Source organism: uncultured Amnibacterium sp., from assembly GCF_964250715.1.
Classification (GTDB): domain Bacteria; phylum Actinomycetota; class Actinomycetes; order Actinomycetales; family Microbacteriaceae; genus Amnibacterium.
In genome coordinates this window covers 172,704-229,076 of record NZ_CAXUGX010000003.1, presented here as the reverse complement: position 1 = coordinate 229,076, position 56,373 = coordinate 172,704, and the positions used below count along the sequence as shown (strand labels likewise).

The 56,373-nt window shown below is 71.3% G+C and carries 56 protein-coding genes, 1 tRNA gene and 3 pseudogenes (2 of these 60 running past the window's edge); 11 read left to right on the top strand and 49 right to left on the bottom strand.

The window, feature by feature from the left end; all coding sequences use genetic code 11:
* Both ACFE7H_RS05195 and ACFE7H_RS05190 read right to left on the bottom strand, forming a co-directional pair.
* Positions 1-686 carry the 5' portion of a co-chaperone YbbN gene (locus ACFE7H_RS05195; RefSeq protein WP_375400151.1) on the bottom strand. Its footprint begins 334 nt before the window's first position, so only the first 686 of its 1,020 coding nucleotides appear in the window; it begins with the start codon at positions 684-686; its stop codon lies off the left edge, out of view.
* A 4-nt stretch (positions 687-690) separates the two neighbouring features.
* On the bottom strand, positions 691-2,466 hold the full coding sequence (locus ACFE7H_RS05190; RefSeq protein ID WP_375400150.1) for a hypothetical protein: 1,776 nt from the start codon (positions 2,464-2,466) through the stop codon (positions 691-693).
* 346 nt (positions 2,467-2,812) lie between these two features.
* Here ACFE7H_RS05190 and ACFE7H_RS05185 point away from each other — a divergent pair.
* Both ACFE7H_RS05185 and ACFE7H_RS05180 read left to right on the top strand, forming a co-directional pair.
* Positions 2,813-3,154 (top strand): annotated as a pseudogene (locus ACFE7H_RS05185) (DivIVA domain-containing protein); the annotation flags it as partial.
* A gap of 1,174 nt (positions 3,155-4,328) precedes the next feature.
* Entirely contained in the window at positions 4,329-5,402 is a 1,074-nt protein-coding gene (locus tag ACFE7H_RS05180) for an AI-2E family transporter (protein ID WP_375400149.1), read from the top strand.
* A gap of 26 nt (positions 5,403-5,428) precedes the next feature.
* Here ACFE7H_RS05180 and ACFE7H_RS05175 read toward each other — a convergent pair whose 3' ends face one another.
* The 10 genes and pseudogenes from ACFE7H_RS05175 to rpsB all read right to left on the bottom strand — a co-directional run.
* On the bottom strand, positions 5,429-6,223 hold the full coding sequence (locus ACFE7H_RS05175) for an alpha/beta hydrolase (RefSeq protein WP_375400148.1): 795 nt from the start codon (positions 6,221-6,223) through the stop codon (positions 5,429-5,431).
* Entirely contained in the window at positions 6,223-6,495 is a 273-nt protein-coding gene (locus tag ACFE7H_RS05170) for a hypothetical protein (protein ID WP_375400147.1), read from the bottom strand. The genes ACFE7H_RS05175 and ACFE7H_RS05170 overlap by 1 nt, the downstream gene beginning before the upstream one ends.
* Positions 6,496-6,514: 19 nt before the next feature.
* Positions 6,515-7,249, bottom strand: coding sequence for a lytic transglycosylase domain-containing protein (locus ACFE7H_RS05165; RefSeq protein WP_375400146.1), 735 nt, complete (start codon positions 7,247-7,249; stop codon positions 6,515-6,517).
* Between the two features lie 69 nt (positions 7,250-7,318).
* Positions 7,319-7,867, bottom strand: a complete 549-nt coding sequence (locus tag ACFE7H_RS05160) for a DivIVA domain-containing protein (RefSeq protein WP_375400145.1) — start codon at positions 7,865-7,867, stop codon at positions 7,319-7,321.
* A 30-nt stretch (positions 7,868-7,897) separates the two neighbouring features.
* Positions 7,898-8,863 carry a phosphatidate cytidylyltransferase gene (locus ACFE7H_RS05155; protein WP_375400144.1) on the bottom strand — a complete coding sequence of 322 codons (966 nt, stop codon included), beginning with the start codon at positions 8,861-8,863 and terminating at the stop codon, positions 7,898-7,900.
* 5 nt (positions 8,864-8,868) lie between these two features.
* Positions 8,869-9,423 (bottom strand): ribosome recycling factor, encoded by a 555-nt coding sequence (gene frr / locus ACFE7H_RS05150; RefSeq protein WP_375400143.1) that lies wholly within the window; start codon positions 9,421-9,423, stop codon positions 8,869-8,871.
* Positions 9,424-9,546: 123 nt separating this feature from the next.
* Positions 9,547-10,104, bottom strand: a complete 558-nt coding sequence (locus tag ACFE7H_RS05145) for a GNAT family N-acetyltransferase (RefSeq protein WP_375400142.1) — start codon at positions 10,102-10,104, stop codon at positions 9,547-9,549.
* Positions 10,101-10,847, bottom strand: coding sequence for a UMP kinase (gene pyrH / locus ACFE7H_RS05140; RefSeq protein ID WP_375400141.1), 747 nt, complete (start codon positions 10,845-10,847; stop codon positions 10,101-10,103). The genes ACFE7H_RS05145 and pyrH overlap by 4 nt, the downstream gene beginning before the upstream one ends.
* Positions 10,848-10,992: 145 nt before the next feature.
* Positions 10,993-11,820 carry a translation elongation factor Ts gene (gene tsf / locus ACFE7H_RS05135; protein WP_375400140.1) on the bottom strand — a complete coding sequence of 276 codons (828 nt, stop codon included), beginning with the start codon at positions 11,818-11,820 and terminating at the stop codon, positions 10,993-10,995.
* Between the two features lie 377 nt (positions 11,821-12,197).
* Positions 12,198-13,148: pseudogene (gene rpsB, locus ACFE7H_RS05130) on the bottom strand (30S ribosomal protein S2); the annotation flags it as partial.
* 313 nt (positions 13,149-13,461) lie between these two features.
* Here rpsB and ACFE7H_RS05125 point away from each other — a divergent pair.
* Positions 13,462-13,986, top strand: a complete 525-nt coding sequence (locus ACFE7H_RS05125; RefSeq protein WP_375400139.1) for a murein hydrolase activator EnvC family protein — start codon at positions 13,462-13,464, stop codon at positions 13,984-13,986.
* Between the two features lie 33 nt (positions 13,987-14,019).
* On the opposite strand, the gene ACFE7H_RS05120 is transcribed toward ACFE7H_RS05125, so the two are convergent.
* The 11 genes from ACFE7H_RS05120 to ACFE7H_RS05070 form a co-directional block, all read right to left on the bottom strand.
* A complete protein-coding gene (locus ACFE7H_RS05120) occupies positions 14,020-14,934 on the bottom strand; it encodes a tyrosine recombinase XerC (protein ID WP_375400138.1) in 915 nt (304 codons plus the stop codon).
* 70 nt (positions 14,935-15,004) lie between these two features.
* Complete coding sequence (locus ACFE7H_RS05115; protein ID WP_375400137.1) at positions 15,005-15,859, bottom strand: metallophosphoesterase; 855 nt, start codon at positions 15,857-15,859, stop codon at positions 15,005-15,007.
* Between the two features lie 58 nt (positions 15,860-15,917).
* On the bottom strand, positions 15,918-17,120 hold the full coding sequence (gene dprA, locus ACFE7H_RS05110; protein ID WP_375400136.1) for a DNA-processing protein DprA: 1,203 nt from the start codon (positions 17,118-17,120) through the stop codon (positions 15,918-15,920).
* A complete protein-coding gene (locus ACFE7H_RS05105; RefSeq protein ID WP_375400135.1) occupies positions 17,117-18,658 on the bottom strand; it encodes a YifB family Mg chelatase-like AAA ATPase in 1,542 nt (513 codons plus the stop codon). The genes dprA and ACFE7H_RS05105 overlap by 4 nt, the downstream gene beginning before the upstream one ends.
* Positions 18,655-19,014: a YraN family protein gene (locus tag ACFE7H_RS05100; protein WP_375400134.1), complete on the bottom strand. Its 360-nt coding sequence runs from the start codon at positions 19,012-19,014 to the stop codon at positions 18,655-18,657. The genes ACFE7H_RS05105 and ACFE7H_RS05100 overlap by 4 nt, the downstream gene beginning before the upstream one ends.
* A 167-nt stretch (positions 19,015-19,181) precedes the next feature.
* Entirely contained in the window at positions 19,182-19,505 is a 324-nt protein-coding gene (locus ACFE7H_RS05095; RefSeq protein WP_375400133.1) for a DUF2469 domain-containing protein, read from the bottom strand.
* Positions 19,506-19,515: 10 nt separating this feature from the next.
* Positions 19,516-20,214 (bottom strand): ribonuclease HII, encoded by a 699-nt coding sequence (locus ACFE7H_RS05090; protein WP_375400132.1) that lies wholly within the window; start codon positions 20,212-20,214, stop codon positions 19,516-19,518.
* Positions 20,211-20,882: a signal peptidase I gene (lepB, locus tag ACFE7H_RS05085; protein WP_375400131.1), complete on the bottom strand. Its 672-nt coding sequence runs from the start codon at positions 20,880-20,882 to the stop codon at positions 20,211-20,213. The genes ACFE7H_RS05090 and lepB (ACFE7H_RS05085) overlap by 4 nt, the downstream gene beginning before the upstream one ends.
* Before the next feature lie 154 nt (positions 20,883-21,036).
* Complete coding sequence (gene lepB, locus ACFE7H_RS05080; RefSeq protein WP_375400168.1) at positions 21,037-21,798, bottom strand: signal peptidase I; 762 nt, start codon at positions 21,796-21,798, stop codon at positions 21,037-21,039.
* Between the two features lie 223 nt (positions 21,799-22,021).
* The gene (rplS, locus tag ACFE7H_RS05075; protein WP_375400130.1) at positions 22,022-22,366 is read right to left on the bottom strand and encodes a 50S ribosomal protein L19; all 345 of its coding nucleotides are present in this window, start codon (positions 22,364-22,366) and stop codon (positions 22,022-22,024) included.
* 201 nt (positions 22,367-22,567) lie between these two features.
* Positions 22,568-23,059: a hypothetical protein gene (locus ACFE7H_RS05070; protein ID WP_375400129.1), complete on the bottom strand. Its 492-nt coding sequence runs from the start codon at positions 23,057-23,059 to the stop codon at positions 22,568-22,570.
* A gap of 239 nt (positions 23,060-23,298) precedes the next feature.
* Here ACFE7H_RS05070 and map point away from each other — a divergent pair, with 239 nt between their 5' ends.
* Positions 23,299-24,066, top strand: coding sequence for a type I methionyl aminopeptidase (gene map / locus ACFE7H_RS05065; RefSeq protein ID WP_375400128.1), 768 nt, complete (start codon positions 23,299-23,301; stop codon positions 24,064-24,066).
* Positions 24,067-24,300: 234 nt separating this feature from the next.
* On the opposite strand, the gene trmD is transcribed toward map, so the two are convergent.
* From trmD to ACFE7H_RS05030, 7 genes and pseudogenes are all read right to left on the bottom strand, one after another.
* Positions 24,301-25,023, bottom strand: coding sequence for a tRNA (guanosine(37)-N1)-methyltransferase TrmD (gene trmD, locus ACFE7H_RS05060; RefSeq protein WP_375400127.1), 723 nt, complete (start codon positions 25,021-25,023; stop codon positions 24,301-24,303).
* A gap of 206 nt (positions 25,024-25,229) precedes the next feature.
* A pseudogene (gene rimM, locus ACFE7H_RS05055) lies at positions 25,230-25,814 on the bottom strand (ribosome maturation factor RimM); the annotation flags it as partial.
* Between the two features lie 2 nt (positions 25,815-25,816).
* Entirely contained in the window at positions 25,817-26,053 is a 237-nt protein-coding gene (locus ACFE7H_RS05050; RefSeq protein WP_375400126.1) for an RNA-binding protein, read from the bottom strand.
* Positions 26,054-26,058: 5 nt separating this feature from the next.
* Positions 26,059-26,529 (bottom strand): 30S ribosomal protein S16, encoded by a 471-nt coding sequence (gene rpsP, locus ACFE7H_RS05045; protein WP_375400125.1) that lies wholly within the window; start codon positions 26,527-26,529, stop codon positions 26,059-26,061.
* Positions 26,530-26,662: 133 nt separating this feature from the next.
* Entirely contained in the window at positions 26,663-27,712 is a 1,050-nt protein-coding gene (locus ACFE7H_RS05040; protein ID WP_375400124.1) for an NAD-dependent epimerase/dehydratase family protein, read from the bottom strand.
* Positions 27,709-30,318: an alpha/beta fold hydrolase gene (locus ACFE7H_RS05035; protein WP_375400123.1), complete on the bottom strand. Its 2,610-nt coding sequence runs from the start codon at positions 30,316-30,318 to the stop codon at positions 27,709-27,711. The genes ACFE7H_RS05040 and ACFE7H_RS05035 overlap by 4 nt, the downstream gene beginning before the upstream one ends.
* Positions 30,315-31,337, bottom strand: coding sequence for a 3-oxoacyl-ACP synthase III (locus ACFE7H_RS05030; protein ID WP_375400122.1), 1,023 nt, complete (start codon positions 31,335-31,337; stop codon positions 30,315-30,317). Before ACFE7H_RS05030 ends, ACFE7H_RS05035 begins: the two co-directional genes overlap by 4 nt.
* A gap of 154 nt (positions 31,338-31,491) precedes the next feature.
* Here ACFE7H_RS05030 and ACFE7H_RS05025 point away from each other — a divergent pair, with 154 nt between their 5' ends.
* On the top strand, positions 31,492-32,631 hold the full coding sequence (locus tag ACFE7H_RS05025) for a glutamate--cysteine ligase (RefSeq protein ID WP_375400121.1): 1,140 nt from the start codon (positions 31,492-31,494) through the stop codon (positions 32,629-32,631).
* 142 nt (positions 32,632-32,773) lie between these two features.
* On the opposite strand, the gene ACFE7H_RS05020 is transcribed toward ACFE7H_RS05025, so the two are convergent.
* The gene (locus tag ACFE7H_RS05020; RefSeq protein WP_375400120.1) at positions 32,774-33,574 is read right to left on the bottom strand and encodes an LLM class F420-dependent oxidoreductase; all 801 of its coding nucleotides are present in this window, start codon (positions 33,572-33,574) and stop codon (positions 32,774-32,776) included.
* A 221-nt stretch (positions 33,575-33,795) separates the two neighbouring features.
* Between ACFE7H_RS05020 and ACFE7H_RS05015 the strand changes: the two genes are divergently transcribed.
* Positions 33,796-34,221 (top strand): ester cyclase, encoded by a 426-nt coding sequence (locus ACFE7H_RS05015; RefSeq protein WP_375400119.1) that lies wholly within the window; start codon positions 33,796-33,798, stop codon positions 34,219-34,221.
* A gap of 47 nt (positions 34,222-34,268) precedes the next feature.
* Here ACFE7H_RS05015 and ACFE7H_RS05010 read toward each other — a convergent pair whose 3' ends face one another.
* The 11 genes from ACFE7H_RS05010 to argS form a co-directional block, all read right to left on the bottom strand.
* The gene (locus ACFE7H_RS05010) at positions 34,269-34,817 is read right to left on the bottom strand and encodes a YbhB/YbcL family Raf kinase inhibitor-like protein (protein WP_375400118.1); all 549 of its coding nucleotides are present in this window, start codon (positions 34,815-34,817) and stop codon (positions 34,269-34,271) included.
* Positions 34,818-34,863: 46 nt separating this feature from the next.
* On the bottom strand, positions 34,864-35,268 hold the full coding sequence (locus tag ACFE7H_RS05005) for a PPOX class F420-dependent oxidoreductase (protein WP_375400117.1): 405 nt from the start codon (positions 35,266-35,268) through the stop codon (positions 34,864-34,866).
* 83 nt (positions 35,269-35,351) lie between these two features.
* The gene (gene prmC / locus ACFE7H_RS05000) at positions 35,352-36,218 is read right to left on the bottom strand and encodes a peptide chain release factor N(5)-glutamine methyltransferase (RefSeq protein ID WP_375400116.1); all 867 of its coding nucleotides are present in this window, start codon (positions 36,216-36,218) and stop codon (positions 35,352-35,354) included.
* 86 nt (positions 36,219-36,304) lie between these two features.
* On the bottom strand, positions 36,305-37,396 hold the full coding sequence (prfA, locus tag ACFE7H_RS04995; protein ID WP_375400115.1) for a peptide chain release factor 1: 1,092 nt from the start codon (positions 37,394-37,396) through the stop codon (positions 36,305-36,307).
* Entirely contained in the window at positions 37,393-39,627 is a 2,235-nt protein-coding gene (gene rho / locus ACFE7H_RS04990; RefSeq protein ID WP_375400114.1) for a transcription termination factor Rho, read from the bottom strand. The genes prfA and rho overlap by 4 nt, the downstream gene beginning before the upstream one ends.
* Before the next feature lie 227 nt (positions 39,628-39,854).
* Positions 39,855-40,796, bottom strand: coding sequence for a homoserine kinase (thrB, locus tag ACFE7H_RS04985; RefSeq protein WP_375400113.1), 942 nt, complete (start codon positions 40,794-40,796; stop codon positions 39,855-39,857).
* Complete coding sequence (gene thrC / locus ACFE7H_RS04980; protein WP_375400167.1) at positions 40,793-41,884, bottom strand: threonine synthase; 1,092 nt, start codon at positions 41,882-41,884, stop codon at positions 40,793-40,795. The genes thrB and thrC overlap by 4 nt, the downstream gene beginning before the upstream one ends.
* Before the next feature lie 107 nt (positions 41,885-41,991).
* Complete coding sequence (locus tag ACFE7H_RS04975; RefSeq protein WP_375400112.1) at positions 41,992-43,299, bottom strand: homoserine dehydrogenase; 1,308 nt, start codon at positions 43,297-43,299, stop codon at positions 41,992-41,994.
* Positions 43,296-44,786, bottom strand: coding sequence for a diaminopimelate decarboxylase (gene lysA / locus ACFE7H_RS04970; protein WP_375400111.1), 1,491 nt, complete (start codon positions 44,784-44,786; stop codon positions 43,296-43,298). Before lysA ends, ACFE7H_RS04975 begins: the two co-directional genes overlap by 4 nt.
* A gap of 260 nt (positions 44,787-45,046) precedes the next feature.
* A complete protein-coding gene (locus ACFE7H_RS04965) occupies positions 45,047-45,832 on the bottom strand; it encodes a DUF2993 domain-containing protein (protein WP_375400110.1) in 786 nt (261 codons plus the stop codon).
* 48 nt (positions 45,833-45,880) lie between these two features.
* Positions 45,881-47,554 carry an arginine--tRNA ligase gene (argS, locus tag ACFE7H_RS04960; protein ID WP_375400109.1) on the bottom strand — a complete coding sequence of 558 codons (1,674 nt, stop codon included), beginning with the start codon at positions 47,552-47,554 and terminating at the stop codon, positions 45,881-45,883.
* A 121-nt stretch (positions 47,555-47,675) separates the two neighbouring features.
* Here argS and ACFE7H_RS04955 point away from each other — a divergent pair, with 121 nt between their 5' ends.
* From ACFE7H_RS04955 to ACFE7H_RS04945, 3 genes are all read left to right on the top strand, one after another.
* The gene (locus ACFE7H_RS04955) at positions 47,676-48,368 is read left to right on the top strand and encodes a hypothetical protein (protein WP_375400108.1); all 693 of its coding nucleotides are present in this window, start codon (positions 47,676-47,678) and stop codon (positions 48,366-48,368) included.
* Positions 48,369-48,461: 93 nt separating this feature from the next.
* Entirely contained in the window at positions 48,462-49,106 is a 645-nt protein-coding gene (locus ACFE7H_RS04950) for an NADPH-dependent F420 reductase (RefSeq protein ID WP_375400166.1), read from the top strand.
* A gap of 60 nt (positions 49,107-49,166) precedes the next feature.
* Positions 49,167-49,238: transfer RNA gene (locus tag ACFE7H_RS04945), tRNA-Arg, on the top strand.
* 42 nt (positions 49,239-49,280) lie between these two features.
* Here ACFE7H_RS04945 and ACFE7H_RS04940 read toward each other — a convergent pair.
* The 4 genes from ACFE7H_RS04940 to ACFE7H_RS04925 form a co-directional block, all read right to left on the bottom strand.
* Positions 49,281-49,472, bottom strand: a complete 192-nt coding sequence (locus tag ACFE7H_RS04940) for an integrase (RefSeq protein ID WP_375400107.1) — start codon at positions 49,470-49,472, stop codon at positions 49,281-49,283.
* A gap of 38 nt (positions 49,473-49,510) precedes the next feature.
* On the bottom strand, positions 49,511-49,966 hold the full coding sequence (locus ACFE7H_RS04935; RefSeq protein ID WP_375400106.1) for a hypothetical protein: 456 nt from the start codon (positions 49,964-49,966) through the stop codon (positions 49,511-49,513).
* A 206-nt stretch (positions 49,967-50,172) separates the two neighbouring features.
* Positions 50,173-50,883 (bottom strand): HNH endonuclease, encoded by a 711-nt coding sequence (locus ACFE7H_RS04930; RefSeq protein ID WP_375400105.1) that lies wholly within the window; start codon positions 50,881-50,883, stop codon positions 50,173-50,175.
* A gap of 384 nt (positions 50,884-51,267) precedes the next feature.
* Entirely contained in the window at positions 51,268-52,581 is a 1,314-nt protein-coding gene (locus ACFE7H_RS04925) for a hypothetical protein (protein WP_375400104.1), read from the bottom strand.
* 390 nt (positions 52,582-52,971) lie between these two features.
* On the opposite strand from ACFE7H_RS04925, the gene ACFE7H_RS04920 reads away from it, so the two are divergent.
* Together ACFE7H_RS04920 and ACFE7H_RS04915 are read left to right on the top strand one after the other, a co-directional pair.
* Positions 52,972-53,583, top strand: a complete 612-nt coding sequence (locus tag ACFE7H_RS04920) for an ATP-dependent Clp protease proteolytic subunit (protein WP_375400103.1) — start codon at positions 52,972-52,974, stop codon at positions 53,581-53,583.
* Positions 53,584-53,705: 122 nt separating this feature from the next.
* Positions 53,706-54,023, top strand: coding sequence for a helix-turn-helix domain-containing protein (locus ACFE7H_RS04915; protein WP_375400102.1), 318 nt, complete (start codon positions 53,706-53,708; stop codon positions 54,021-54,023).
* A 217-nt stretch (positions 54,024-54,240) separates the two neighbouring features.
* Here the strand turns inward: ACFE7H_RS04915 and ACFE7H_RS04910 are convergent, their stop codons facing one another.
* From ACFE7H_RS04910 to ACFE7H_RS04900, 3 genes are all read right to left on the bottom strand, one after another.
* A complete protein-coding gene (locus tag ACFE7H_RS04910) occupies positions 54,241-55,137 on the bottom strand; it encodes an SDR family oxidoreductase (RefSeq protein ID WP_375400101.1) in 897 nt (298 codons plus the stop codon).
* Between the two features lie 56 nt (positions 55,138-55,193).
* Positions 55,194-56,057 (bottom strand): aldo/keto reductase, encoded by an 864-nt coding sequence (locus ACFE7H_RS04905; RefSeq protein ID WP_375400100.1) that lies wholly within the window; start codon positions 56,055-56,057, stop codon positions 55,194-55,196.
* Positions 56,058-56,160: 103 nt separating this feature from the next.
* Positions 56,161-56,373 carry the final stretch of an IclR family transcriptional regulator gene (locus tag ACFE7H_RS04900; RefSeq protein ID WP_375400099.1) on the bottom strand. The gene runs 501 nt beyond the window's last position, so 213 of the gene's 714 nt are visible here — the last part of the coding sequence; its start codon lies beyond the right edge, outside the window; its stop codon occupies positions 56,161-56,163.

Genomic DNA, 56,373 nt, shown 5'->3' with positions numbered 1-56,373 from the left:
GCCGTGCGGAACAGGCGGGCCGCAGCGGGGTAGTCGCCGCGATCCACGGCGTCGTACGCCTCGGCATGCAGTGGCGGGAGCGGCTGCTCGGGTAGCAGGGCATCCTCGCCGGCCGGGACGCCCGGACCGGCCGCACCCGCGCCCGCGCCGACCGAGCCGGTGACGCCGTTCTGTTCGGCGAGGGCGAGCACCTGGTCGAGCAGCGGCCGCAACTGCTCCTCCGGAGCCGTCCCGGTGAAGAGGGAGACGGGGCGGCCGGCGATCACGGCCACCACGGTCGGGATGGACTGCGCCTGGAAGGCGGCGGTCAGCTGCGGGTTCGCGTCGGTGTCCACGACCGCGAGCACGACGCGGCCGCCGAGGGACTCCACCACTCGGGTGAGCGACGCGACCAGGTCGGTGGACGGCGTGCTCCAGCCGGCGACGAGCGCGACGACGACCGGGACGGTGCTGGAGAGCTCGACGACCGATGCGAAGTCGGCATCCCCGACCTGCAGCACCAGCGGGACGGCGGGCTCCGCTCCTGCGGCTGCCTCGCCGGTGATGCTCGACCTGCCGGCGGCCGGCGGCGTACCCGCGGGCTGGCCGGGCGCCACGGGCCGTGCTGGCGCCGAGCGGGCGACGAGAGCCGAGAGGTCGACGGCACCGCGGAGTGCGCCGACGGAGGGGCCGGGGACAGCTGCCACCGTGTCACAACTCCTTTGCCGAGATCAGCCCCTGAGCGTACCCGAGCAGGACGACCCGGCCGGACGCTCCGGCGGGCGGCACCGAGAACAGCAGCTGCATGCCGTGGACCAGGGCGATGCCCTTGGTCGTGGACTTCACGTTGCTCAGCACCTGCGTGGCGCCGCTCGGCTTGACCTTCGCGCCCGCCTTGGCGGGCTTGGCGGTCCACGTCTCGGACAGGGAGACCGACACCAGCGCGCCGGACGCGGCGGTCGCGAGCGCGACGACGGAGGCGGGATCGGTCTTCGCGTCCGAGTAGGTCAGCTTGCCGCCCTTGCCGAGCGCCTTGGCGAGCTTCTCCTTGGCCGGCAGGCCGACCTCCTGCTGCAGCGAGTCGTGAGTCGAGTCGAACAGGACGGCGGAGTGGGTCTTCGCGGAGCGCAGCACCCTGCCGTACCGGATGGCCAACTCGCCCGGCGCGACCTTCAGCAGGGTGGTGTCGGGGGCGACCCGCGCCGCCCCGGTCAGCGCGTTGGGCAGCGCCGGCAGGACCGCGCCGGGCTGCAGCGGGGTCAGGTACTGCACCTGGTACGGCGAGCGCGGCGTCTGCTGCACCAGCGTGATCGCGAGCGGCGGGACGGTGTTGCTGGAGATGTCCGTGTCCACGGCGAACAGGGTGCGCGGCCACTCGGCCGTCGCCTGCGGCAGCACGACCTGCACCTGGGCGTGGTCGACGGGCAGCGCCTGCGGAAGCGCGAACTTCGTGCTGCGGTCGTGCAGGGTGTAGGCGGCCTTCCGCAGCGCCAGCGCGGGCCCGGCGAACCGGGCCTCCAGACGGGTGGCGTCGAGCGCCCGATCCGCGGCCCGCTCGACACGGGCTGCGTCACGCACGATCCGGACCGCCTGCTGCGTGGTGACCGCGACCGGCGTCACCGGCACCGTGGTCTTCTCCGTCGGCGACGGCGTCGCTCCCGCGGCGGATGCGCCCTCGGTCGCGGCGGTGAGCGGCGCGCATCCCGACAGCAGCAGGCCCGCGGTGCCGAGGGCGAGCACGGCGGTGAAGGGCCGGCCGGCCGCACGCCGGCCTCGGCTGGCGACCGGGACCGCCACCGGTGCCGGCTTGTAGCGCGGCGGCTGCGGTGGACGCGGCATGCGCGGCGGCGCCTTGCGCCGCGGGCCCCGCCGGCGACGCAGATGCAGCAGCGCGAGGATGTACAGGATCAGTCCGACGAGCAGCAGCAGGCTGCCACCGACGATCAACGGGGTCGCGAACGGGGTCGAGACCGAGACCGGCCAGGTGATCGACACCCCGTTCGGTGCGGCCTGCCGCCCGTCGGAGGCGACGATCAGGGAGAGGTTCTTCGGCAGGTTGACATTCCAGGTCAGTGAGCCGGTCGTGCGCCGCTGGTCCAGCCACAGGTCGGAGCCGTTCGGGTCCGGCTTCGCACCGCCGCGCAGACCGGCGACGACCGGCGCCACGGCGCTGACCGGCCGGGCGAAGGTGCCACTGACGTCGTCGAAGCCGAGCCTCGTGTAGCGCTGGCCGGACAGCCAGGCCATCACGTCGCCCGTGCGGCCGTAGGCGGCGAAGACCGCGTCGTCGCCGTGGATCGTCAGGTGCTGCTGCCCCGGATGCGCCTTCAGCGCCGACCCGGGAATGACGACGTAGTGCGCCCCGGCCGGAACCTGGGCGCTTGCGACCGCACGGTCCGGCGGCAGGAGCACGGTGCGCTGGGCGATGCCCACGGCCATCATCGCTGCCGCGACGACGAACGCGACGAGGGCTGCGACGAACCGCACGAATCCATACTCCCTTCGCTGTCTTCCGTAACGCTGTGGTGGCTGACGCTGTGGTGATCGACGCCTTGGCTCTCGACGCTCGCGATCGCCGATCGAGGCTCACCGCTCGATACTCGGCTGCGCGGCTCCGGTCACGCGCCCTGCCGATGGTAGGCCCACCCCGCCCCCGGGGGCCCAGGCGACCCGGCACGGCCGGATCGACGGCCTCGTGACGGATCCGTCACGGCTGCTAGGCGAACCCGCGGGCGGCGACTCCGATGGCACCGCGGACCGGCGCCCTACACTGGCGGGGCGTCGACGCCGCCGTGCGGACGCGCCGAAATCCTCGTGGATCCTTGGGAGACGTATGTCCGACGAATCGGGTTTCACCCAGAGCATGCGCGGGTACAACCGCGACGAGGTGGATCGCGCGCTGCAGGAACTTCGGCGCGAACTGATCAAGGCCAACACCAGCCTCGCCGAATCCCAGAAAGAGGTCAAGCGCCTCGCATCCCGGGTGCAGGACCTGGACGGGGAACTCGAGGAGGTCGGTTCGCCGACGTACTCCGGGCTCGGGCACCGGCTGGAGAGCCTGCTGCGCCTCGCCGAGGACCAGGCGACCCGCGTCATCGCGCAGGCGGACATCGACGCCGAGCGCCTGCGTTCCAGCGTCCAGGTGGACGTGGACCGGCTGCGGGTCGAGGCGGCCGAGTTGGCCGAGCGACTGCTCACCGACGCCCGCGAGCAGTCCGAGACGATCCTGGCCGCCGCCCACGCGGAGGCGGAGCAGCTGGCCGAGCACGCCCGGGTCGGCGCCGAGTCCACCGAGCAGGACGCCGTGCGCGAAGCCGCGGCGATCCGCGGTGCGGTGGCGACCGAGGCGGCCGAGGTGCGCGGCACCGCCAAGCGCGAGGCGGCCGCGGTGCGCGCCGCCGCCGAGCGCGAGGCGGCCGAACTGCGGGTGGTCACGGAGCGGGAGACGGCCACGGCACGCGACGACGCTGCACGGACGTCACGAGAAGCGGAACTCGCCACCGTGGAGTTGCAGCGGCGACTGGACGCGGATCGCGAGGATGCCGCCCGCGAGCTCGGCCGGCTGCGCGAGGAGACGAAGCGCGACACGGACCGTGCCCGCGCCGACCTGGCTCGCGAGGTCGAGAAGGCCCGCGAGGACCTGGCCCTCGAGTTGGAGGCCGCGCGGGCCGATGCCCGACGCGCGGCCGAGGCCGAACGGGTGACCGTGCAGGCCGAATTCGACGGTGCACGCCGCCGCAACGACGACGCGCTCGTGGAGTCCCGCCTCGTCACCGAGCGGGAGCTGGCCGGCATCCGGGACACGCTGCAAGCCGAGCTGGACGCTCTGCGCGCCGAGACGGCCCGCGAGGCGGAGCAGGCGCGCCTCGACCTGGACGTGGAGCTGCGCGCCCGCCGCGACGAGGCCGAACAGGAGTACCTCGCGCGGCACCAGGAGGCGGTCGCGTCCACTCAGCGCTACCTGGACGACGCGAACGCCCAGTTGGCGGACGCGATCCGGCGGTCGGCGGACAAGCGGCTCGAGGCCGACGCGCTGGAGATGACCGGGCAGATCGACAACCGCAAGCGGCGCGAGCAGGCCGAGTCGCAGGCGGCGGAGTTGGTTCTGGACGCCCGCAATAAGGCGGCGGACATCGTGAAGGACGCCGAGGTGCGCTCCGAGCAGCTGGTGCGGGACGCGGAGGAACGGCTCGCCGAGCTGCGCGAGGAGCGCGAGGGCATCGCGGAGTACTTCGAGACGCTGCGCGGAGCGCTCGCCTCGGCCTCACCGGTGGACGTCGACTCGTGACGCCGCAGGGCTCGTACCCGAACCGCTTGCACCCGCGGGATTTGCACGCGGAACCACGCGGGTGAAGATCCAGAACCCGTTCCGCGTCGGCCTGCTCGGCGCCCTGGGCGTGCTGCTCGCGATCGGCATCGGCTCGGCCATCACCGAACTGGCGACCATCCTCACCTACGTCGGCGCCGCCATCTTCCTGGCGCTGGGGCTCGACCCGCTGATCAGCGGCCTGCAGAAGCGAGGGCTCCCCCGCGGGCTCGCCATTGTGATCGTGCTGGTCGTCGTCCTGGGCGCGCTCGTCGGCATCGTGTTCGCGGTCGTCCCGGTGCTCGTGACGCAGACCACGAAGCTGGTCACCGACATCACCACCGCCGTGACGAAGGGGCCGTCGGTGACGGAGTACATCGCCCAGATCCAGAAGGCCCTGGGCGACTCCGTCGACGTGCAGGACCTCATCAATCAGGCGGTCACCTTCCTGCAGAAGAACGCCCCGGCCATCACGGGCGGCGTGCTGTCCGTCGGGTTCGGGATCGTCGGCGGCGTCGCCGGCGCCCTGATCGTGATCATCCTGACGCTCTACTTCGCAGCGTCGCTGGAGACCTTCAAGCGCGGGCTCTACCGGCTGGTCCCCATGACCCGGCGGGCGAAGTTCGCCGATATCGCCGAGCAGATCTTCTCCGCGGTCGGCCGGTACGTGATCGGTCAGGTCGCGCTCGCCCTGGTGAACGGGGTGCTGACCTTCGTCTTCCTGACCATCCTCGGCACGATCGGCGCGCAGCTTCCGGCGGTGTTCGCCTTCATCGCGTTCCTCGGCAGCCTGATCCCGCTGGTCGGCACGATCTCCGCGGCGGTCCTGATCTTCCTCGGGCAGCTGCTGCTGATGCCGGCCGCCCAGGCGGGCGCACCGCCGGTGTGGCTCGTCGTCGCCATCTACTACCTGATCTACATGCAGCTCGAGGCATACGTGCTCAGCCCGAACATCATGAACCGGGCGGTCAAGGTGCCGGGCGTGGTCGTGGTGATCGCCGCCCTGGTCGGCGGCACCCTGCTCGGCATCCTGGGCGCCCTGGTCGCCATCCCGGTCGCGGCGGCGATCCTGCTGATCATCGAGCAGGTGGTGGTCCCGCGGCAGGCGGAGCTCTGAGGGCCTGAGGCTCTGAGCCGCGCTGCTCAGGCCAGCAGCGCGGCCGGTACCCGCTCGGGCAGCGGCAGTACCGCGGGGTTGACGACCGCGACCACCTCCGTCAGCACGCGGCGCACCGACGGCTCCCCGACCCACAGGTGCTTCGCTCCGGCGACGGCGATCAGGTCGGCCTGCGGCACCGCGGCGAACCGCAGGCGCGCCTCGGCCGGACGCAGGAAGTCGTCGAACTCCGGCACCAGCACGGTCAGGGGCGTACCGGCGGCGCCCCACGCGCGGAGGTCGGCCTCCGTCGTGCTGCGCAGCGGGGGCGAGAGCAGCACCGCACCGGCCATCGCCTGGCCCGGTCCGTGCGATCGGCTCGTTCCGTGCGACAGACCCAGCCCGTGCCGCAGCACCACGTCCGTGCCGAAGGACCAGCCGAGCAGCCAGGGCGTCGGCAGGCCGCGCGCGGCCGCGAAGTCGACGGCCGCAGCCAGGTCGAGCCCTTCGGCGTCGCCGCCGTCGAACGAGCCGCCGCTGGTACCGCGCGGCGAGGTGGTCCCCCGGGTGTTGAAGCGCAGCACGGCGATGCGCGCCAGGGCGGGCAGGCGGGCGGCGGCCTTGCGCAGGATGTGCGAGTCCATGAACCCGCCGGCGGTGGGCAGCGGATGCACGCAGACCAGGGCGGCGACCGCCGGCACACCGGCGGGGACCGCGAGCTCGCCGACCAGGGTGACGCCGTCCGCCGTGGTCAGCTCGATGTCGTGCCGCTCGGCCACGAGCTGCACGCCGGACCGGACCTCGACATCCACGGCACTGCCGGCTCTCGAGTCCTCGCCCATCAGGCCGCCCGCCAGCACGCCAGGTGCCAGTGCCGCCGCGCCGCCACATCGGCTGCGTCGCCCAGCACGCCGTCGGCCCGCCAGACCACCACGTGCGCGACGCCCGCCGGTATGTCACGTTCGCAGCCCGGACAGCGGTACACCTTCACGGCGCCGGCGGCCGGGATGGGTTGCACCGTCCAGGCCCGCCCCCTGCGCTGCTCCGTCGCCGCGGAACCCGTCAGCCGCAGTGGCAGGGCGACGTCGTTCGCGGACCGGTTCCGGCGGGGCACTGGGTCCTGCGACTCGGCGTCAGTACCAGCCGACGGCGTTGGAGTGGGCCCACGCGCCGCACGGGCTGCCGTAGGAGCCGGCGATGTAGCCGAGCCCCCAGTCGATCTGCGCCTTGTAGTCGCTCTGCCAGCCGGCGCCCATCTTGCTGCCCGGCAGGGCCTGGGGTATGCCGTAGGCGCCACTGGGGTTGGCGGCGGTCACGCGCCAGCCCGACTCGCGGTTCCACAGGCTCACGAGGCACGAGAACTGGGAGGCGTTCCATCCGCGGTCCGCGACCCGGCCGGCGGCGTACGCCTGCGAGGTGCCGGCGGGGGCGACGGCACCGATGGTGGCCGCGGAGTCGTCGGACGCGGCTTTCCCCTTCGCGCCGGCTGCCTTGGGCGTGGGGGCGTCGATGACCTGCCACGTATCGTTCTTGTAGGCGACGCTGATCACGCCGTCACTCGTCTGGAAGTGCTGCACGGTGCGCGTGCTGGGCGCCGCGCCGGCGAGCCGGTAGTACGCCGACGCGGTCGCACCAGCGTAGGGATCGACCACCGTCACCATCGCGATCCCCATCGACGCGAGCATCGCGAAGGCGCCGAGCACCATGCGGCCCCGGGAGCGCGGGCGGCGGAACGTCGCGGGCGCGGCGGGCTGCGTGGGCCGGTACGGCACGGCGCGGCGGCCCGATCGAGGGTCGACGATCGCACCCCGTCGGCGCACGTCCTGCTGCACCGACCGCGGTTCAAGCGTGTCCGAATGTCTACCCACTGCGTCCCCACCCTAACCACGGCCCACCCCCGGGCCGAATCGAAGGGCCGCCGACGGCGGCCCGCACCGTCACCGGACGGCGAGCATCACCTCGACGACGCCGTCGATGACCAGGTCCACCTGGCCCTCGCGATAGCCGTGCCGCTCCGCCCGGAACGCGACCGAGCGCACCTCGTCGACTGTCAGGTCCGACCCCGCCTCGAAGTACTCGCGGGTGCGATCCGCGAACCGGTCCACGTCCTTGACCGAGTAGCCGACCCGCAGCAGCCCGGTGCGCCGGAAGCGGGCGCGAGGCGGCCGGCCCAGCCGGGCGATCAGCTCCTTGGCCAGCTCGCGGGTACCGGAGATCCAGGCCCGTTCGCCGGAGGACCGGACGGCGGCGGTGCGTTCGCGCTGCGCGAAGGCGTCCTCCAGCCGCTCCAGTGCGGCGTCCACCGCTGCAGTCTGGTACCCGCCCCGCTGCATCCCGAAGGCGGTGTGCCGGATCCGCTCCGACGTCACATCCCCGGCCGTGCGGCGACTGTCGTACGCGGCCTTCGCGGCGGCGAGGAACTGGTCCACCTCGTCCACGCGATACCCGAGGGCACCTCGTCGCACTCGGGGAAAGGTCGTCGCCACCGCAGCATTGTGGGGCAGATGCCCTGCGAACTAGGGCAGCAGCGCCGGGTGCGTCGAGAAGTAGAGCAGCAGCGCCGCGGTCGCCGACGGCAGGATCGAGTCCACCCGGTCCAGGAAGCCGCCGTGGCCGGGCAGCCACGACGAGATGTCCTTGATGCCGAGATCGCGCTTGATCAGGGACTCCGTCAGATCACCGAGGGTCGCGGTACCGGCGATCACCACGCCCAGTACCGCGCCGAGCCAGATGGGCTGGCCGAGCATCAGGGGCGCGACGAGCAGGCCGGCGATCACCGCGGCAAGCACCGAACCGGCGAAGCCCTCCCACGTCTTCTTGGGGCTGATCCGCGGCGCCATCGGATGCCGGCCGAAGGCCAGGCCGCTGATGTAGGCGAACAGGTCGGTCGACACGACGATCACGACGAAGGCCAGCGTCCACCACTGACCGTCCGGCTGCGCGGTGAGCACGACCGCGCAGGAGCCGAGCAGGGTGACGTACAGCTGCACGAACACCGTCGCGCCCAGATCGCGCCGCAGGTCCGCAGCGGCGGTCGGCCGGCGGATCGTGCCGAGCAGCCGCCACACGACGACGACCACGACCGCTCCGGCGATGGCGAGCGGCCAGCCCAGCCGGGGGAAGGCGTAGGCGACGGGCTGCACGAGCACCCCGGTGACGATCGAGCCGACGACCGGCACCGTGCGACCGGACTGCCGCAGGGCGCCGGCCAGCTCGCCGGTGGCGAAGCCGACCAGCACCACGGCGAAGATGATGAACAGCGCTTTGACGAGCAGCAGGGAGAGCAGGACCGCCGCTCCGAGCGCGAGGCCGACCCCGATGGCGAACAGCAGGTTGCGGCCGGTGCGCGCCGTCAGCCGGGCGTTCGCCTGGTCGAACTGCACCCGGGTGGCCCGCACCTGGTCGCGGATCTCGCCGCGGGTGTGGCGCAGCTGCTCCTGGAAATCGGCGCGGCGCTCTCTCGGGGTGCGCGGGCTCTGCACCCCGGTCAGACCTCCAGCAGTTCGGCTTCTTTGCGCTTCAGCGCCTCGTCGATCTGGTCGACGTACCGCTTCGTCAACCCGTCGAGTTCCTTCTCGCCCCGGGCCACGTCGTCGTCGCCCACCTCGCCCTTCAGGGCGTCCAGGTCGTCCTTGGCGTGCCGGCGGATGTTGCGGATGGCGACCTTGGCGTCCTCGCCCTTGCCGCGCACGATCTTGACGAACTCGCGCCGACGCTCCTCGGTCAGTTCCGGCAGGGTCACCCGGATGATGGTGCCGTCGTTGGAGGGGTTCGCGCCCAGGTTGGGTGCGGTCGCGACCGCCCGCTCGATCTCCTTCAGGGCCGACTTGTCATACGGCGTGATGATGAGCGTGCGCGCCTCGGGATTGTTCAGCCCAGCCAACTGCGCGAGCGGGGTGGGCGAGCCGTAGTAGTCGACCAGGATGCGCTGGAAGAGGGCGGGATTCGCCCGTCCGGTGCGCACCGTGGAGAACTCGTCACGCGCCGCCTCGAGCGCCCGGGTCATCCGGCCGGTGGCATCGGACAGTACATCGGCGATCACGTGGCGACCCTCTTCCTTAGGTTCCGCCCATCAGTCTACGGTTCGCCGCCGACGGTGCTCCGTGATGGTGACTCGGCGCCGCCGCTGACTCAGTGCTGGCGGTGGCTCGGTGCCGGCGGTGGCTCAGTGCTGCCGGTGGCGCACGTACACCGCCAGGTCGTGGTGGTCGCCGCGGACGGCGAGCGCGCGCGGCATGGTGCGCTCGTGGGTGAAGCCGAGTCGCTCCGCCACGGCGCGACTGCGGGCGTTGTGCGTCGCCGTGCGGATCTCGACCCGCTCCAGCCTGAGGTCGAGCAGGGCGTAGTCGGCCAACGCCGCCGCCGCACGCGAAACCGCACCTCGCCCCTCCCATCCTCCGTCGACCCAGTAGCCGATCTCGGCGCTGCCGAGCCGCCGCTCGATCCGCAGCCCCGCGGAGCCGATGAAGGTGCCGGCCGCCCGGATCGCGGTCGGCAGCCGGATGCCGTCCAGCCACCCAGCCAACTCGGCCTTCGTGTGCGCCTCCGCCGACGCCCGAGTCTGCTCTCCCGCCGCCCAGGGCTCGAAGAGCCGCAGCCGCGGCAGGTTCGCGATCGTCAGCGCGAGCATGGGGTCGACGGTGCTCGCGTCGCGCAGAACCAGGTCGAAGCCGTCGCCCAGGTCGTGCCGGAAGAAGCTCATCGGACGCTGCCGCGTCGTCACGCCGTGACGAGGGAACCGATCGCGTCCCCGTGGATGGCGGCACCGATCGCGTGGTCCCCGCCGATGCCGAACACGCGCATCGGGATGCCGTTGTCCATGCACAGGCTGAAGGCGGTCGCGTCGACGACCTTCAGGCCCTGCTGCAGCGCGTCGCCGTAGGTCAGGTGGTCGAGCTTCACGGCCGTGGGGTCGGAGCGCGGGTCGGCGTTGTAGACACCGTCCACGCCGTTCTTGGCGACGAGCACCTCGTCGCAGTGCGTCTCCAGGGCCCGCTGCGCGGCGACCGTGTCCGTGGAGAAGTACGGCATGCCGGCACCGGCGCCGAAGATCACGACGCGGCCCTTCTCCAGATGCCGGATCGCTCGCCTGGGAATGTACGGCTCGGCGACCTGGGTCATCGAGATCGCCGACTGCACCCGGGTCTCGGCACCCGCCTGCTCCAGGAAGTCCTGCAGCGCCAGGGCGTTCATCACCGTGCCGAGCATGCCCATGTAGTCCGCCCGGCCGCGGTCCATGCCGCGCTGGCTGAGCTCCGCCCCGCGGAAGAAGTTACCGCCGCCGACCACGACCGCGACCTGCACGGTGCGCGCCGCCTCCGCGACCTGCCGAGCGACGCCCTGCACGACATCGGGGTCGAGCCCGAGGGAACCGCCGCCGAACGCCTCCCCCGAGAGCTTCAACAGCACCCGCCGCGGGCGGCCCGCCTGATGCTGGACCGCGGGTGTGGCTTCGGCGAGCGTCACGGGCTCTCCTTCCGTCGCCAGCCAGGCTAGCGGGAGCCGCTCGGGCGCGTCCGCCCCCAGCTCGCGCGGTACCTGCGCCTTCGCGCGGTAGGTACACCTACCGCGCGGAGGCCGCAACTACCGCGCGACGTTGTGCGGGTGGCGCTTACGCGCCGACCTTGATGCGGGCGAAGCCGCTGACGGTGAGGCCCGCGTCCTTCAGGACCTTGCCGGTCGCAACCTTGCTGTCGCGCGCGTAGGGCTGGTCGACGAGGACGACGTCCTTGTAGAAGCCGGTGAGCTTCCCCTCCACGATCTTCGGCAGCGCCGCTTCGGGCTTCCCCTCGTTGCGGGTCGCGTCGGTCAGCACCTGGCGCTCGTGCTCCACCGTCTGGGCGGGCACCTCATCGCGGGTCGTGTACTTCGGGTCGTAGACCGCGATGTGCTGGGCGACGGAGCGGGCCGTGTCGGCGTCCGCGCCGGAGTAGCCGAGCACCACGCCGACCTGCGGGGGCAGGTCCTTGCTGGTCTTGTGCAGATAGATGGCGAAATCGTCGCCCTTCACCTGCACGACCGCACGCAGCTCGACCTTCTCGCCGAGCAGCGCGGCCTGCGCGTCGATGTGAGCCTGCACGGTCGTGTCGTTCAGGGGGGCGGCGTTGCCGGAGGCGACATCGGTCGCGCCGGCCGCGGCGACCGCATCGAGCACCTCCGAGGCGAGCGACACGAAGAGGTCGTTCTTTGCGACGTAGTCGGTCTCGCTGGCCAGTTCGATCAGGGTCGCGACGCCGTTGTCGGCGGTCGCGGTGACGAGGCCGGCGGTGGTCGAGCGTCCGGAGCGCTTCTCGACGCCCTTCAGGCCCTTGACCCGCAGGATCTCGATGGCCTTCTCGATGTCGCCGTCCGCCTCGACGAGGGCGTTCTTGCTGTCCAGCATCCCGGCTCCGAGCCGGTCGCGCAGGGTCTTCACGTCAGCGGCGCTGAATGTCGCCATGGCTGACTCCTTTCCTTACTTCTGCTCTTGTTTCCGCGTGTGTAATTCCACGTTGTAGTTCCACGCGCCCACAGGGGGATGCGCACCCCACCCGCTTCGGGAGGGTGCGCATCCGGGTCCTGCGGTGCGGCGCTTCGGCCGGACTACTCGGCTGCGGCGGGCTTCTTGACCGGTGCTCGCTTGGGGGCGGGCTTCTTCTGCGCCGGCGTCGCCGCCGCCTCCTCCGATGCCTCGACCTCGGCCTGCGTCTCGGGTGCGTGCTGCGGCACGAGCGACGGGTCGGCCTCGGCGGTCAGATCGGCGTCCGCCTGGGCATCCGCGTCGTTCTCCTCCACCGGCTCCGGAGCGGGCTCGGCCGCGGCCGTCTCGGCGGGCGCCTCGTCGACGGGTGCGGCATCGACCGGCGCGGCATCGGCCACAGACGACTCGACCTCGGCCTCGTTGTCGATCTCGTCGGCGACGGTGACCGTGCCGACCTCGGAGATCGAGTCCAGGGCCACGACCGGGGCGGTGGCGACGGCCTCGGCCGGGTCGTTCGTCGCAGGAGCGCTCGGTGCAGGAACGCTGTCGCCGGACTGCAGCAGCTCGCGCTCCCACTCCGCCAGCGGCTCGGCGGGCGCCTCGTCGGCGCTGCTGCCCTGGTGGCGCTGGATGAGCCCCTCCGCGGCGGCGTCGGCGATGATGCGCGTCAGCAGCGCGACCGAGCGGATGGCGTCGTCGTTGCCCGGGATCGGGTAGGCCAGCTCGTCCGGGTCGGCGTTCGTGTCCAGAATGCCGATGACCGGGATGCCGAGCTTCTTGGCCTCGTCGACCGCCAGGTGCTCGCGCTTGGAGTCGATCACCCAGATCGCGCTCGGCGTCTTGGACAGGTTGCGGATGCCGCCCAGGCTCTTCTCGAGCTTGTCGCGCTCGCGACGCTGGATCAGCAGCTCCTTCTTGGTGTACCCGCGGGTCGTGTCGTCGAAGTCGACCAGGTCGAGCTCCTTCAGACGGTTGAGCCGCTTGTGCACGGTCTGGAAGTTGGTGAGCAGGCCACCGAGCCACCGCTGGTTGACGTAGGGCTGCCCGACGCGCTTGGCCTGCTCGGCGATCGCCTCCTGCGCCTGCTTCTTGGTGCCGACGAACAGCACGGTGCCGCCGCGCGCGACGGTCTCCTTGACGAAGTCGTATGCCTTGTCGATGTAGCCGAGCGACTGCTGCAGGTCGATGATGTGGATCCCGCTGCGCTCGGTCAGGATGAAGCGCTTGACCTTCGGATTCCACCTGCGGGTCTGATGCCCGAAGTGCACGCCGCTGTCGAGCAGCTGGCGGATGGTGACGACGGCCATGGCCGCATCCTTCTCTCTGCGCACGACATCGGTGCGCTGTTCCGGTTGATCGCCGCGGAACGTCCGGGTCGGACGCGCAGCCCTGGTGCCGTGGCCCGCCTCCGCCCCGGGAGACCTGGGGACCGATGGATGCGGCGCACGTGAACGGCACGCGAAGTCACCCCGCCTGCGCGGGATGCGTCCAGCAGTCTACCGCCTGCACGGCGCCGGCAATGCGAGCCGGCGCTCCTCCACAGGACGGTACGGCGACCACGTTCCTTCGGTCGCGCCCCGCCGCCGCTCCGTGCGATCGCTGCCGACCAGGATCCCAGCCATGCGCAGGAGGCACGTGGCCGTGGTGCTCGCACTCGTCGTCCTGGACACGGCGTTCGGCTCGGGGGCTCCGTCCGCAGCAGCTGCTGCTCCTGCTGCGCCGGCCGGCGCCCGTGCGCCGATCTGGTCCTGGCCGGTCCCCGCACCGCACCCCGTGGTCCGCCCCTTCGTCGCTCCCGCGTCGCCGTACGCGGCGGGCCATCGCGGCATCGACGTGGGCGCGCCGGTGGGGACCGAGGTCACGGCGCCGCAGGACGGCCATGTGGTGTTCGCGGGGCGGATCGACGACCGGGGCGTGCTCGCCATCGAGCACGCCGGGGATGTGCGCTCCAGCTTCGAGCCGGTCACCCCGCAGGTGCACGTCGGCCAGGCGGTGTCGCGCGGGCAACCGGTCGCCGTCGTCGCGACCGGCGGCCTGCGAGCGGACGGCACCCTGTACATCGGCGCGCGCGTGCACGGTGCCTACGTCTCGCCGCTGCTGCTGCTCGGCGGGCTGCAGCGCGCCGTGCTGCTGCCGATGGAGTGACGCGTCGTCCGCCGCGAGAGCCGGACCCGGAGCTCAGCGGTCGAGGGCCCGGGGGTGCGCCAGGCGGTAGCTCTCGGCCAGCCGCTCGGTGGAGACGTGCGTGTAGATCTGCGTGGTGCCGAGGCTGGCGTGCCCGAGCATCGCCTGCACCGCACGAAGGTCGGCTCCTCCGTCCAGCAGATGCGTCGCCGCCGAATGTCGCAGCGTATGCGGCCCCGACGGCCCGGAGCCGGGAACCGCAGTCAGCAGCCGGGCCACCAGCCGGTAGACGCTGCGCGGGCCGAGCCGTCCCCCGCGGTCGCCGAGGAACAGCGCCTGCCCGGCGGGGTCGCCGAGCAGGGCCGGGCGACCCTCGTCCAGATAGCGGGAGAGGGCCGACGCCGCGGGCACCCCGAACGGCACGGTGCGCTGCTTGTCGCCCTTGCCCGTCACTCGCACGGTCAGCGCGGTCAGGTCCAGGTCGCCGACATCCGCCCCGCACGCCTCCGAGACCCGCAGCGCGCAGCCGTAGATCAGCTCCAGCACCGCCAGGTCGCGAAGCGCGGTGGGCTCGCCCTGCGTCGCCCGTGCCTGCAGGCCCTCGAACATCCCCTGCATCGCTGGCTGGGCGACCACGCGCGGCAGCCGGCCCGACGATTTCGGCGCACGCAGTCGCAGGCCGGGGTCGGTCGCGATGGCGCCCGTGCGGTGCAGCCAGTCCGTGAAGCTGCGGGCGGCGGCGGCCCGACGGGCGATGCTGGCCCGCGCGAGCCCACGCTGCGTCGCATCCCATAGCCAGTCGCGCAGCACCTCCAGATCCAGCTCGCGCACGTCGGTGACGTCCGTGGCGACGGCGAACCGCACGAGGTCGGCGAGGTCCGCCCCGTACGCAGCGACGGTGTTCGGCGACGCGCCGCGCTCGTCGATCAGAAAGCCTCGGTGTGCGGCGACCGCATCGGTCAACTCCACACGGATCTCCCCACGTCCCCGACGACTACGTCTCCAGCATCACGCCGAGCCCCGGTCGAGGCCGCGCGGCTCACCGGGGGGCGAGCACGCCCATCGCCGCGAAAGCCTGCTCGGGGGTCTCGGCCACCACCCGCACCGGGTCGCTCGGCACAGGCGTGTACCCGATCGCCCCGTCGGCGTACAACGACAGCAGACCGACCGCGCGCGGCCCGTCTGTGCCGGTGACACCGCTGCCGGGCGCTCCGATCCGGATCGAATATGCGGTCGCCGGAGCCACGAACACGGGGACACCGGCGAAGAGGGACGCGGTCGCGTAGTGCAGGTGGCCGCCGAGCACCGCCCGCACGCCGCGGCCCCGCAGCAGGTCGGCCAGCGGCGCCTGCCCGGTCAGGTGCAGGGCCTGCAACGCGGTCACCTGCACCGGTACCGGTGCGTGATGCATCGCCAGCACGGCGCCGTGCTCGGGCAGGTCGTGCAGCTGCGTGTCCAGCCACTGCAGTTGCTCGGCATCGAGGCCGCCTTCCACCCGCTGCGGGATGGAGGTGTCGAGCACGATGAGCCGAAGCCCGCCCAGGTCGACCACGGAGTCGAGCGGAGCGTCGGACGGCTCGGTCCCGAGCAGGTGCTGCCGCATCGGGCCGCGCAGGTCGTGGTTGCCGGCGGCCCACGCCATCGGCCAACCGGTGCGCTCCAGCACCACCGCTGCCGAGGCCCGCGCCTGCTCATAGGCGTGCTCGTCGCCCGCGTCCGCGACGTCGCCGGTGTGCACCAGGGCGTCGAGCGGAATCCCGGTGGCCTCGAGCGCCGCCAGCGCCGCCCCGAACGTGTCTGCGGGACGCACGGCGCCGTGCAACTCGCCCGAGGCGGTGAAGTGGCTGTCGGTGACGTGGCCGATCACATGGGTGGGCGCACTCTCCACAGGCATGCGGCCACGCTAATGCGACCCGCAGGGCTGGGCTCTGCACCGGGCCGGCCCGCCGCCGCTACCGGCGGCGGGCTCGGATCCAGCCGGTGGGGACCTTGTCCGCGGCGCCGGTGAGCACGAGCGCGCCGACCGCGCCCGCCACCTCCCGCTCGCTGAGGGCGGCCCGCTGCGCGAGTTCCAGGGTGGAGCGCGGGGCGGAGCCGAGCACCTCGAGCACTCGCTGCTCGAGTGGATCCACATCGTCCAGGCCGTCGAGCACGGGTTGCTCCTGCACGCCATCGATCAGTTCGGCCATCTCGGCGGCGTCGCACACGCAGATCGCGCCGTATTCGCGCAGCAGCCGATGGCAGCCCACCGATGCTGCCGAGTGAACGGACCCGGGCACGGCGCCGACCGCGCGCCCGAGCGCCGCCGCGTGGCCGGCTGTGTTCAGCGAGCCCGAGCGGTGACCGGCCTCGACGACCACGGTGGCCCTGCTCATCGCCGCGATCAGCCGATTGCGCTGCAGGAAGCGGGATTTGTGCGGCGTCGTACCGCACGGGGACTCCGCGATGACGGCGCCGGTGTCGGCGATCCGGCGGATGAGGTCGGCGTGACCGCTCGGGTAGAACCGGTCCACGCCGCCGGCGAGCACCGCGACCGTGGTCCCGTCGCTCGCGAGCGTCGCGCGGTGCGCCGCACCGTCGATGCCGTAGGCGGCTCCGGACACCACGGTGAAGCCGCGGTCGGACAGGCCGGCCGCCGCCTCCATCGCCACGCTCTCGCCGTAGTTGGTCGCTGCCCGCGCGCCGACGAGGGCGATCGCCCGGCTCACCTCCGGCAGCCGGCGCCCGGGAGCGATCACCCACAGCGCCAGCGGTGCGTGCGGTCCCAGATCGGCGAAGCCGGCCGGCCAGTCCGCGTCGCCCGGCAGAACGAGGACGGCGCCGAGCTGAGCCGCGTTCCGCATCGCGCGGAACACCGCCGCCGAGTCGAGGCGCGGCCGCCAACGCGCGGCCAGCGACTCCAGGGCGGCGGCCGTGGCGGGCAGCTCGGACAACCGGCCGCCCCGAACCAGACGGTGGAGCGCGCTGTTCGGGCCCAGGGTATTCACGAGTGCGCCGGCCGCGCCGTCGCCGGCTTCGGCGATGCAGCTCCACGCAGCCCGAGCGAACGCGTCGTTCGCCGCGGCCGGATCGTCCGATCGACCGGGCCGCACGGCGGCGACCGCCCGACGCACCTCGGTCGCGTCCACGCCGTCCACCGCATTCAGCAAGGTCATGCCGACTCCTCCCGCAGTGCCAGCGCGCGGCCGATGTGGGCGCGCGCCGGACGGTCGACGCCGTCGAGGTCCGCCAGGGTCCACGCCAGCCGCAGTACGCGGTCGTACCCGCGCATCGTCAGGCGACCGATCTCGAGTGCACGATCGAGCGGTGCTCGCGCCTGCGGGTCGAGCCGCCGCCCCGGCGCCCGCAGCCACGCCCCGGGCACTTCGACACTGCGCCGCCACGGCGTGCCCGCGAGACGCTCGTCCGCGCGCGCCCGTGCCGCCAGTACCCGCTGACGCGCCTGCGCCGTGGAGACCGTCGCCCGCTCTTCGGCGGTGCGCAGCTGCACGGCGGTGACGCGATCGAGCCGCAGTTGGATATCGATGCGGTCCATCAGCGGACCGGACAGACGCCGCAGGTACCGGCGGCGCTTCTCGGGCGGGCAGGTGCAGGTGCCCTCCCTCGTTCCCCAGCGCCCGCAGGGGCACGGGTTCGCCGCGAGCACCAGCTGGAAGCGACCCGGGAACTCGGCCGTCGCGCTGGCCCGCTCGATCGTGATGCGCCCCGACTCGAGCGGCTGTCGAAGGGCGTCGAGCACCGGGACGGCGAACTCCGGCGCCTCGTCGAGGAACAGCACGCCTCCGGAGGCGCGCACCGCCTCGCCGGGCCGCAGCACGCCGCTGCCGCCGCCGATGATCGCGGCCTGCGTGGCGCCGTGGTGCGGCGCCGCCCACGGCGGCCGGCGATCGAGCGCCGACACCTCAGGATCGCCGAGCAGCGACCGGACACATCCGGCGTCGAGGGCTGCGTCGTCGTCCAGGTCGGGCAGCAGGCCCGGCAGTCGCGTGGCGAGCATGGTCTTGCCGGCACCCGGCGGCCCGACCATCAGCATGTGATGGCCACCGGCGGCGGCGACGATCAGCGCCTCCACGGCCTCGTCCGCTCCGACGACGTCGGCCAGATCGGGGATGGTGTACTCCGTTCGGCGGACGGCCGGACCGGCCACCGGTTCCACCGGAACGGGCTGCAGGTCGGCGCCGTGGAAGATCGCCAGCTCGCGCAAGCTGGGCACACCGACGACACGGATGCCGGACACGAGCTCGGCCTCCGCGCGATTCGCAGTGGGTACGACGACCGTCGACCGCCCGTCCCGCCGCGCTGCGAGCACCGCCGGCAGCACACCGGGCACAGGACGCAGGCGCCCGTCCAGGGCCAGCTCGCCGATGTGCACCGTGTCGCCGATCGCCGCGGGATGGACCACACCCTCGGTGGCGAGGATGGCCGCCGCGATGCCCAGGTCGAAGGCCGACCCGTGCTTCGGCAGCGCGGCGGGCGACAGATTGACCGTGAGGTGCCGGCGCGGCATCTCGAACCCGGAATGCTCGACCGCGCTGCGCACCCGCACCTGCGCCTCGCGCAGCGCCGCGTCCGGCAGGCCGACCAGCCGGAACCCCGGCTTCTGGTTCGTGAGGGCAGCCTCGATCTCGACGAGCCGGCCGTGCAGGCCCAGCAGAGCGACCGCGGTCGACCGACCTGTCGGCTCCGCGGTCATGCCGCGCTCCGCAGATGGTCGATGCGCGGAGCTGCTCGCGACGGAGCGAGCACGCCGATGAGATCGACCCGAGTCCCCCGTACTCGCACCTGCGGGTGTGCTCGACGCCATGCGCCGGCGAGCACGCACAGGCGGGTCAGCTTGGCGTCCGTGACTCCTTCCAGCGGGTCGCCGAAGGCGATGCTGCGGCGGGTCTTGACCTCGACCACCACCAGCTCGGTGCCGTCGAGCGCGACGATGTCGATCTCACCGTGCCGGCACCGCCAGTTGCGTTCGATGATCCGCCACCCGAGTCCCCGCAGATGATCGGCCGCCACCTGCTCGCCACGCCGCCCCAGCTCGTCCTTGTCTGCCATGCGTCAGAGAGTGGCGGTCAGGGCACCCACTCGGGTGAGCCGACGGAGCGATCAGGCGAAGACAGGCAGCGACGCTCCCTGTGAGGGAGCGGGTGCGGATCGGTGGACCGGGGACCTCGGTACCTCGTCGAGCGCCAAGCAGGGCTTACCTGGTCGCTGTCGCTCGACTACTCGTCGAGTGCCAGCTCCTGCGGCAGCTCCAGCTCCTTGGCCGAGAGCTCCTCGACGTTGACGTCCTTGAAGGTGAGCACGCGGACGCTCTTGACGAAGCGGTCGGCGCGGTAGACGTCCCACACCCACACGTCGTGCATCTGCAACTCGAAGTAGAAGTCGTGCTCGGTGTCCTGACGGGTCAGGGTGACGTCGTTGGCGAGGTAGAACCGGCGCTCCGTCTCGACGACGTACTTGAACTGGCCCACGACGTCGCGGTACTCCCGGTAGAGGGCCAGTTCGACCTCGCGGTCGTAGTCCTCGATCTCGTCGTCGTCCATCGCGCTCAGTCTACGGTCGCGGGGCGCCGGGGAGCGGCCCTTGCCCCCGCTCGGATTCTGCGTGCAACCAGGTTCGGCGGTGCCAGTCGCACGGCCCGTGCCGATCGATGGCGGCGTAGTGCGCCCGGGAGGCGTACCCCTTGTTCCTGCTCCAGCCGTACACCGGATGCGCGTCGTGGCGGTCGATCATCAGCCGGTCGCGATGCACCTTGGCGATGACGGAGGCCGCTGCGACGCTGGCGCAGTCGCGGTCCGCCTTGATGCGGGTGACCACGGTCGGCAGCACGGTCACTCCGGTGGCCAGCAGGCCCGGGGTCAGCCAGTCCCAGTTGCCGTCCAGCAGCACCACCGCACCCGCGAAGCCGACCCCCAGCGCGGCGAGCTGCGCCATCGCCCGGGCGCCGGCCAGGCCGAGCGCCACCGAGAGTCCGCGCGCGTCGATCTCGTCGTTGCCGGCCAGGCCGACCGCCGACGCCGCCGCCCAGGCCCGGACGCGCGGCTCGAGCGCGACCCGCTGGGGCTCGGGAACGACTTTGGAGTCGCGCAAGCCGTTGGGGATTCGGCGCCGAGTGGAGTCGAGCACGGCGACCCCGACGCCGACGGGACCGGCGATCGCTCCGCGGCCGACCTCGTCGCAGCCGAGCACGAGGGTCGCCCCACGCTCGGCGAGAGCACGCTCGACGGCGAGCCCCGGCGGGCGGTGGTTCATCGCGCGGCCGGAACGCCGCCGAAGGTGTCCGGCTGATCCGAGAGCACGCTCCATCGTGTCACCGGCCACGAGATGACGAAGGCGCGACCCACCACGTCGCTCACGGGGACCTGGCCGTGCGAAGCCGTCGTCAGATGCGCCCGCGAGTCGCTGGACCGGTACCGGTTGTCGCCCATCACCCACAGATGTCCCTTGTGCACCGTCACATCGAACGGCTGACCACTGACAGCGGTCGTCGCGGGACTCAGCTGCACGTACGGCTGCTCGTCGAGCGGCGTGCCGTTGACACTCATCTGACCGAGCGCATTGCAGCATTCCACGTGGTCCCCCGGCAGTCCGATCACCCGCTTGATCAGGTGGTCGTCCTGATCGCGCGTCGATAGTCCGACGACCGAGAGCACCCACTCGCCGACGGCGCCGACCGGACTGAGGGGTGCAGGGGGTGGATTGTTCAGCCACTCGCCCGGGTCCTTGAACACGATCACGTCGCCGCGCCGCAGCGGGATCAGGCGCGGGACCAGTTCGTCGACCAGCACCCGGTCGTTCACCTGCAGCGTGGCCTCCATCGACCCGGAGGGGATGTAGAAGGAGCGCACCAGGAAGGTCTTGATCAGGAACGACGCGAGCACCGCGACGAGCACGATCACGATCAGGTCACGCAGGAACACGGTGGTCGACCGGCTCCCGGCGCCGCTCGTGGACCGGCGCCCCCGGCGAGCTCGTCCGGGAGGCGACGGCGAAGAGGAAGTAGGCGAAGGAGAGGGCGGGGGCGGCGGCGGCGGCGCGACGGTCACTGTGGTCGCCTCGAGCGGCGGATGCTCGTCACCGCCCCGCCGCGGGCACGGCGCCGAAGGTGCCCGGGTAGTTGCCGAGCACCTTCCAGTGCGTCGCGGGCCAGGACACGACGAAGGCACGTCCGACCAGGTCGGTGAGCGGCACGAATCCGCGGGAGGGCTTGTCCTGGTTGTACCGCGAATCGCTGGAGTGGTCGCGGTTGTCGCCCATCACCCACAGGTCGCCCGCCGGCACGACGACGTCGAACGGCATCGCCTGCGGCATGGTCTCGCCCGGATCGAGCCGGACGTACGGCTCGGTCAGAGCGTGCCCGTTCACCGTGATCCCATGGGCGGCCGTGCAGCAGACGACGTGGTCACCCGGCATCCCGATGACCCGCTTGACCAGGTGATCGTTCGAATCCGCACTGGACAGGCCGACGAGCGACAGGAGCCATTCGGCCGCCGCGACGGGCGGTGACTGCGGCGCGGGCTGCGGGTCGGGTGCGAGCCAGCCGCCGGGATCCTGGAAGACGACGACGTCACCCCGCTGCACCGGGAAGAGCGTGGGTACCAGCTCGTTGACGAGGATCCGGTCGTGGCCGGCATCGTCGCCCTCGAGCGTGTTCTCCATCGAGGCCGACGGGATGTAGAACGAGCGAACCAGGAAGGTCTTGATCAGGAATGACGCGAGGATGGCGATCAGCACGATGACGATCAGATCCCGCAAGAAGGTGCCGGTCGATTTGGGGCGGGGCCTGGCGGAGCGTCGTCCGCGCGACTGCTGTCCACCTGTGCGGCGTCGGCGCACCTGAGTGTCGCGCGGCCGGCCACCGGTCTCACGGGCGGGGACGGTCCCTTGCGTCACGCTCGGCCATCCCCTTGTTCCACACCGCCTGCTGCACACCGACTGCGGCGGCGTGCCCGGGTCAGTGTATGTCGACCGCTCGACGGCCCCCACTCGCCGGCACGCCGGAGTCGGACGGTCTGTGCTCAGGCACCATGAAGCCGGCGCCCGCGGCGCGGGCCGAAGCTCAGCGCTTCTCTTTGATCTTGGCTTTCTTGCCGCGGAGCTTGCGAAGGTAGTAGAGCTTGGCGCGGCGCACGTCGCCGCGCGTCACGATCTCGATGTGGTCGATCACGGGCGAATGCACGGGAAAGGTGCGCTCCACCCCGACCTGGAAGCTGACCTTGCGCACGCAGAAGGTCTCGCGGACGCCCGCGCCGGAGCGGCCGATGACGACACCCTGGAACACCTGGATGCGGCTGCGGGTGCCCTCGACGATGTTCACGTGCACCTTGACGGTGTCGCCGGGGCGGAAGTCGGGGATGTCCGACCGCAGGGATGCGGCATCGAAGGACTCGAGCAGCTGGCTCATGACGATTTCCTTTCGCTGAGGCCGCCGCCGGACGACCTCGAGTGGTGCGGACGCACACCGATCATGGTGTGCAGCGCCGGATGAGCGTGCCGCGTGAGCGATGACCATCCCCTGGCGGCAGGAGGCGCCGCGGCACGATCGACCATTCTGTCACACCGTCGCTCCCGCAATCGAGCGAGGGGAGTGGCGGCCGCGCCGCTGTCAGCGCTGCGGCGGCAGGACCACGTACTCGCCGCGGTCCACCGGCGCCTGGCGCCGCGTGATGCCGAGTGAGGAGAGGGTCGAGCGCACCCGTGCGCGAAGCTCGCGCAGCAACTCGACGATGCCGAGCCAGCCGCCGGCCACGACCGAGACGACCGCGAGGCCGAGGAACGCCGAGATCGCCGTGCCGAAGAATCCGGCACCGATGAGCGCGGCGGCGAACACGGCGAGGACGACGGCGTCGAGGCCGCTCACCGCACGATCGCGGCGCACCGAGGAGCGCAGCGAGAAGAGCACCGCGAGGGCTGTCTGGCCGAGCACCGCGATCATCACAACGAGGAAGGGGGTGAGATTCACCGAGCCCGGCGCGGAACCCGGACCCCAGATCGACCAGCCGACGATGACCCAGACAGGCAAGACCACGACGGCGACGAACTGTTCGACGAAGAAGGCGCGACGCACCGCCATCAAGGGGCTGCGGACGGTGGCCATGCGGCGATGCTAGGCCCGTCCGCCGGGGAGAGGCGCGGGTGTTCGCCCACAGGCGAAGCGGGATCGGGACCACGCGCTGGTATCCCGAGATGACGGTTGGAATCGGGCAGCTTCCGTCCGACGAGTACAGTCGGTCAGCGCTGCGGAGGCCGTTCACCCGGCCGGACGAGTGCCGCACGAGCGGGTGAGTCGACTGAACGGGTCGAACGCGTGCGGGTCGAATGCGTGAGGAGCGTTCCATGATCGAGCTCCGGACCCCCGGCGAGATCGCCGCCATGCGTCCCGCGGGGCGTTTCGTCGCCGACGTGCTCACCCGGCTGACGGACGAGGTGCAGGTTGGTGTCAACCTGCTGGAATTGGACGCGATCGCGCACCGCATGATCCGCGACCACGGCGCCGAGAGCTGCTACATCGACTACCACCCGTCCTTCGGGGCCAGCCCGTTCGGCAAGGTGCTCTGCACCTCGGTCAACGACGCGGTGCTGCACGGTCTGCCGCACGACTACGCCCTGCAGGACGGCGACGTGGTCAGCCTGGACTTCGCGGCGAGCGTCGACGGCTGGGTCGCCGACTCCGCCGTGACCGTGGTCGCCGGTACGGCGCGCCCGGCCGACTCCGCGTTGATCGACACCACGCGGCGTGCGCTCGCCGCCGGCATCGAGCAGGCGCGCAACGGGCACAAGCTCGGCGACGTGTCGGCGGCGATCGGCGACGTCTGCCACGCGGCCGGCTACTCCGTGAACCTGGAGTTCGGCGGCCACGGCGTCGGCCGCACCATGCACGGCGACCCGCATGTGCCGAACGACGGCCGGCCGTCGCGCGGCCTGCGCCTGCGGCCGGGGCTCGTCATCGCGATCGAGCCGTGGCTGCTGCAGACGACCGATCGCATCGTGACGGATCCGGACGGCTGGACGCTGCGCAGCCGCGACGGTTCCCGCGGCGCCCACAGCGAGCACACCGTGGCGGTCACCGACGGCGACCCGCTGGTGCTGACCGCCCGAGCCTGACCCGCTCTCGGGCTCCCGCCCGAACCCGAGGTCCCGCCCGAGCCCGTCTCGACAGCAGGACACGGTCCCGTCAGCAGGTCCTCTGTCGACCACGAACCTGCCCAAGCGACATTGTCCTGCTATCGCGCTCACTGCGCACTCGATCGCCGGCCTCAGGAACAGGAGCGAAGGCGGCGTGGCCGCCGCAGCGGGCTACCCACGGCTCGCGCCGCAGCAGCGGCGGCGCGACACCACTCAGTCCGTCAGCAGGTCGGGGCGGACTCGGCGGGTGCGCTCCAGGCTGCGCTCCCGTCGCCAGGCCGCGACGGCCGCGTGGTCGCCGGAGCGCAGCACCGCCGGCACCTCCAGCTCGCGCCATACCGCCGGCTTCGTGTAGGCCGGGTATTCCAGCAGACCGTCCTCATGGCTCTCCTCCGTGAGGCTCACCGGATTGCCGATGACCCCGGGGATCAGCCGCGCGGCCGCCTCGACCATCGCCAGCACCGCGACTTCGCCGCCGTTCAGCACGAAGTCGCCGATGCTCACCTCCAGCACGCGGGCCCTCGTCGCTGCGTACTCCGTGACGCGCTGGTCGATGCCCTCGTACCGCCCGCAGCAGAAGACCAGCCAGGGCTCCAGCGCGAACGATCTGGCGAGCGCCTGGTCGAACCGCCGGCCCGCCGGGGTGGGGATCACGATGAGCGGCGGATCGGTACGCTCAGCGTCGCCGGCCGCGTCGTCCTCGCTGCCGCCGTCGAGCACCGCGTCGAGCGCCTCGCCCCACGGCTCGGGTCGCATGACCATGCCGGCCCCGCCGCCGTAGGGGGTGTCGTCGATGGTGCGATGCCGGTCGTGCGTGAAGTCGCGCAGGTCGTGCACCCGCAGGTCGATCAAACCGGCCTCGCGCGCACGGCCGATCAGCGAGAGTTCGAGCGCCGCGAAGATGTCCGGGAAGATCGTGACGGCGTCGATCCGCACGATCAGTGCTCCGGAGCGGACGCCTCGCCGGGCCGGACGTCGATGCCCGCCGCTTCGGCCGCTCGCGTCTCGACTGCCAGGTCGGCGTCGACATCGGCCTCGATGTCGGCCTGCTGCTGCGGCTCGGGGACTCCTTCTCCACCCGTCGAGCCCTGCCCGCCCGAGCCGCCCGGCACACCCCCGTCGATCCCGGCGGCCGCATCGCGTTCGGCGTCGGACGGCAGCGCCTGCACGACCTGATCCTCCTCGAACAGTCCCTGCGGCGGCGAAACGACCACCCTGCGCCGCGCGATGTCGACCTCGGGCACGATCGCGCGGACGAACGGCACGAGCACCTCGCGCTCGCCGACCGCGACGACCAGCAGATCCTGCGCAGGCATGTGCTCCAGCCGGTCGATCACGCCGACGGTCTCGCCGTCGCGCACCACGTCGAGGCCGATCAGCTGATGGTCCCACCACGCGTCGTCGCCGGCTTCCTCGGCCGGGTCCTGGTCGACCCAGAGGATGGCCTTGACCAGGCTCTCGGCGGCGGTGCGGTCGTCAACTCCGACGAAGAACCCGACAGGATGACCGTTGTACCAGCGCAGCTCGGCGAGCTGCAGGCGCTTGCCGTGCCACGGCGACTCGTCCGGTACCTGCAGAGCGAACGAGGCCTGCGGAGTGAAGCGGCGGTCGGGGTCGTCGGTGTAGAGCTCGACCTTGAGGCCGCCCTTCAGGCCGTGGGCCTTGACGAGGCGCCCGACCCTCAGCTGCGTCTGTGCGGAGATGGCTCGGGCTCTGGGCCTGGCCACCGTCAGCGATCCACGTCGACGACGTCGACGCGCACCGGGGCACCGTCCGCGAGCGCGCCGATGACCGTGCGCAGGGCCTTCGCCGTGCGCCCGGCGCGCCCGATCACGCGGCCGAGGTCGTCGGGGGCGACGCGCACCTCGAGCACCTCGCCGCGGGTGGTCGAGCGGGACGACACCTGCACGGCGTCGGGCGCGTCGACGATCCCCTTGACGAGGTGTTCGAGAGCGGTCGCGAGCATGACGATCAGACGTTCTGGGCTTGAGCCGCGGTCTCGGTGGTGGTGGATGCTCCGGAGTCGGCCTCATCCGCGCGCACGGCATCGGCGGAGGCGTCCTTCGCGGCCGCGCGCTGGGCGTCCTTGATCTCACTCTTCGGACGCAGCACCGGGTTCTTCTTGGTCTCCGCGGTGAAGACGGCCTTCGGTTCTTTCACCTGCACCGTGCTGACGGCGTTCGCTTCGCCCTTGAAGCGACCCCAGTCTCCGGTGAGCTTGAGCAGCGCGGCGACCTGCTCGGTCGGCTGCGCGCCGACACCCAGCCAGTACTGCGCGCGGGCCGAATCGACCTCGATGAACGAGGGGTTCTCGGTGGGGTGGTACTTGCCGATCTGCTCGATGACCCGACCGTCGCGCTTGGTGCGTGAGTCGGCGACGACGATGCGGTAGTACGGGGCTCGGATCTTGCCGAGCCGCTTGAGACGGATCTTGACGGCCATTGGTGCTCCTGGTTCTGGACCTCGGATGAAATTGAATCGGCGGTCCGCGGTGTGGGGCACGCGGCATGTTCGGATTCGAGACGATCGGCGCGCGAGCCCGGATAGAGGGTCGGGGCTCGCGAGACCCGACGGGCTATTCTGCCAGATCGCGGAGTCGCCCTCCACCGTCGGCACCGGAATGGTTGCCCGCGTCCTGCGCGAGCAGAGCCAGTCCCCGGGTCACGCCGACGGCGGGGCGCCACCGCAGGTCGTCGTGCGTGCGACGTTGATCGAACCAGTGGGCGGTCGACAGCTGCTCGGCGAGGAACCGGGTCATCGGCGGCTCGTCCTCCCCCGGTCGCACGCGCCACGCCGCTTCGACGAGCGCGCCCGCCAGCCGTGCGAGCGGCGCGGGAACGGACCGGGTCGGCGCGGGTGCGCCGGCAGCGGCGGCGATGCCCGCGAACAGTTCCGAGATCGGCCGCGGTTCGCCGGACGTCAGCACGTAGGCCCGCCCGTGCACCGCCGGGGTGCGGTCGAGTGCCGCGAGGATGCCGCTGACCGCGTCGTCGATGTACGTGCTGTCGACCAGGGCGGCACCGCTACCGATCAGGGGCACGCGGCCACGTCGCGCGCGGTCCTGGATGCGCTCGGTCAGCTGCGGGTCGCCCGGCCCCCACACGATGTGCGGCCGCACGGCGGTCACCGCGAAGCCGGGCGCGTCGGCGGCGAGCGCCAGCAGCTCGGCCGCCGCCTTGGTACGGGCGTAGTCGCCGCGGGCGTGCACCGGGTCGGCCGGTTCGGCGCCGTCGCCCATGATGGCCCGTCCGGCGTGCGCGACGGAGGGCGAGGAGACGAACAGGAACCGGCTGACCCCCGCCGCCCGCGCATCCGCGAGCAGGTCGCGGGTGCCGTCGACGTTCACTCGGACGAACTCGGCCGGGTCGCCGGCGAACGACACCTTCGCCGCCAGGTGGACCACGGCTTTCGCACCGTCGAGCGCGGCGGCCCGGGCCGCCTGGTCGTCCAGTGCGCCCTGCACGTCGAGAACGCCCGCGAGCCCGGAGGAGCGGCGCTGCAGCGTGCGCACCCGGTCGCCGCGTAGGGCCAGCGCCCGGGCGACGTGCCCGCCGAGATACCCGCTGGCCCCGGTGACGAGCACCGGCTCGGTATCGGAAGCGCGATAGGGCTGCCCGTTGGTCACGGCCGCGGGACCCGGCCGCCCGCAAGGACCGCGGTCGCCCACCGGGCGAGTCGGGGCCGGTCGATCTTGGAGTTGTGCCGGATGTCGGTCGGCAACCGGCGCACGCCGAGCACGGCGGCGACGGGCACGTCGATCGCATTCCGGACCGCCGCAGCGAGCGGCCCGACGACCAGGCCGGGTTCCTGCTCCTCCGCGATCACGACGAGCTGCTGGGTGCCGCGCGGCCCGACGCCGACAGCGGCCGCCCGCGATACCCCGGCGGCCTCGGCCCGCTGCTCGACGCCGACGGGTGTGAGCACGCCGGTGGCCGCGGTGATGATGTGCGGCAGCCGGCCTTCGATCCACAGGCGACCGTCGTGATCCAGGTGCCCGACGTCGCCGGTTCGGTGCCACCGGCCCTCCGGCGACTCCGCCCGGGCGGCGCGGTCGGTCAGCCACAGCCGGTCGTACCCGGCGAGCATCAGCGGGGCGCGGATCAGGATCTCGCCGGTGACACCGGCAACGTTCTGCCCGACCAGCGCCGGCCGGCCCGCCGCATCGAGCGGCGCGATCAGCACCCGCGCCGCGCCGGCGGGGCGGCCGACGCAGACACCGTCGCCGCTGCCGGCCGCGCGGATGCCGTCCAGGGTGATGTCGGCCACCAGCAGGCACTCGGTCATGCCGTACGGGGTATGCAGGCTGGCGGCCGGGAAGATGGCGCTCGCTCGGGCCAGCAGCGGCTCGCCGAGGGGTGCGCCGGCCGAGAGCACCACGCGGATGCGGTCGAAGCAGTCCCGGCGACCCTGCGCCGTCGCGACGACGTTGGTCATGGCTGCCGGCGACAGGAACACGGCGTCGGCGTCGACCGCCTCGATGGCGGCGGCGAGCCGGTCCGCCGTCAGCGTGGCGGGCCGGGTGACGTCCATCAGCGGTGTGGCGGTGCGGCAGCCGAACGCGGGGCCCAACAGGGCGAACGGCGCGAAGCCGGCGACCAGCCCGGTCTCACGGCCGAGCCCGTGCTGCGCCCGCAGCGCATCCCGCACGCCGCCCAGCTGCCGGTGCGTGTAGCGCACGCCCTTGGCCGGCCCCGTGGATCCGGAGGTGAACAGGACGGCGGCGAGGTCGTCCGGTCCGGGCGGGGTCGGCACGGTGCCGTGTTCGCCCAGGCGGGCGACCTCCCGCAGGGAGTGCCGCACGCCGAGCAGGCGACGGAGCGCCGGCGCCAGCGACTCGCTGGCGATGCGCACGCCCGGCCAGCCGAAGAACCGCGCCGCGACCAGGCCCGCCCGCACACCGACGATCCAGTCGGGCCGCGCACCCCGCACCGCGCGGGTGAGTCCGGTCGCACCGAGGCCGGCATCGGCGACCACGACGATCGCACCGATGCGCAGGCAGGCATACAAGGTCGCGGTCAGGTCGGCGCCGGGCGGAACGAGCAGCGAGACCCGCTGACCGGCGCGCATGCCCGCGACGACGAAACCGGCGGCCAGCTGCTGCACCCGCTCGTTCAGCTCGCGCCAGCTGACGTGCCTCGGTCCCGACGGCAGCATCTCGGTCAGGGCCACCGACCGCTCCTCGCGTCGCGCCTCGATCTCACCCCACAGCGGTTCGAACGGCAGGTCGAAGGCGGTCCAACCCGTCGACGGCCCGGATGCGGCCGGGTCCGGGGCGACGAAGGTCGCGCCCAACCACGTCAGCACGGTCCCGGCCACATCGGCGTCCTCGGGAACCAGGTGCCCGGCCCCCTCGAACCGGTGCACGCCGGCGTGCGGCAGGCGGCGCATCAGGTCGGCCAGATACCGCTCCTGGAACACCACGTCGCGGGGCCCCCACAGGATCAGCGCGGGCACGGCCAACCGGGCGACGCCTGCGCCGATGCGCTGCAACTCCGCCGTGCTCGGCTGACCTGCCCGCGTCGGGATGTCGCGCACGAACGCCTCGATACCCGCCCGCCGCGGCGCGGAGCGGTACGGCGCGCGGAACGCCTCGCGCACGCCCGCTGCCAGCGGCGGATGGGCGATCGCGAGGGTGGCATCGAGGAACAGGCTGGTCCCGGAGGTGCCGAGCCGCGTGACCGGCGCCGCGAGCGCCAGGCGCAGTGCGGGCGGCAGGGGCTCGTCCGGGCCCTGGTGCACCGTCGTATTCATCGCGACGACGCCGGCGAGCAGCTCGGGATGGTCGATGGCCCAGCCCAGGGAGACGACGCCGCCCCAGTCGTGGCCGACGGTCACCACCGAGCCGTCGAGCTGCAGGGCGTCGGTGAGCAGGCCGAGGTCGCGCACGCGGTCGGCCACGGTGCGCGTGACGCCCGTACGTTCCGAGAAGCCCATCTCCAGCTGGTCGACGGCGATGACCCGCCACATGGCTCCGGTCGGCGCACTGAGCGACTGGGCCAGCAGACCGCGCCAGAGGTAGCTCCAGGTGGGATTGCCGTGCACGGCGAGGACCGTGCCCACCGGGCGCTCGCCCATCCGGTCGAGCAGCACCGCGGTGTCGAGCAGGTGCCAGGTGCGCACACTGCCATCGGAGGTCGGAGCGTCGACCAGCCGTGACCAGGCCGGATCGAGGCCCGGCAGCCCGGCCGGCGGCAGGGTCGCATCCTGTGCGAAGCGGCCCCGCGCCGTCACCACGCCAGTTCGAGCATCGAGGTGTTGATGCCGCTGCCGATGCCGCAGAGCAGCACGCGATCGCCGACGACGAGCTTCTTCGCCTCGTGGGCGAGCGTGATCGGGATGGAGGCGGGGCCGACGTTGCCGAACTTGGGGAATGTCAGGGGCACGCGGGAGCGATCGATCTGCGCCGCCTTCACGAACGCTGCGGTGTGCACCTCGGACACCTGATGCATGATGTAGCGGTCCATGTCGGACCAGTTCCAATCGCGTTTCGCCTCGGTCCAGGCGGCGGTGACCAGCTCCATCCCGCGTTTCAGCAGGTTCTTCGCGTCGGTGAACATGCCGTCCATGCTGCCGATGCAGAGGTCGTTGTACTCCGTCGCGGCGCGGGTGACGCCGCCGATCAGCTGATGGCCCTCCGGATGCCGGTCGGCCCGGCCGAGCACCGCCGCCGCCGCGCCCGACCCCAGGGTCAGGCTGGCGAACTCGCTCATGAACTGCTCGCGCTTCAGGTCCACCCGCGACAGGCGCTCCATCGTGCCGGCGTGGATGCCGCTGACGTCCTCGCCGTCGATGATCACGGCGTAGTCGATCTGCCCGGAGTCGATCAGCTGGCCGGCCAGGCTCATGCCGTTGACGAAGCCCAGGCAGGCGTTGGAGATGTCGAAGTTGATGGCCGACGACGGCAGGCCGAGCCCGTGGTGCAGTCGCACGGCCACACTCGGCTCGATGTGCCGCTTGGTGACGGAGGTGTTGATCAGGAGGCCGACGTCGCCGCGCTGTACGCCGGCCTGCTGCAGTGCGGCGTTGCCGACCTGCACCGACGCCTCGTCGATGTCGAGCTCGGCACCCCAGCTGCGACGCTCGATCACGCCCGCCACCCGCTCCAGCAGACCGGTCGGCAGGCGCACGCGCTTCAGGATCGGCTCCAGGCGGCGCTCGATCTCGACCGAGGTCGTGACGAGCGGCGCGAGCACGCTCGCCACCGACAGCAGAGCGACGTTGCGGTACGTCGACGTTGCGTTTCCGTTCAACGGAGCTCCAGATTTCGTGTGCCGGGGTGCCGTCGAGACGGCGGATCGCGCGCGCGGCGCGCCGCTGTCGGACCATTTTGCCGTGCTTTGCGCTCGCCGATGACCGAAGGTGCGGGGCTGCCCCTTCTATCGGTGCTCTGTCAGGATGTCGCGCATGTCGATCGAGTTCGCGCAGTCGGCCCGATCGACGCTGGGGCTGGAGTGGGAACTCGCGCTCGTGGACCACGCCTCCGGCGACCTGACTCCGGTCGCACCCGACCTGCTCCGCTCGCTGACGATCGAGGACGCCCACGGCACCTCGAAGATCACCGGCGAGTTGCTGACCAACACCGTCGAGGTCGTCTCCGGGGTCAACCGCACCGTCGCGGACGGGGTCGCCGACCTCACGAGCACCGTCGAGCAGCTGCGCGCCGCCACCGAACCGATGGGTGTCGACCTGATGTGCTCGGGGACGCATCCGTTCGCGCAGTGGTCGCAGCAGCAGGTGACGCCCAAGGAGCGCTACGCGACGCTGATCGACCGCACCCAGTGGTGGGGCCGGCAGCTGATGATCTGGGGCGTGCACATGCACGTCGGGCTGGACGCGCAGGCCAAGGTGTGGCCCGTGCTGAACGCCCTGCTCACCTACTACCCGCACTTTCAGGCGCTGAGCGCGTCCAGCCCGTTCTACTCCGGCGAGGCGACGGGCTACGCCTCCACCCGGGCGATGCTCTTCCAGCAGCTGCCGACCGCCGGCCTACCGCCGCAACTGGAGTCGTGGGGCGAATACGAGGGGATGATGGCCGATCTGACCCACGTGGGCGTGATCGATCACTGGGACGAGATCCGGTGGGACATCCGCCCGTCGCCCAAGTGGGGAACGATCGAGCTGCGCGCCTGCGACGGTCTGCCCACGTCGCTCGAGGTCGGGGCGCTGGCGGCGCTGGCGCAGTGCCTGATCGACGACTTCTCGGAGCGCCTGGACGCCAGCGAGACGCTGCCCAGCCTGCAGCCGTGGTTCGTGCGCGAGAACAAGTGGCGGGCGGCGCGATACGGCATGGATGCGATCGTGATCGTCGACGAGCACGGCGAGGAGCGCCTGGTCGAGGACGACCTGCGCGACCTGATCGTGCGCCTCGATGCCGCCGCGGAGCGCCTCGGCTGCTCGGAGCAGCTGCACGACCTGGAACACATCATCGACCGCGGCGCGTCGTACGAGCGCCAGCTGTCCGCGTCGGCCGCGGCCGGCGGCAGCCTGAAGGCCGTCGTCGCGTCGCTGGTCGCGGAGCTGCGGGACGGCTTCCCCGCCGACTGACCGGCGCGCCCCGCCGCCTCCCCCTGCGCCCGCGAAGAATTCAGGAGAAATCGAGGAATGAAGGCGCAAACCGGCTGATCCGGCGTGCATTCCTCGAAATCGCCTGAGTTCCTCGGCGACGGAGGCCGAGGGGCGGAGCGAGTCAGGCGTTCTTCGCGTCGCGCCAGGCGATCCAGCGGTCCATGGCCGCGAAGTCGTGGTCCGGAGCGGTGATCCCCAGGGTGAAGAGCCGCACCCCGGCGTCGTACAGCGCGTCGGCGGTCGCCTCGTCCCGGTCGCGCAGCTCGTTGGAGATCTCGATCTCGGACACGTCGCGGCCAATCGCGGCGGCGTGGTCCTGCAGCACCTGCAACTTGTGGACCAGCGTCTCCGGGTCGACGAAGCTGTGCCAGATGTCGGCGTGCTCCGCAACGATGCGCAGCGTCTTCTGCTCGCCCTTGCCGCCAATCAGGATGGGGATGCGTCGGGTCGGCGCCGGGTTCAGCTTGGTCCACCGCTCGCGGATGACGGGCAGGTCGCGCGCCAGAGCGTCCAGGCGGCTGCCGGCGGTGCCGAAGTCGTAGCCGTACTCGTCGTAGTCGCGCTTGGCCCAGCCCGATCCGGTCGCGAAGATGAAGCGGCCGCCGGAGATGTGGTCGACGGTGCGGGCCATGTCGGCCTGCAGGTTCGGGTTGCGGTAGCTGTTGCAGTTGACGAGCGGCCCGAGCTCGATACGGGTGGTCTGCTCCGCCCAGGCCGCCAACTCCGTCCATGCCTCGAAGTGCATACCCTCCGGGTCGCCCGACAGCGGATAGAAGTGGTCCCAGTTGAATGCGATGTCGACGCCGGCGTCCTCGACGCGCTGCAGGGTCTTCCGATGCACCTCGTACGGCGCATGTTGCGGCGCGATCTGCACCCCCAACCGGACGGGTCGGCGGTCGGGGGCGAAGTCTGCGCTGCTCATGGGGTGACCATAACGGCCGCAGCCGAACGGCCTCCTGCATCACGAGCGCCGCACGAGCGGGCTGTCCGATCGTGCGGTCAGGAACCGTCCGAGTGGACGCGGTAGGACAGGGACTGGTAGAGATTGGTCTTACACAATATTGACGACCGTTGCCGATTGCTACGAAGCGATGATTCGCCCGGAAGACCACGAACATCAACCACGACCAGAAGGAGTACGGCATGGCCACCGACGTTGAGGACAAGGCACAGACCAACCTGCAGACCCAGGGCCGGATGGGCGAACTGATCGGCACGGGGCAGTTCGACAAGCTGTCCGAGGTGCTGACCGACGACTTCGTCGACCACGACCCGGCTCCCGACCAGCCCGCGGGCCCGAGTGGCATCGGCGCCTTCTGGCAGTCGTTCGGCGACGCGTTCAGCGAGATCGACATCCAGCCTGCGCAGGTCATCGCGACCGAGGACTTCGTGACCGCGGTGCTCAGCGTCTCCGCGAAGCACACCGGCACGTTCCTCGGCCACGAGGCGACCGGCAAGACCTTCACGGTGCGCGGGATCCAGGTCGCCAAGTTCGAGGACGGCAAGATCGTCGAGCGCTGGGGCTCCACCGACCAGCTCGGCATCCTGCAGCAGCTCGGCCTCGCCTGACGCTCACCTCACGCTGCCGGGGGCGCGAGCGCCCCCGGCAGTGCTCATCATTCGGAGGCGCCAGCGCCCCCGAATTCCGCCGTGGCGATCAGGATGGCGCGACCCAGGGTGTGGAAGTGCAGGTTGAAGCCGAGCACCGCCGGAGTCGACTGCGGGTCCACCTCGAGCGTCGGCACGTCCACCGCGTGCACGACCACGAAGTAGCGGTGCACGCCCGTGCCCTGCGGCGGTGCGGCGCCCACATAGCCGGGCACGCGCAACTCGTTCGGCAGCACCAGGGCTCCCTGCGGGAGGCTGCCGCCGCTCGATCCCGCACCGCTCGGCAACGACGTGACCGTCGCCGGCAGGTTGGCGACGGCCCAGTGCCAGAATCCGGATCCGGTCGGTGCGTCCGGGTCGTACATGGTCACGGCGAAGCTCTGCGTGCCGGCCGGCGCACCCGTCCAATCCAACTGCGGCGACGTGTCGCTGCCACCGGAGTCGGCGCCGTACTGGGCGGCGGCGAAGGGCTGTCCGTCGGTCGCATCGGTGCTGGTCACCGAGAAGGACGGCACCGGATCGAGTCGGGCGTAGGGGTCGTAGTCGCGATCGCTCATGCCCGCACCGTATGCAGGGCCGCTCGGCGCAGCCTGAGCGGCTCGATCAGCCCTGGCCGGAGATGTGCAGCGGATCGATGACCAGGATGACGCGCTGCTGGTCCCGTCCGCCGTACCAGGCGTAGGGCCCTCCGGTGTAGCGCTGCGACAGCATCTCGATGTGCTCCGCGCCGCCCTCGGTGCGCCGCTCGAGGACCCGGCCCCGCACCTGGAAGTACCGGAACGGGTTGTCGGCGCTCGAGACCGTGAGCGCGACCCGCGGATCGCGCTCCACATTGCGGGTCTTCACGAAGCCCTGCACCGTGTTGATCAGCACGTGCTCGCCGTCGGTGTCCACCCACGTCTGCGTCACCTGCGGCGAGCCGTCCGGCATCGTCGTCGCGAGGTAGCAGATGCCGCCACCGCGTAACAGTTCGAGCAGGTCGCCCTCGAGGGGCTTCGATTCGGTCATCCGGGCAGCGTATGCCGCCCGCCGTGGCGAGCGCCGAGCGCTCCCGCTGAGGTCGCGCGCCAGTCCGCGGGATGCGGGGGGCTCTACCGGCGCTCGGCGGTTGTGAGGCGGTCGCGGCCTGTCAGGTCGGGGTGGGTAGCGGCGTCGCGCCAGTCGACGGCGTCGAGCAGGGATCGCACCTGCTGCCCCTGGGCCTCGCCGTGTTCGACGACCAGGGTGCCGCCGGAGCGCAGCAGGCGGCGGGCGGTCGCGATCACCGCGCGCATCGGGTCCAGACCGTCCGGGCCGCCGTACAGCGCGACCGCGGGGTCGTGGAGGCGCACCTCCGGATCGCGCGGGACCATGTCCTCCGGGACGTACGGCGGATTCGAGACCACCACGTCGACCGCGCCGCGCAGCTCCGGGAGCGCATCGGCCAGGTCCGCGAGCAGGATGCGGACGTTCGGCAGGGCGATCGACTCGGCGTTCCGGACCGCCCACTCGTACGCCGCGGGCGACCGCTCGATGCCCACGATCTCGGCACCCGGTACCTCCGCCGCCAGCGCCAGGGCGATCGCGCCGGAACCCGTGCCGAGGTCGACTGCAGCAGGGCGCCGCGCGTCGCGCCGACGACCACGGACTCTCCGCAGCGCGTCGATCGCGTGCTGCGCCACGACTTCCGTCTCCGGCCGCGGCACGAACACCCCTGGGCCGACGGCGAGCTCAAGGGTGCGGAACGGCGCTCGGCCCGTCAGGTGCTGCAGCGGCTCCCGCGCCTGGCGTCGTCGGACCAGGTCGGCGAACGGCTGCCGGATCGGGTCCGGCATGTGCACGCCGGTGAGCGCCATCGCCTGCAGCGCTCCGCGGGTGGTCCCCAGCAGGTGCGCGAGCAGCAACTCGGCGTCCACCCGTGCCGCCTCGACGCCCGCGCTGCGCAGCACCTCGGCCGCGGAGCGCAGCACCTGCTCCATGCTGACGGTAGGGACCTCCGCCGGCCCCGCCGCGTCGACGGGGTGATCGGCGGCCCGATCAGCAGGATGTTCGGCGGCCCGATCGGTCACGCCGTGCCGTCGCCGAGCGCGGCGAGGCGGGCGTCCTGGTCGGCCAGGATCGCGGACTGCACGATCGGCTCCAGCGCACCGTCCAGCACCGCGTCCAGGTTGTAGGCCTTGTATCCGGTGCGGTGGTCGGCCACCCGGTTCTCGGGGTAGTTGTAGGTGCGGATGCGCTCGGAGCGGTCCACGGTGCGGATCTGGCTGCGGCGTGCGGCCGAGGCCTCCGCGTCGGCCGCCTCCTGCTGCGCGGCCAGTAACCGGGCGCGCAGCACGCGCATGCCGGCCTCCCGGTTCTGCAGCTGGCTCTTCTCGTTCTGCATCGACACCACGATGCCGGTCGGCACGTGGGTGATGCGCACCGCGGAGTCGGTCGTGTTCACGCTCTGGCCGCCCGGCCCGGAGGAGCGGAAGACGTCGATCTTCAGGTCGTTCGGATTGATCTCGACCTCTTCGGGCTCGTCCACCTCGGGGAACACGAGCACGCCGGCGGCGGAGGTGTGGATGCGGCCCTGCGCCTCGGTTCTCGGCACGCGCTGCACGCGATGCACCCCGCCCTCGTACTTCAGGTGCGCCCAGACGCCCTCGGCGGGATCGGTGGACCGCCCCTTGATACCGACCTGCACGTCCTTGAAGCCGCCCAGGTCGCTCTCGGTGCGCTCCAGCAGCTCGGTCTTCCAGCCCTTCGACTCCGCATAGTGCAGGTACATGCGCAGCAGGTCGCCGGCGAACAGGGCGCTCTCCTCGCCGCCCTCCCCCGCCTTGATCTCCATGATCACGTCGCGGCCGTCGTCGGGGTCGCGCGGGATCAGCAGACGCCGCAGCCGCTCCGCCGCCTCGTGCTCGGCCAGCTCGAGATCCGGCACCTCGACGGCGAAGGCCGGGTCCTCGGCCGCGAGTTCGCGCGCGGCTGCAAGGTCGTCCCGGTACTGACGCCAGGTCGCGTATGCGGCCACGATCTGGCCGAGTTCGGCATACCGACGGCCGACCCGGCGCGCCCGCCCCGCGTCCGCGTGCAGTCCCGGCTCCGCCAGCTGCCGCTCCAGGTCGGCGTGCTCGGCGACGAGCGGAGCGACGGAGTCGAAGCCGCCGCTCACTCGCTGCGGCCGGCGGGCCCGTTCGTGCCGGCGGGCAGCGACTTCTGCATCTGCACCAGGAACTCGACGTTCGTGCCGGTCTCCCGGAGCTTGTTCAGCACCACCTCGAGCGCGGCACCGGTGTCGAGCCCGGCGATCGCGTGTCGCAGCTGCCAAGTGACCGTGACCTCGTCGGGGCCCATCAGCATCTCCTCGCGGTGCGTGCCGGAGGCGGCCACATCCACGGCGGGGAACACGCGCTTGTCGGCCAGCTCGCGGGAGAGGCGCAACTCCATGTTGTCGGTGCCCTTGAACTCCTCCAGGATCACCTCGTCGGTCGGCGAGCCCGTCTGCACCAGCGCGGTGGCGAGGATGGTCAGCGAGCCGCCGTTCTCGATGTTGCGCGCCGCGCCGAAGAACCGCTTGGCCAGGTGCAGCGCCGCGACGTCGACGCCGCCGGGCAGCACGTGGCCCGACGCGGGGAGCGAGACGTTGTAGGCGCGGCTGAGCCGGGTGATCGAGTCGAGCAGCACGACCACGTCGTAGCCCAGCTCCACAAGGCGCTTGGCACGCTCGATGGCCAACTCCGCGACCGTGGTGTGATCCTCGGCGGGCCGGTCGAACGTGGAGGCGATGACCTCGCCCTTGACGCTGCGCTGCATCTCGGTGACCTCTTCGGGCCGCTCGTCGACGAGCACGACCATCAGGTGCACCTCGGGGTTGTTCGTTGCGATCGCTCCCGCGATCGACTGCAGGATCAGCGTCTTGCCGGCCTTGGGCGGCGAGACGATCAGACCGCGCTGGCCCTTGCCGATCGGGGCGACCAGATCGATGATGCGGCCCGACAGCTTCTGCGGATCCGTCTCCAGTCGCAGCCGCTCCTGTGGGTAGAGCGGAGTCAGGTTGCCGAACTCGACCCGCTCCTCCGCCTCGTTCACGGGCAGGCCGTTCACCGAGTCGACCTTCACGATCGCGTTGTACTTCTGGCGACCGCCGGACTCGCCGTCGCGCAGCTGGCGGATGGCGCCCACCACCGCGTCGCCCTTGCGCAGCGCGTACTTCTTCACCTGGCCGAGCGACACGTACACGTCGTTCGGTCCGGGCAGATACCCGGAGGTGCGCACGAATGCGTAGTTGTCGAGCACGTCCAGGATCCCGGCGATCGGGATCAGCACGTCGTCGTCGGAGATCTCGGGCTCGTCGGGGTCGACGCCCGCGCCACGACGCTTGCGGTCGCGGTACCGGCCGCGTCCGCGACCGTCGCCGTCCTGCTGCTGCCGCTCGCTCTGCTGCTGGCGCTCGCTCTGCTGGCCGTTCTGCTGCCCGCCCTGCTGGCGCTGCGGAGCATCGCCGTCCGGCTTCTCGGCCGGCTCGGCCTGCTTCTGGGCGGCCTGCTGGCCACCGGACTGCTGCGCGCCTGACTGCTGGCCGCTCTGCTTCTCGGCCGCCTGCTGCTGGCCGCCCTGCTGACTCTGTGCGCGATCCCCTTGGGCCCGGTCGCCCTGTCCGCGATTGCGGCCACGGCCGCGGCCACGACGGCCCTCGCCCTGCTCGGTTGCGCGAGGCTCCTCGCCTCCGTCAGCGGCGACCGCGCCATCGCCGGCGCTGCTCTCGGCTTCGGCACGGCCACTGGCGCCATCACCGGCACTGTCGGCCGTCGTCTCGACCGGGACCGTGCCGTCGTGCTGGCCCTCCGCGGGCGGCTCGCCGGTCTCGCGCCGACGCAGTTCCTGCAGGTCCTCGGCGATGCCGGTCAGGCCCTGGTTCGTGTGATCGCGAGCAGACCTCGGCGCTTCGACGCCGGCCTCGCCGGGAGCTGGTTCCGCCACCTCGGCGGCGGCGCTGTCCGCGGGCAACGGCACCGGATTCGGCTCTGCGGGCGCCTCGGCCTGACCCTCCTCGGCGGGCCCATTCTCGGCGGGCACCGTCTCGGGCGGCAGCACCTCGATCTGCGCGGGCGGCACCGCCGGCTCATCGGCGGTGGTCTCCGGATCGGAGCTCTGCAGAGCCTCGGTCCTGACTTCGGCGCTCTCCGATTCCGCGCTATCGGATTCGATTGTGTTCTCTTCGGTGGTGGCGTTCGAGATTGCGTCCACGAGCGGCCCCTTTCGCAGTGTCGAGACGGAACCGAGGCCGAGGGACGCCGCGATCTCACGCAGTTCGGTGAGGCGCAGTGCGCTCAGCTGGGCGTGGGTGCGTGGCGAGGGGAAGCGGGAATCCGCTTCGGTCGCGCGTCGATCGACTTCGGTCACGTGTGGTGATGGGGTCCTTGCGCCCCTGAATCGCTCGCGGCGGGAGGTTCCCGCTGTCCGAGCTGTGCACGGCCCGCTGATGGAGCCCATACGTGTAGCGGATGCCCCACCCGCTGCCGCCGGATCCCGCCGAACCATGGATCCCCCGTCGATACGACGGGGATGGGCCAGGTGCTGTCTCGCTCCACCGACGAGCCGTGCGAGTGCACGTTCAAGGCGGAGGCGGGTCAGCGCGCGGTGGGAACCGTGTGCGATATCACAGTAGCACCACGGATATCCACGGCGGGAAGCAGCGCCTGCCACACCATGTCGGCCTGATCAGTGACCAGTTGGGCCGCGCTCAGGCGTTCGCCGGGATCGCTGCCGAGCACCAGGATCGACGGCCCGGCACCCGAGACGACGGCGGCGTGACCGGCGGCCCGCAGCAGCGCGATCAGGCGATCCGTTTCGGGCATGGCGCTGGCGCGATACGACTGGTGCAGCCGATCCTCAGTGGCGTCCAGCAGCAGCTCCGGCGACTGGATGAGCGCCGCGATCAGCAGAGTCGATCGGGAGACGTTGAAGATCGCGTCCTCGTGTGGAACCGACTGCGGCTGCAGGCTACGGGCGAGTTCGGTCGACATGGTGTGCTCGGGCACGAGCACCAGCGGCGAGACCCCCCGGTGCACCAGCAGCTTCTTGTGCTGCGGACCGCCCGCGCCCACCCATGCGATGGTCAAACCGCCGAACAGGGCGGGCGCGACATTGTCGGGGTGCCCCTCCATGGCGGTCGCGACCGCCAGCAGCTGCTCGTCGGAGCTGTCCACGAGGCCTTCCAGCAGCGCTTGCGCGGCGACCACTCCGGAGACGATCGCCGCGCCCGAGGAACCGAGGCCCCGGCCGTGCGGGATCGTGTTGTGCGCGGTGAGCGCCAGCCCGGGCATCGGCTGACCGAATGCGTCGAACGCCGCGGCGATCGCACGGGCTACCAGGTTGGTGGCGTCGGTCGGCACCACGCCCGCACCGACTCCCGTGACCGCCACGTGCACGCCGGGGCTGTCCGTCACCTGCACGGTCAGGGTGTCGTAGATGCTGAGGGCGAGCCCCAGGGTGTCGAAGCCCGGGCCCAGGTTCGCGGTGGTCGCCGGAACCTGCACCGTCACCGCGGTGCCGGGGAGGAGCGACGTCACACGGCTCCCGCCGGCTGCCCGGTCAGGCCCAGGACGCCCGCGATAGCGGCGGCGTCGACCGGCACGCTGACCGGGGCGACGTCGACTCCGTCGGCGCCCTTCAGCGCCCACTGCGGATCCTTCAGCCCGTGCCCGGTCACCGTGAGCACGCAGGTGGAGCCCGCCGGGATGGCGCCGGCCTCGGCACGCTCCAACAGGCCGGCGACGCTGATCGCGCTGGCGGGTTCCACGAAGATGCCCACCTCGGCGGAGAGGATGCGGTGCGCGGCCAGGATGCCGGCATCGTCGATGGCGCCGAAGTAGCCGTCGCTGTCCTGCCGCGCAGCCAGCGCGAGCTGCCAGGAAGCGGGGTTGCCGATGCGGATGGCACTGGCGATCGTCTCGGGATTGCGGACGATACGTCCTTCCACGATCGGCGCGCTGCCCGCGGCCTGGAAGCCGAACATGCGCGGCAGGCGGGTGACCACTCCCCGGTCCGCCTCCTCGCGATAGCCGCGGTGATACGCGGTGTAGTTGCCGGCGTTGCCGACGGGGACGAAATGGAAGTCCGGCGCGTCGCCGAGCACCTCGACCACCTCGAACGCCGCGGTCTTCTGGCCCTCGATGCGGTCGTTGTTCACGGAGTTCACCAGGTGCACCGGGTAGTGCGCGGCCAGCTCGCGGGCCAGCTCCAGGCAGTCGTCGAAGTTGCCCTGCACCTGCAGCAGCTGGGCGTCGTGGGCGATGGCCTGGCTCAACTTGCCGAGTGCGATCTTGCCCTCCGGCACCAGCACCGCGGCGGTGATGCCGGCGTGGGTGGCGTAGGCGGCGGCGGAGGCGGAGGTGTTGCCGGTGGAGGCGCAGATGACGGCCTGCGCGCCGTGCTCGATCGCCTTGGAGATGGCCATGGTCATGCCGCGGTCCTTGAAGGAGCCCGTCGGGTTCATCCCCTCGAATTTCACGTAGACCCGGGCGCCCGTGCGGCGGGAGAGGGCCGGCGCCTCGATCAGCGGCGTGCCGCCCTCGCCGAGCGTGATCACGGGGGTCGCCTCGGTGACATCCAGCCGGTCGGCGTACTCGCGCAGCACCCCGCGCCACTGCCGGGAGATGACCCGGCCCGGGACCCGCCTGGGGTCGACCTGTGTCGGCGCTGCTGTCACGGCCATGCCCTTCGTGGATGCTGCTGGCGCGGCGGCGACCCCGGCCGGGCCGCCGGTCACTCGCCCTCGATTCGGAGCACACCGCGCACGGCGGCGACCTCGCCGGCTCGCGACAGGTCCTGAACCGTGGCGGCCAGCGACGACTCCGACGCCCGGTGTGTGCCGACCACCAGGGTAGCGGTGCCGGAACCGGGCGCTCGGGACTGCACGACCGTCTCGATGGAGACCTCGCGCCGGCTGAAGACCGCCGACAGCGAGGCGAGGACGCCCGGTTCGTCGCGCACGTCGAGCGTCACCTGGTATCTGGTCGTCACGAGGCCGGGGTCGAGCACCGGCAGCGCCGCCGACACCGAGCCCAGCAGGCCCGGGCCGCCGATCACGTGCCGGCGGGCTGCCGAGACCAGGTCGCCGAGCACCGCGGAGGCGGTCTCGGGGCCGCCCGCGCCCGCGCCGTAGAACATCAGGCTGCCCGCGGCGGACGCCTCCACATAGATGGCGTTGTTCGCGCCGTGCACGGCGGCCAACGGATGGCTGCGCGGGATGAGGGCGGGGTGCACGCGCGCGCTGATGCCGGGGGCGCCGGAGGGATCGGTCAACCGCTCGCAGATGGCCAGCAGCTTGACCACGTGTCCGCTCGCGCGGCCGGCCGCCACCTGGTCGAGCGTCACGTGCTCGATCCCCTCCACGGGTACCGCGTCGAGCGGCACGCTGGTGTGGAACGCGAGGCCGGCGAGGAGCGCCGCCTTCTGGGCGGCGTCGGCGCCGGAGACGTCGGCGGTCGGATCGGCCTCGGCGTAGCCCAGTTCGGTGGCGCGCTCCAGGGCGGACTCGAAGGAGTCGCCGTGCTCGTCCATCCGGTCCAGCACGTAGTTGGTCGTGCCGTTCAGGATGCCGAGGATCCGCTGCACGTGGTCGCCGGCCAGGCTGTCCCGCAGCGGCCGGACGATCGGGATCGCGCCGCCGACGGCCGCTTCATAGGCCAGCTGTGCGCCGACCCGTTCGGCGGCTGCGAACAACTCCGGCCCGTGCGTGGCGAGCAGCGCCTTGTTGCCGGTGATCACATCGGCGCCGCTGTCGAGCGCGAGCAGCACGTACTCGCGGGCGTCCTCGATGCCGCCGATCAGCTCGACGACGATGTTGGACGACAGGATCAGGCTGCGCACGTCGGTGGTCAGCAGCTCGCGCAGCAGGGCGGGGTGCCGGGGCGCGTCGAGGTCGCGCACGGCCACGCCGACAAGCTCGACCGGGGCGCCGACGCGGGCGCGCATCTCGTCGCGATCGCCGATCAGCCGGGCGGCCACCTCCGCGCCCACCGTGCCGGCGCCCAGCACGCCGACGCGGATCACCTGCTGCCGGGCGTTCATAGGGTGTCCCCGGCGCTGTCCCGAGCGTCGGTCCCATCGACCGCAGTGCCGTTCGAGGCGCTGCCGTCGAACGCGGTGTCACGGGCGAGCAGGTCGTCGATGGTCTCGCCGCGCACCAGCACGGTCGCCCGCCCCTCCCGAACGGCGACGACCGGCGGCCGGCCGATCAGGTTGTAATTGCTGGCCAGGGCGTGGTGATACGCGCCGGTGACGGCGACGGCGACCAGGTCGCCCTCGTCGATGTCGCCGGGCAGGTAGGCGTCGCGCACCACGACGTCGCCGCTCTCGCAGTGCTTGCCGGCGACGCGGGTCAGCACCGCATCCGAACCGGCGGTGCGGGAGGCGAGCAACGCTGTGTAGTCCGCGCCGTACAGGGCGGCACGCACGTTGTCGCTCATCCCGCCGTCCACCGACAGGTAGCGCCGCGGCGCGGTACCGCCGGCCGGCAGCGCCACCTCGACGTCCTTCACGGTGCCGGCGGTGTACAGCGTCACGCCGCCCGGTCCGATGATCGACCGGCCGGGCTCCACGGCCAGGTCGGGTACCGGGATGCCGAGCGCCATGCACTCGCGCTGCACGACGGCGACCAGGTCGGCGGCGAGCCGGTCGATCGGCGCCGGATCGTCCGCCGCGGTGTAGGCGACGCCGAAGCCGCCGCCCAGGTTCAGCTCGGGGACGTCTCCGCCGGCCAGCAGGTCGCGGTGCACGGTGAGCAGGCGTCGGGCGGCCTCCGCGAACCCGTCGACGGCCGCGATCTGCGAGCCGATGTGCGAGTGCAGGCCGAGGAACCTCAAGGAGGCGCGGGCCCGGATGCGGGTCACGGCGCCGGGCACGTCGGGCAGGGCGATGCCGAACTTCTGGTCCTCGCGGGCGGTCGCCAGGTACTCGTGGGTGGAGGCGTGCACCCCGGAGTTGACCCGCAGGCGCACCGGCTGGGTGCGGCCGTGCCGGTCGGCGGCGTCGGCGACGCGGTCGATCTCGGCGACGCTGTCGAGCACGATCGCACCCACTCCGACCTGCACGGCGCGGTCGATCTCGGCGCGCGACTTGTTGTTGCCGTGGTAGCCGAGTCGGGCCGGATCAACACCCGCGGCCAGCGCGACGGCCAGCTCGCCTCCCGTGCAGACGTCGATGCGCAGGCCGGCCTGCTGCATCCAGCGGGCGACCGCGACGGAGAGGAATGCCTTGCCGGCGTAGTAGACGTGTGCGCGCACGCCGGCGGACGCCGCCGCCTGCTGGAACGCGCGCAGGACGGCCGCCGCTCGGTCGCGGACGTCGGCCTCGTCGAGCACGTAGAGCGGCGTGCCGAAGCGGTCGGCGAGCTCGACGACGGAGACGCCGCCGATGCGCAGCGCACCGTCCTGGTCGCGCTGCGCGGTGGCGGGCCAGACCCGAGGATCGAGCGCGTTCTGGTCGTCGGGCGGGGTCAGCCACGCGGGCGCCAGCGGGCTTGCCGCGACAGCCGGGGCCGAGTTCAGCGGGGTCACACACACCTCAAAAGGACTGGTCGTCAGGTGCGGCGAGCGGATCCGGATCGACCCCTGAAGCCGCACCCAAGCCTACGGCACGCCGGGCGCGCCGCTCGGGATCAGTCCCGCCCCTGATCAGGCCCCGAACCACCGGAGCCGGACTCCCACGCCCTTCCGGAGGATTCGCGCGGTACCTGTGCCTTCACGCGGTGCGCATGCCCACCGCGTGAACGCGTACGTACCGCGCGAGATCGGCGGCAGTCGGGAGGACGCCCCTCTCAGCAGTGGCCGGTCGTCGTGCCGAGGGTGCCGAGGTCGAGCTGCTCCCCCGCGAACGTCACCGTGGCGCTGCCGGGGTGGCTCGCGATGCTGGTCAGGTGCAGCGTCGGCGGCAGGTACTTCGCGGTGCACACGGAGACGCCGTCCGGCAGCAGCAGCTTGATCAGAGCGATGCCCGGCAGGCTGATCGGCCCGGCTTTCAACTGCGCCGCGGTCGGCGTCAGATGCACCGAGCCGCCGCGGACGGCCGGGACCAGGGTGAGCGCGACCGTGACCGGGATGCCCAGGATCGGCTTCACGACCGTGGTGGCGACGCTGCCTTCGCGCAGCGTCAGCGCACCGATACCGGCGGAGCGCGGCGTGACGGCGCGGATCAGACCCTGACTGAGCCGGAGCGTGCCGGTCGCCCGCGCAACCGGGCCCGTCCCGGAGACCGGCAGCCCGTACGCGTCGATGGTCGCGGCCGCCTTCTGGCCGCTGATGGTGAGATCGCTCGTCAGGTGCACGTGGTCGAACGAGCCGTGCGCCCACTGCCAGAGCGACGAGAACCCGTCAACCCGCGCATGCACGGCGCCCGTCACGGTCGCCGGCAGGCTGCGCTCCACACTCCGCTCGATCTGCGACTGCGCGGTCGCGCGGAAGGCGGCCTCGCCCACGACCGCGGCGACCACCAGCAGGATCAGGACCGCCAGCACGATCACCGGCGCCAGCCAGCGCCGCCTGCGCGATCGCCGCGGCAGGACCACCGGAATGGGCTTGGTGTCCGCCGTCACCTCCGTGGTCATCCCGTCGTCCCCCTCCGCGGCACATCCGTCATCGCCGTGCCGGCCCGACTACATGCGCTCCGGCGCGGTGACGCCGAGCAGGCCCAGGCCGGTCGCGAGCACCTGGGCGACCGCGTCGTTCAGCACCAGCCGGGTGCGATGCACCGGCTCGACGGGCGCGTCGCCCTGCGGCAGCACCCGGCACACGTCGTACCAGCGGTGGAAGGCGCCGGCCAGCTCCTCCAGATACCGGGCGACGCGATGCGGCTCGCGCAATTCCGCGGCCCGCTGCACCAGGCGAGGAAACTGCTCCAGCACCCCGAGCAGGTCGTTCTCGCGCGGATGATCGAGTAGGGCCGGATCGAAAGCATCGCGGCCCTGCGCCTCGCGGGTGACACCGGCCGCGACGGCGTTGCGGGCGACGGAGCGGGTGCGGGCGTGCGCGTACTGCACGTAGTAGACGGGGTTGTCGTTCGTGTGCCGGGTCAGCAGGTCCAGGTCGATGTCCAACTCGGAGTCGGCGGAGCTGCGCACCAGCGAGTAGCGGGCGGCGTCGACTCCGACCGCCTCCACCAGGTCCTCCATCGTCACGACCGTGCCCGCCCGCTTGGACATCTTGACCGCGACCCCGTCCCGCACCAGATTGACCATCTGCCCGATCAGCACTTCCAGGTTCACGTACGGCGTGTCGCCGAACGCGGCCACCATCGCCATCAGGCGCCCGATATAGCCGTGGTGGTCGGCGCCGAGCATGATCAGGCAGCGCTCGAACCCGCGCTCCCGCTTGTTCAAGTAGTAGGCCAGGTCGCCGGCGATGTACGCCGTCTCGCCGTTGCTCTTGATCACCACCCGGTCGCGGTCGTCGCCGAATGCGGTACTGCGCAGCCAGGTCGCACCGTTCGCCTCGTACAGCTGCCCGGCGGCGCGCAGCCGGTCGAACGCGTGCTGCACCGCGCCGGATTCGTAGAGTTCGTTCTCGTGGAAGTACACGTCGAAGTCGACGCCGAAGTCGTGCAGGGCTGTGCGGATATCGCCGAACATCAGGTCCACACCGATGGCGCGGACCACCTCCTGCGCCTCGGTCCGCGGCAGCGCCGCGATCGAGCCGTCGTGGGCCGCGACCACTCGAGCGGCGATGTCGCCGATGTAGGCGCCGCCGTAGCCGTCCTCGGGCGTCGGCTCCCCCAGGATCGCGGCGAGCACGGTTGCGGAGAACCGGTCGATCTGCGCGCCGTGGTCGTTGAAGTAGTACTCCCGGGTCACGGCCGCGCCCTGCGCCGTCAGGATGCGCGCCAGGCTGTCGCCGACCGCCGCCCACCGCGTGCCGCCCAGGTGGATGGGGCCGGTGGGGTTGGCCGAGACGAACTCCAGGTTCATCGGCACGCCCGCGAGCGTCTCGCCCGTGCCGTAGGCGGCGCCCGCCGCGACGATCGTGCGCGCCAATTCGCCGGAGGAGGAGGCGTCGAGCGTGATGTTGATGAAGCCGGGGCCCGCGACCTGCACGGCCGAGACGCCCTTCAGCTTGCCGATGCCCTGCGCCAGCTCGCCCGCCAGCTCGCGCGGGGGCACGCCGATGCGCTTGCCGACCCGCATGGCGACGGTGCTGGCCCAGTCGCCGTGGTCACGGTTGCGGGGCCGTTCCAGCTCCAACTCGGCGTCGGCCAAGTCGATCGCGGTGCTGCGGCCGGCGGCCGCGGTCTGCACCAGCGAGCGCAGCGCCTCGGAGAGTTCGGCCGGAGTCATGGGTCTCAATCGTACGGCGAGCCCTGGGATCGCGACCCGCGGCTGCGGCAGGGGTCGCGGTGACCACGCGGTTGCTAGGGTGCCCCGTCCAGGCGGACGGGAGTGGACAGGGGCGGATCAAATGAGCGGACGACGCGTCGGCGCCCTCGGCACGACTGTCGCTGCCGCTGCCTTCGCCGCGGTCGTCGTCCTGCTCGCCGGCTGCACGTCCAGCCCCGTCGCTCCGCCGGCTCCCCTGCGCACCGCGACGTCCGGCCCCTCCGGCTCGCCCAGCGCGACGATGAAGCCGGCGCCGTCCTCGACCCCGAGCGACGCCACTCCGGTGACGCTGAAGTGCGCGGTGCTGGTACCGATCAGCGTGCTGGCGAGCTTCGGCGGCGACTTCGCGACGGCCGAGCCGGAGCCGGAGCCGGGCTCGGACGCAGCGCGGATAGAAGCACTGCGGGGCAGGACGTGCCGCTGGATCGACCGCACCTCGAACGCGGTGGTGGAGGTGTCGGTGGCAAAGCCCTCCAAGCACGATCTGCTGCTGCTGAAGAACGACCTGGTCGAGCGCAGCAACTCCGTCCCCACCTACGGCGAGGAGGGGTACTTCCAGCTGGTCAAGAAGGTGGGTCAGGTCGACGCGTTCCACGGTCGCTACTGGATCGCGGCGGCCTCGCCGCTGTTCTTCGAGCCCGGCGATGCGAGCGGAGTCATCCAGTCGGTCGGCGACGCGCTGGAGGGCAAGCCGCTTCGTCCCTCACCGACCCCTTCGCCCTCGGTCACCGACTCCGTCGCTCCGCCCGCGCCCGCCGCCAGCGCAACGCCCTGACGCCGATCGGGCCGTACCCATCCGCCGCACCGATGCCGTCCGCGGAATACACAGCAGCCGTGCGGCGCTCGACGAAGCATGACTGTTGACGGAATCTCGACCATCGGCCTCATCGGGGCCGGCAACATCGGCTCGCAGTTGGCCCGCCTGGCCGTGCAGCACGGCTACCGGGTGGTGCTCAGCAACTCCCGCGGGCCGGAGACGCTCGCCGACCTGGTCGCGGACATCGGGGCCGGCGCCTCCGCGGGTACGGCGCTGCAGGCAGCGGAGCACGGGGACGTGGTGGTCGTCACGATCCCGCTGAAGCACATCGACCAGGTGCCGGTGGAGCCACTGGCCGGCAAGATCGTGATCGACACGAACAACTACTACCCGCAGCGCGACGGGCAGATCGCGGCGCTGGACACCGAGTCGACGACGACCGCGGAGTTGCTGCAGCACCACCTGCCCGACTCGAAGGTCGTGAAGGCCTTCAACCACATCATGGCGGCGCACCTGACGGAGCAGCCGACGCCGGCCGGCACCCCGGGCCGCCGCGCGCTGGCGATCTTCGGCGACGACGAGGCCGCCCGCACGACCGTCCGAGCCCTGATCGACGAGTTCGGCTTCGACGTGGTCGACGGCGGCCCGCTGTCGGAGAGCTGGCGCATCCAGCGCGACACCCCGGGCTACGTCACGGTCGACACGGCCGACGAGCTGCGCGCCGACCTGGCCGCTGCCACCCGCCCGCCGAGCTGATAGTCGGCCCCAATGCGACTCGGGGCGAGGTGACCCCGGCTGCTACCGTGGACCCACCTGGCCCCCATAGCTCAGGGGATAGAGCACTGCCCTCCGGAGGCAGGGGCGCAAGTTCGAATCTTGCTGGGGGCACAGCCGAAAGCTGGGGGCACACCCCGAAAGAGTGTGAACTGGTCATAGGGCCCTCACCTTTTCCGGCTCAGAGCGCCGGTGTACGCGAAATGGACGCGAAGCTACGCGATCGAGGACCACGCTGAGCGCGTTATTGTCGGAATCGAAGAGGTCCGCGTACACGTCGAGGGTGACCGCGGCCGACGCGTGACCGAGCATCCGCTGCAAGGTTTTCACGTTCGCGCCGAGGCTCACCGAGAGGCTTGCGGCCGCGTGGCGCAGTTCGTGCGGAGTCAGCCTGGGCTCGCCGATGTGAGCCGCTGCAGCATCCGGGGCGGAAGACCTTTGCCGCGGATCCGGGAGCCACTGCGGGCGCCGCGGAACACCCGCTCCTGGACGCCGCGGCCGGCGACGAGGACGGCGAGCTCGTTAAGGATCGACCTCGCTACCGGAACGCTGCGCGCCTCGTAGTCCTTCGGGGTCGACTCGACCTGCACTCCCCCGGACTCCACGACGGTGTGCTGGATCTCGAGCCTGCCGCGGAGGAAGTCGATGTCGCCGACGCGCAGCCCGGACAGCTCGCCCCAGCGCAGACCACAGAAGGCAAGGACGCGGACGAGGGTGCCGTACCCGTTCGCGGCACCGTTCTGCTTGCCCGCCCCGATCCCGTCGACGATCTCCGCAAGTTCGTGCACCTGCGCCACGGTCAGGTAGCGCTTCGGCGTCGCCGATACGCGGGGTAGGTGCATCCCTCGCGCCGGCTTGACCTTGAGCCGCCGTCCCGCACGGCCGCCTTGAGCCGATGCTGCCGGCCGGCTCCGCGCGCGAACTGCTTATCACGGACCGGACCGTCCTCAGCGGCTCGGCGTATTGGCGGTGTCCTGCGTGCGGTCTAACCGCAGTGGCTTTACACCGAGAACCGAGCGGCGGACGCTTACGAGCCGTCTGACGGGCTCTACGGGCGCTGCTCTCCGATCGCTCGCCGAAGGTCCCCGGGCGTGTAGGTGCCGCCGCGATGCAGCATGCGGTGGCAGTTGGCGCACAGGAGCACGAGGTCATCGAGCCGTGTGCTGGTTAGTCCACTTACGTGGAGCGGCACGACGTGGTGAACCTCGACGTAGCCGACCGCGTGGTCCGCTCCGTAGACGCGGTCGAAGTTGAAGCCGCAGACCTCGCAGTCTCGAGGTCGACCGGTCTCGGCGATGTGCTCGAGCTTGCGTCGCCGGATGGCGGGGTCCCTTTCCCGACGACGAACCCATGCCGCTATTAGGCGACCTTCGCTCGCCTCAGCGTCTTGGTCTATCGCAGGGTCGAGGGCCTCGCCGCTCTCCATAAGTCTCCGCGCGACCGCCGCGTCGCGGCGCCCTGCCGCAGGATCATGGAGCCAGCGTTCTACGACAGCCGCTGTGAGGCTGCCGCCGCGAGTAGGAACGCCCGTGTAGTCAGGATGCAGGGTCCTGATGTCCTCCGCCTTGCGCTGCACACTCGACGAGCTGCGGAAGTCGTCGGGTCGGCCCTCCAGGGGATGAATCCTGGCCCCGCGGAGCAGATCCGACAGCTTCGTCGCGACCTCTGACGTGGCACGGACGCCCGTCCAATCAGCGCGGTCGACCGCGTCGGCCACCAGGAGTACCTCATCCTCGGTCCACGAGAAATTGCGAGGCATCGGTCTCCTTCTATGAGTTCGTCATCCTACGAAGCGGCTGTCTCGCTCTCTCGAACCGATGCAGCCGGTCGGCACGGCGCGTGAACTGCTGGTCGCGGACAGGTCAGCAGTGGCCGGCTCGGCGTACCGGGAGTACCCGGCGTGCGGCGTGACCTCGTCCGCGTGACCGCTTGTGGAGCGACATGCTCTAGACGGCTGAGCAACCCACGAGCATCTGGTCCTCGCAGAACACTCCGTACAGATAGACCGCCTGCAGGATCCTTTAGCTAACCGAGTGAGTGCGACTTCCGGAAGCCTGCGAGCAAGGGGACACGCTCCTTCACGTATTCGGGAACTGGGTCCGGAAATTGCAGCCGGTTCGAAGCCTTCATGGCGCGGGGCTGACTAAGCACGCGGAAGGATATGGTCCCAGAAGGCTGGATAGAATTGAGACAACGGACTTTCAGAGGTTGCGCCTTCTGCAATAGCAGCTCGCGCCTGACGGGTGATCTCTTGGCGATGCAAGTCGATTTGAGGAACGAGCACGTATATATCGGTCATGTCAATCTCGACCGTGCGGTATTGCCCCACATCAAACGGAAGCTTGTCGCCCGTGCGTATCAACTGCACGACGGGTTTGCGGGTTGCATTCCGCAAAGCGAGCTCGTAATAGACGTTTGGGTTGCTAAAGCTCAGGTCCGCGATGACCAGCCTTGATTTTGCGACGTGCTCCATCACTTGACCAGTGATCAATCCGGGCTTACTGATCCCGTCGGCTCTAACTGCACGAAGATCCAAGTCCTTCAGCGCAGGCTCGATCAAGGCCGTAAGGACCAAATCCGCATGCCTGCGCTCAGCGGAACCGGGACTGCCGATGGGCGAGATCACAAAGCAAACGTCGTCAAACTCGTCCCCAACACGGGCTCCTCGTCGCGACGCAGGAGCACTAGAGGTGAGGGCTGCCCCACTTGTCCCGCCCGGAGCACGAACGGGACGCTCCGAGGACGTCGCGTCCATAGCGACGCCACCGTCATCCATGCGCTCCACAACAGCCTCGATGGGAACGAGGTGTTCAGAACCACCAATGGTCCTAATAACACCAAGCTCGCGTGCATTAGCCAGGAATGTTTCAATGCACTCCGCGACCAGATCCTCAAATATGCCCGCCTCGCGCGCTGCGTCGCGCAACACCTCGACGGTGGGAAGTCGGTTCCCACGGTAGCGATCGTAGATAAATTTGAACGGTGCGACGGTTTCAATCGCGAGCTTGAAGCGCGCCGCAACTTTTGCCGCTGGGGCAGCATCGGGATTCGACGCGATAGATCCGAGCTGGGTGAGCTCAAGGAAGTCGGCGTTGTATGCGCCGGTCGTCAGGCCGTACTGCCCACTACTGGTGATGAGCTTTCGTGTGGTGCCTCCCTCTGCCGCGCGGTTGAGAGATTCAAAGAGTGTGAGCCGACGGATCGGCTGCCCTGCACCGTGAAGCTGGATGGATTCAGCGAGGAACAGCGCTTCTTTGAACGACAGTGCAGGGAACAAACGCACGTGGCGCGTGCGCCTAGGCTTAGGTACCAATGGTTCCGAGCCGCCGTCCGACGCCGTGTCCGCGGCGTCTTCGGATTCGGCGGACTCATCCTCAATCTCCGTCGACTCGTCCTCGACTTCCTCGAAGAGTTCGGGCGTAGCGCGCGGTTCCGAGTCGCTTGCCTGGTCACTCAAGAGGGTCTCCTGTTAGCACGACGCTGGGTGACGTCCCGGGCAGCCTAGCCACGCCCAGCTACTTGCGGAGTGCTTTCGGCATGCCTTTGGTCTGGAGATAGAATAATCCCCTGGTAGAAACACGCGCTCTACCAGGTCTTCTACCCGCCCGATGGATGCGTGCCACCGGGCCGATGGCCAGCGCGATCACACCGACGAGGATCAGTGCGATGCGCGTGAGACGGCTGCGCACCGCGCTCGCCGCACCCACGGGTCCTCCGGGCGCCCTCGTCTGCCCTCAGCAGAAGCGAGCCGACGCCGCCTGAGCGGGCTCTACCGTCGTCGCACCGCGCTCCTTCGGAAGCGAGCCGGCGCCCTCCTCCTGCTGATCGACGACAAGGAACGATGCTCATGGACGGTCCCGCCATCACCCCGAACGTGTTCGACAGCCTGCTCCGCGACCGGATCATCTGGCTGGGCAGCGAGGTGCGCGACGACAACGCGAACGAGATCGCGGCGAAGCTGCTGCTGCTCGCGGCGGAGGACGCCGAGCGCGACATCTACCTCTACATCAACTCCCCCGGCGGCTCGGTCACCGCGGGGATGGCGATCTACGACACCATGCAGTTCGTGCCGAACGACGTCGTGACGGTCGGCATCGGGATGGCGGCCTCGATGGGACAGATGCTGCTCACAGCGGGCACGAAGGGCAAGCGCTACATCACCCCGAACGCGCGGGTCCTGCTGCACCAGCCGCACGGCGGGTTCGGCGGCACCTCGAGCGACATCCAGACGCAGGCGCAGATCATCATCGCCATGAAGCGCCGGCTCGCCGAGATCACCGCGGAGGCGACCGGCAAGACGGTCGCCCAGATCGACGCGGACGGCGACCGCGACCGGTGGTTCACGGCCGAGGAGGCCCTGGACTACGGCTTCGTCGACCAGATCCGGTCGTCCGCCGCAGACGTCGCGGGCGGAGGAGGCACCGACCGCAGCGTCCCGGTCGCGGTCTCCCGCAGCTGAAGGTGGACGACATCTCCTCCTGCCTCCCGAGATCGGGCAGGAGCAGACGATCCTCGAGGGCATGCAGGGGTAGACGGCTTCTGCTGAGAGCAGAACACCGGGCGGACGGAGGAGTCGGCCGCTTGACTGCAGTCGTGACCTTCTCCGGAAAGCCCGAACGACTCTGGCGCCACCTCCTCGGCCATCGACTGCGCGCACTCCGCCGCGCTCGTCAGGAGACGCTGGGGGCCGTCGCCCGGCGCGCCAACCTGTCCGTGCAGTACCTGTCCGAGGTCGAACGCGGCGTCAAGGAGCCCTCGAGCGAGGTCGTCGCCGCGATCGCCGCGGCACTCGAGACGACGCTGCTCGACCTGACCGCGGCCGTCGCGGAGCAGCTGCGCGAGGAGCGCACCGCCGCACCCGTCGCGCCGCACCGAGGCGACTTCACGCTCGCGGCCTGACCTCGTCGTCGCGGACGGGGCGGAGAAGAGTGCGGCCATGGGGTGGTTCACCGCACGCACCGAGGGCCGCTCAAAGATGAGCCCGACATCGTCGCGGGGCGTTGGTCCGCGTCACGCTGATGTGACCGACTGGGGGCTTCAGATCGGCCCACCGAGCGCTGCAACGAATGGTCTGCGCGAGCGTCGACCCCGCGTGAAGCGCTGCCTGGCGTGACGCTCAGACCTCGAAGTACGCGCCGGCGGTGATGTCGTCGAGCAGGGTCGGGCCGGTGGGGGTCCAGTCGAACAGGTGCTGGGTGATGGTGCTGGTCGACGAGAGGTCCAGGGCGAAGAATCCGCCGATGAAGCCGAAGTGAGTGACCGCGTCGGCGGGATCGATCGACTCGACGGGGAGGCGGAGGCCGCGGCCGATCGCTTCGGCGATGTCCTTCGTCGCGACGCTGGTCTCACCGACGGCGTGCAGCAGCGAGCCGGCCGGAGCCTTCTCGAGTCCGAGTCGGATCATCGTCGCCGCATCAGTGCGGTGCACGGCCGCCCACCCGCTCGTCCCATCACCGACGAACCCCGAGACGCCCTTCTCGCGAGCTGCCGCGACGATGAGCGAGATGAAACCGTGATCGCCGATGCCGTGCACGGTCGGCGCGAAGCGCAGACTGATCGACTTCACCCCGCGGTCGAGGTAGTCCAGCGCCAGGTTCTCGGTACCGCCGCGCGGCGCTTCCGGGCCGCTGAAGGGCGACGGGTCCTGCTCGGTCGATGGGCGGCCCTGCGCCAGCCCCGCAACGCCGGAGGCCAGTAGGAACGGACGGTTCGAGCCGACCAGGGTGGAGGCGATCGTCTCCACAGCGGCCCGCTCGGCACGGTTCGACTCGGCGGGGTTCGCCCAGTCGTGCTTGTTGGCGAGGTGGATGACGGCGTCGGCGTCCTGCGACCCGCGACGCAGGCTGTCGAGGTCGTCGAGGTCCCCGCGCAGCACGGTCGCACCCTTCGCCTCGAGGGCGGAGGCGGACGTGTCCGATCGCGCCAGTCCCGTGACGTCGTACCCGTGGGCCAACAACTCGTCGACGGCGGCGGATCCGATCCAGCCGGAAGCTCCAGTGATGAACACGCGCATGCGATGGTCTCCTTGAACGTGGCTCTGCGGAGGAACCGGTGCTGTCATCCTGCCTGCTACATCTCCTCGTGCTCACTCGGGTCGGAGTGTCGCCGGCCGTCGGTACCGGCGAGCCGGCGCAAGCGGTCGAGGTCGGTGGCGCCGAGTTCGAGATCGAACGCGGTGAGGTTCGCTGCCTGACGCGCCGCGGTCGCAGACTTCGGCAGCGGGATCACCCCGAGGGCGATCGACCAGGCCAGCAGCACGAGCGCGGGCGACGTGCCGTGCGCCTCCGCGATCCCGGTGACAATGTCGTGGCCGATCAGATCGCTGCTCGCGCCGAGCGGCGACCAGCCCTCGGTGAGGATGCCGCGTTCCGCGTTCGCCGCTCGCACCTCGTCCTGCGGGTGGTACGGGTGCACCTCGATCTGGTTCAGAACCGGGACGACGCCGCTGTCGCCGATGATGCGGTCCAGGTGCTCGGGCAGGAAGTTGGAGACGCCGATCATGCGAACGAGTCCGCGTTCGCGCGCCTCGACGAGTGCCCGCCACGCCTCCACGTACTTGCGCACTGACGGATTCGGCCAGTGGATGAGCACGAGGTCCAGGCGGTCGAGCCCGCTCCGGAACAGGCTCTCCTCGACGGCCTGCAGCGCAAGCTCGTATCCGTGGTACCGACCGGGCAGCTTGGTCGAGTAGATCAACTCGTCGCGAGGCACCGTCGAGTCGATGATCGCGCGGCCGACGGCGCCCTCGTTGTCGTAGTTGAAGGCGGTGTCCAGCAACCGGAAGCCCGCGTCGATGGCGGTACCGACCGCGGCGACACCCGCGGCTCCGCGCAGACCGTAGGTACCGAGGCCGATCGCGGGAAGGCGGGCACCTGCCCCCACGGTCCCTTCCGGGGTGAGGACGGCGCGAGTCGGGATGGGGATGTCAGCCATGGGCCCAGCCTGCCCGTCGGGCCTGGACCACTCACGCAGCCACCGAGCCGGAGGTTGGAACTCCTCGGTTCTGTCCGGAGTCGTTCCTTGGACTGGCAGATGCTCAGCGCGCCTCTGCCAGCACCGCCTCGAGTTCTTTCGCCTCAGCCCGAACGGCAACGCCGATGCTGGCGCGCGCGTCCTCGTCGACGCGGTACGCGGGCGCGACCACCGAGACTGCACCGACCAGCTGGCCCCGCGCGTGGACCGGGGCAGCGCACGCCCACAGACCCTCGTCGACCTCGCCCTCGCTGATCGAGAAATGGGTATCGCGAAG

Bases quoted from the DNA above. Each gene is read 5' to 3' on its own strand.
- ACFE7H_RS05025 (WP_375400121.1), top strand. From the start codon at position 31,492: ATGTCGATCGAGTTCGCGCAGTCGGCCCGATCGACGCTGGGGCTGGAG.
- ACFE7H_RS05005 (WP_375400117.1), bottom strand. From the start codon at position 35,268: ATGACCGAATCGAAGCCCCTCGAGGGCGACCTGCTCGAACTGTTACGC.
- argS (WP_375400109.1), bottom strand. From the start codon at position 47,554: ATGACTCCGGCCGAACTCTCCGAGGCGCTGCGCTCGCTGGTGCAGACC.
- ACFE7H_RS05015 (WP_375400119.1), top strand. From the start codon at position 33,796: ATGGCCACCGACGTTGAGGACAAGGCACAGACCAACCTGCAGACCCAG.
- ACFE7H_RS04910 (WP_375400101.1), bottom strand. From the start codon at position 55,137: ATGCGCGTGTTCATCACTGGAGCTTCCGGCTGGATCGGATCCGCCGCC.
- ACFE7H_RS05050 (WP_375400126.1), bottom strand. From the start codon at position 26,053: ATGCTCGCGACCGCTCTCGAACACCTCGTCAAGGGGATCGTCGACGCG.
- ACFE7H_RS04955 (WP_375400108.1), top strand. From the start codon at position 47,676: ATGAGCGGACGACGCGTCGGCGCCCTCGGCACGACTGTCGCTGCCGCT.
- map (WP_375400128.1), top strand. From the start codon at position 23,299: ATGATCGAGCTCCGGACCCCCGGCGAGATCGCCGCCATGCGTCCCGCG.
- ACFE7H_RS05175 (WP_375400148.1), bottom strand. From the start codon at position 6,223: ATGGGCGAGGACTCGAGAGCCGGCAGTGCCGTGGATGTCGAGGTCCGG.
- rpsP (WP_375400125.1), bottom strand. From the start codon at position 26,529: ATGGCCGTCAAGATCCGTCTCAAGCGGCTCGGCAAGATCCGAGCCCCG.
- ACFE7H_RS05090 (WP_375400132.1), bottom strand. From the start codon at position 20,214: ATGAACCACCGCCCGCCGGGGCTCGCCGTCGAGCGTGCTCTCGCCGAG.
- ACFE7H_RS05100 (WP_375400134.1), bottom strand. From the start codon at position 19,014: ATGGCAGACAAGGACGAGCTGGGGCGGCGTGGCGAGCAGGTGGCGGCC.
- ACFE7H_RS04975 (WP_375400112.1), bottom strand. From the start codon at position 43,299: ATGAACGCCCGGCAGCAGGTGATCCGCGTCGGCGTGCTGGGCGCCGGC.
- ACFE7H_RS04935 (WP_375400106.1), bottom strand. From the start codon at position 49,966: ATGCACCTACCCCGCGTATCGGCGACGCCGAAGCGCTACCTGACCGTG.
- ACFE7H_RS05125 (WP_375400139.1), top strand. From the start codon at position 13,462: ATGCGCAGGAGGCACGTGGCCGTGGTGCTCGCACTCGTCGTCCTGGAC.
- prmC (WP_375400116.1), bottom strand. From the start codon at position 36,218: ATGGAGCAGGTGCTGCGCTCCGCGGCCGAGGTGCTGCGCAGCGCGGGC.
- ACFE7H_RS04965 (WP_375400110.1), bottom strand. From the start codon at position 45,832: ATGACCACGGAGGTGACGGCGGACACCAAGCCCATTCCGGTGGTCCTG.
- ACFE7H_RS04905 (WP_375400100.1), bottom strand. From the start codon at position 56,057: ATGGCTGACATCCCCATCCCGACTCGCGCCGTCCTCACCCCGGAAGGG.
- ACFE7H_RS05070 (WP_375400129.1), bottom strand. From the start codon at position 23,059: ATGGCCACCGTCCGCAGCCCCTTGATGGCGGTGCGTCGCGCCTTCTTC.
- ACFE7H_RS05115 (WP_375400137.1), bottom strand. From the start codon at position 15,859: ATGCCTGTGGAGAGTGCGCCCACCCATGTGATCGGCCACGTCACCGAC.
- ACFE7H_RS05020 (WP_375400120.1), bottom strand. From the start codon at position 33,574: ATGAGCAGCGCAGACTTCGCCCCCGACCGCCGACCCGTCCGGTTGGGG.
- ACFE7H_RS04930 (WP_375400105.1), bottom strand. From the start codon at position 50,883: ATGCCTCGCAATTTCTCGTGGACCGAGGATGAGGTACTCCTGGTGGCC.
- tsf (WP_375400140.1), bottom strand. From the start codon at position 11,820: ATGGCGACATTCAGCGCCGCTGACGTGAAGACCCTGCGCGACCGGCTC.
- ACFE7H_RS04920 (WP_375400103.1), top strand. From the start codon at position 52,972: ATGGACGGTCCCGCCATCACCCCGAACGTGTTCGACAGCCTGCTCCGC.
- rplS (WP_375400130.1), bottom strand. From the start codon at position 22,366: ATGAGCCAGCTGCTCGAGTCCTTCGATGCCGCATCCCTGCGGTCGGAC.
- ACFE7H_RS05105 (WP_375400135.1), bottom strand. From the start codon at position 18,658: ATGACCGCGGAGCCGACAGGTCGGTCGACCGCGGTCGCTCTGCTGGGC.
- ACFE7H_RS05010 (WP_375400118.1), bottom strand. From the start codon at position 34,817: ATGAGCGATCGCGACTACGACCCCTACGCCCGACTCGATCCGGTGCCG.
- ACFE7H_RS05095 (WP_375400133.1), bottom strand. From the start codon at position 19,505: ATGGACGACGACGAGATCGAGGACTACGACCGCGAGGTCGAACTGGCC.
- dprA (WP_375400136.1), bottom strand. From the start codon at position 17,120: ATGACCTTGCTGAATGCGGTGGACGGCGTGGACGCGACCGAGGTGCGT.